Source organism: uncultured Megasphaera sp., assembly GCF_900539295.1.
Lineage (GTDB): Bacteria > Bacillota > Negativicutes > Veillonellales > Megasphaeraceae > Megasphaera.
This window is the reverse complement of the sequence record NZ_UQBH01000004.1, coordinates 55,180-112,850: the sequence shown is the minus strand read 5'-3', so window position 1 is coordinate 112,850 and position 57,671 is coordinate 55,180. Positions and strand designations below refer to the sequence as shown.

The window sequence follows — 57,671 nt, the reverse complement described above, 5'->3', positions numbered from 1 at the left end:
TTAGGGCAGCTTACCAGCGTCGATACGACCCTTATGCCTGATGTAAACGCCGTTTACGATGGACGAGGCTTTTTGGTTGCTCCGCCGGCAGAAGGCTGTGATGGCCGCTGCCTCCGCTGCGACAGCATCTGTGAAGTCTGTGCTGAAGTCTGTCCCAACCGGGCCAACGTCGCCATTGAAGTTCCGGGGCATATGCAGCGGCAGATCCTCCACGTCGACGCCATGTGCAACGAATGTGGAAACTGCCGGACCTTCTGTCCCTGGGGCGGGGCGCCGTACATGGATAAATTCACCCTGTTTGCCAATGAAGACGATTTCATGAACAGTGAAAACCAAGGCTTTGCCGTCATCGATAAACAAAGCGGATTCTGTAAGGTCCGGCTCGATGGGCGGGTTTTGACGACGACGCTCGGTACGGATGAAGACACTATCCCCGAAGAACTTCGCGGGTTCATGAAGGCTGTCGTTAAAGATTACGATTATCTGTTACTGAAGTAAGGAAGAAGGAAACATCATGGATTATGTCATCAAAGGTGGAACGGTTTGCCTTGGCGAAGAACATTTTCAATCGGATATCACCCTTCGGGATGGAAAAATCTGGTCTATCGGGGGAGGCATTCATCGCGGCAGTGAAGAAGTCATCAATGCTGATGGAATGTATGTCTGCCCCGGCGGCATCGATCCCCATACCCACATGGATTTGCAGCAGTCGCCTCAGTATCGAGCTTGTGACGACTTTTACAGCGGTGGTGTGGCTGCAGCCTGCGGCGGGACGACGACCATCATCGACCATATGGCCTTTGGCCCAGACGGTGGTTCTTTGCGCTATCCTTTTGAGCAGTATAAAAAGCTCGCCGAAGATTGTCCCGTCGACTACAGCTTCCATGGTGTATTTCAGCACGTCGACGAGACGATCTTACATGATTTAGCGCAGCTCATTGAGGACGGTTTTCCGAGTTTTAAGGCTTATACGACGTACGGCTATCCCATGGGAGACGCGGATTTAATGAGAATTTTGCCGGTGATGAAAGCCCATGGCGGACTGCTTACGGTACATGCCGAAAGCGACGGTATTACCAACAGTCTGCGTCGATCTCTGACAAAGGCTGAATTGGAACCTATCGGGCAAGCCAGAACTCGCCCCAACGCGGCTGAGGCATCGGCTGTCAGTCAGGTCTTAGCGGCGGCCCGCGCCTGTGGGGATGCTCCCGTTTACATCGTTCACACGTCGGCCCATGAAAGTGTGGACTGCATTCGCCTGGCCCGACAAGAGGGACAGCGGAATCTATACGCTGAAACGTGTCCGCAGTACTTGATGCTTACAGAAGATAAGTTTATCAATGGCGGACCGATGGAAGGTATTAAATACATGATGGCTCCGCCGCTGCGGCAAAAAGCAGATAATGACGCTTTATGGCAGGCTCTGCGGGATGGGACGATTCAAGTCGTTGCGACGGACCACTGCCCTTTTACGATAGAAGAAAAACAGGCCCATGCAGCTGATTTTCGCGGTTGTCCCGGCGGCGTATCCGGCGTAGAAGAACGGATGCCGCTGTTATTTAGTGAAGGCGTCGTAAAGGGACGTTTGTCGCTGAGCCAGTTCGTGCGCGTGACCAGTACCAACGCGGCTAAGATATTCGGCCTCTATCCGCAAAAGGGCAGCCTCCTGCCGGGAAGTGACGCCGACATCGTCATCATCGATCCGTCCCGGAAGCGGACGATTCATAAAGAGAACTTGCATACGACCTGCGGCTACTCGCCTTATGAAGGGATGACGACGGACTGCACGATTGCGGCCGTTATGCTGAGAGGTCAGATAATTGCTAAAGACAACGTCTTTTTAGGACAGAAAGACTATGGCCGACTGCTGCGCCGGAAGCGGACCGCTTCTTATGAGGACATTGTCAGTGGATAAATTCATATCCCTTGAATGTTCATGAGTATCATTTCCTGTCTGGTATTTTCCCTCGTCTGAGGCCTCACTCAGGTGAAATGGCAGCCATGACAGACAGACAGCCCGAAACGGGCGGAAAGAGGAACTGTTATGGATAGGACATGCAGCTTATGGATCAATGGCCGGGAAGTGGCCGTCGATCCGGAACGTAAATTAATCGATATTCTACGGCGCGACCTGCGGCTGAAATCCGTCAAGAACGGCTGCAGTGAAGGCGCCTGCGGAACTTGTACGGTCGTCATTGACGGTAAGGCGACCAAGGCTTGTGTGCAGAAAGCCGGCCGCTTCGAAGGAAAGAAAATTTTGACGGTGGAAGGCTTGTCACAGCGGGAAAAGGACGTCTTCGTCTATGCTTTTGGTGAAGCCGGTGCCGTCCAGTGCGGCTTCTGTATTCCCGGCATGGTCATGTGCGGCAAGGCCCTCATCGATGCCAATCCGGCACCGACGAGACTGGAGATCACGGCGGCTATCCGCAACAATATTTGCCGCTGCACGGGCTATAAAAAAATCATCGATGCCATTGCCTTAGCGGCAGAACTCCTGCGGGACGATAAGCCGATTCCCGTCGTCGGGGGCTATCGCGGCGTCGGCGAGCACTGTCAAAGAGTCAATGTTAAAACGAAGGTCTTGGGGACTGGTAAGTATACCGACGATTTAGATGACGTCGATTTACCGGGCATGTGCTATGGCAGCGCTATTCGCAGTACCTATCCCCGGGCCGTTGTAAAGGCCGTTCACACCGAAAAGGCCAAGGCCCTGCCCGGCGTCGTCTGTGTGCTGACAGCCGACGATATTCCCGGGTCGGTCAAGGTCGGTCATTTGAAGGTCGACTGGGATACGCTGATTCCCGTCGGCACGGTTACTCATTATTTAGGCGATGCCATCGCCATGGTAGCCGCCGAAACGCCGGAGATACTGGAACAGGCCAAGAAGCTGGTTGAAATTGAGTATGAAGAGCTGCCGCCCCTGACCTGTGCTGACGAAGCCCTGGCCGAAGGTGCTCCGCTGGTCCATCCGTCGGCTGGGACCAATGTCTTAGCTCACGAACACCTGGTTCGCGGCGACGCCGATGCCGTCATTGCCGCGTCGAAATATAAGGTAACCCATCATTTCGAAACGCCGTGGACGGAGCATGCCTTCTTGGAACCGGAATGTGCCGTCGCCATGCCCTTTGATGACGGCGTATTCATCTATTCGTCCGACCAGGGTATTTATGATACGCGTCGCGAAACGGCCCTCATGTTGGGCCTGCCGGAAGAAAAGGTCGTCGTTGAAAACTGCTTCGTCGGCGGCGGCTTCGGCGGCAAAGAAGACGTGACGGTCCAGCATTTGGCAGCCCTCGTGGCCTACGTCTGTAAACGCATCTGTAAAGTGAAGCTGACGCGGCAAGAAAGCATTCTCATTCATCCGAAACGCCATCAGTTCAGCATGGATTTAACGACGGCCTGTGATGAAACTGGGAAACTGACGGCTATGAAACTCGTTGCTGTCACCGACAACGGTGCCTATGCCTCCCTCGGAGGACCTGTTCTGCAAAGGGCCTGTACGCATGCTGCCGGTCCTTATAATTACCAGACCATCGACATCGAAGGAACAGCCGTTTACACTAATAATCCGCCGGCCGGCGCTTTTCGCGGGTTCGGCGTAACCCAAACTATTTTTGCAACGGAATTAAACTTAAATAAACTGGCTGAAATGGCCGGTATCGACCCCTGGGAAATCCGATATCGCAATGCCATCCGCCCGGGTGACGTCCTGCCTAACGGTCAGATTGCCGACCCGTCGACGGGGCTGGTAGAGACGCTGGAAGCCGTCAAAGATGCGTACTATCACAGCGGCCCCTATGTGGGCATCGGCTGTGCGCTGAAGAACTCCGGCGTCGGCGTCGGTCTGCCTGACTATGGCCGCTGCCGTTTAGCTGTCAGCGACGGACGGGTTCACGTTTACTCGTCGGCATCCTGTATCGGCCAGGGCGTCGGAACGGTCTTGGTGCAGATTGTTTCCCAAGCTGCCGGCCTTCCTATTGAGGCCATTAAGTGGCATATGCCCAATACGGCGACGTCTCCCGATGCCGGTACGACGTCCGGGTCCCGGCAGACGACACTGACCGGGGAAGCGGCGCGGCGGGCTGCTAAGCAGCTGCGGCAGGATTTATTCCGTGCCAACGGATTGGTTTATGAAGAAACGAGTCGCCCCAGTGATTATCTGGAAGGCGTCACCGTTGAGCAGGAATCGCCGGCGACGGCAGCCGTTCGCTTTACCGGCAGTGATTTGGATAGTCTGAGCGGTCGGGAATACATCGGGGAATATCTCGGCAAGACCGATAAGATGGGCGCCGACGTGGCCAATCCCGTATCGCACGTCGCCTATGGCTATGCGACTCATGTCTGCATCCTGAACGAAGACGGGACGATTCGGAAGATGGTCTCCGCCCACGACGTCGGCCGCGTCGTCAACCGCAAGAGCTTAGAAGGACAGATCGAAGGCGGGACGATCATGGGCTGCGGCTATGCCTTAAGCGAGCAGTACCCCCTCGATAACTGCAAACCGACAGCCAAATACGGGACCTTAGGCCTGATGCGGGCCGATAAGGCTCCTGACGTCGAAGCCATTGCCATTGAAAAAGAAGGCGTCGATGTCGCTTACGGTGCCATCGGTGTCGGTGAAATCACGTCGATTCCGACGGCACCGGCTGTTGCCGGTGCATACTACAAGTGGAACGGCGAGTTCCAAACGGAAATTCCCTTGAAAGGGACACCGTACAGCCGAAAAAAATAAGGCCTTTAAAAGGCCCTGACGATAGGCTTAAAATGCAGTATAATACAATAAGAAGACATCATAAAACCCCTCACCTGCCCGGCAGGCTGAGGGGGATTTTATAGGAAGGATTATTATGAAGGATAGATTGATTATTGTTCGCGGCGGCGGTGATCTTGCGACCGGCGTCGTCCAATCTTTATACCAGGCAGGGTTTCAGGTTCTTATCTTGGAAACGGCCCGTCCGTCTGCCATTCGCCGCCAGGTTTCGCTTTGTGAAGCCGTCTATGACGGAAAGGCTGTCGTAGAGCACCTGACTTGCCGGCGGTGTGACTCCATTGATGACCTGCCCGATGTTTGGGCTTGTCAGGAGATTCCCCTCCTCGTCGATCCCGGGGGACAGGCGATTCAGGTTCTCCGCCCGTGGGCCGTCGTCGACGCCATCCTGGCCAAGAAGAACTTGGGGACGAACCGCGCTATGGCCGGCCACACCGTGGCCTTAGGGCCGGGATTTACGGCAGGCCGCGACGTAGACGCCGTCATTGAAACGCAGCGGGGCCATCAATTGGGACGCATCATCCGCGAGGGGGCGGCTATGCCCAATACGGGCATACCGGGAATCATTGCCGGCTATGGCAAGGAACGGGTCATCCACAGTGAATCGTCAGGCTATGTCTACGGCTTGGTCGGCATTGGCGACAGCGTAAAAAAAGGACAGCCTATGGCTGTCCTGACGAAGAATCTCCTGCCTGCTGATACGAAGGCAAGGGCAGAGATGGGGCTGCCGGTTTTGGCATCCCTGACGGGTATCGTCCGCGGGCTCATTCGCGACGGCTATTATGCGCCTAAGGGGTTTAAGATTGCCGATATCGATCCGCGGGAGAGTGAGTACAGCAACTGCTTTACCATTTCGGACAAGGCACGCAGCCTTGGCGGCGCTGTGCTGACGGCCCTCCTTTGGCTGGGCCGGGATGATTTATTTTAACTAAGAATCGAGGGGCTTTATATGGAAACAGAGAAAGACGCACTGCATTTTGCTTCGTGCCGAGAATTATCTTATGTCGATTATCATCAAGGGGCCGTTCAGAAACAACAGTCCATCGCCGTCGAGGTCATGACTCCGCTTTATCTTGATGGAGAGCGTATCAGTACGCTCATATCATCGCCGGAAGACGTCGATATTTTAGCAGCAGGCTACTGTCTGGCTGAAGGGAAGGTGGCCGACGGCCGGGTTCTGTCCGATATTCACCTGCAAGACGGCTCGGCCTTTGTTACGACCCAAGAGGGAAGTCGGCCGTCTCTTAAAGAGGAGCCCTTTGAACCGATATCGGCTGAGAAGCTCTGTTCCTATGGCGGCCTTTTGGACAGTTTGTCGACGGCCCATCACGCCTCTCACGGTGTCCATGAAGGGGCTCTGGTAGTCGGCGATAAAGTCCTCGTTTACACCGAAGATATCGGCCGCCACAACGTCCTCGACAGACTGCGCGGTTTTGTAGAACTGGGGCATATCGATGTCAGTCAGGCCGTCCTGGTTTTCAGCGGCCGCGTGCCGCAATCGGTCATTGAAAAGGTCCACGGTCTGGGCGTGCGCTTTTTGGCATCGCGTGCCTTGCCGACTAGCCTGGGCATTGCCTTGGCAGAGAAATACGGCATCACCGTCGTCTGTGGCCTGAGACCCGATTCTTTTAAGGTCTTTGCCCATGGCGAACGGCTTTCGTGGTAATCGTCACGGCAGCAATATAGCTTCGATAGGAGCGCCTTCTGATAAGGGAGGCGTTCCTTTTTTGATGCAGCCCAGGGCATTGACCTGAGAAAGACCCAAGAGGGCACTCGACGTGAGGGTTGTGTTCGGCGTAAAGAACGGCTGACCGCCTTCAAAGGAGATGCGGCCCTGGACGAAGCGGTCGACGGGATTTTCTTTATGAATAGCATGGCTCAGCCGACAGGTGACGATGGAAAAAGACCAGTCTTCTTCCCCGTTTAATTGACGCAGGATAGGGACGGTCAACAGCTGAAAGGCATTGAAGGCTGCTGACGGATTGCCGGACAGGCCGAGAACTATCGTTGCCTTTCCCGACGCCCCCTTGATGACGCCGCCGTAAGAGGCAGAGCCGGGGCGCATGGTGATGCGGTTGTAGAGTTGGACGGCACCGAGACTGCCGTAGATTTGGGGCATCGTGTCGTAGAGGCCGACGGATACGCCTCCGGTGCTGACGATGAGATCGGCGTTACGGCTCAAGGTTCGAATTTTTTCCGTTTCGGCGTCGAGTCGTTCCGGTCCGTCGGAAACGTGATAAAAGGTGACCTCAGCCTGATGTTGCTCCAAGATGGGACGGAACAGGAAGGCGTTGGAATTATAGATTTGGCCCTTGTGCCGTGCCTCTCCGGGTAAAACCAGCTCCCGGCCGGACGTCAGGAATAAAACCTTTGTCTTGGTGAAGACTGAAAATACCGTGTTGCCCATGCCGACGGCTGCTGAAACGGCACCGGCCGTGAGCTTCGTTCCCTTGGGGATGATGACGGCGCCCTTTTGGCACTCTTCACCGATGGGAATGATATTGCTTCCGCGGTCGATGTTTTCTGTCAGCTCAATCCGGTCATCCTTTTTGACGGTGTACTCTTGGGGAATGACGGTGTCGCAGTCGTCAGGGACGGCGCAGCCCGTCATCAGTCGGACAGCCTGACCCGGCCTGACTGGGCCGTCATAGACGATGCCGGCACCGATGGTGGCGACGACGTCATAGGTCTTTTGATTATGGCTGCAGATGGCATAACCGTCGAAAGGCGATTTGCGGTAGGGCGGATAGGGATGGGCCGCCGTAATGTCTTTGGCCGTAATGCGGCCGACGGCATCTTCCGGTGAAATCTGTTCTGTTTCAGGCTGATAGGAAGACAAGGCGCCGCGGAGACGGCGCCTTGCTTCGGTAATCGTTACGATTTCCATATGTATTGATATCCTTTTTAATGATGGCTGGCGATGGTGTCTACTGAAGGCATGGCGTCAGCTTTTTTTGCTTGTCGGGACGGATTTGCTTTAGGCTTGAAGAGGCTTAAGGCTTCTGTCGGACAGGCGGGAATGCAGGCCGGCGCCCCCGTTTCGGTATGGCAGCAGAGGTCGCATTTATAGGCGATGATACGGAAAGGGCGGCCCTTTGTATTGCCGTGGTAAATGCGGGTCATAGTGATGGCGTCAAAGGGGCAGGCCTTGGAACACTTGCCGCAGCCCCGGCAGGCGTCTTCATCGATGACGACGGAATCTTCCCCGAGAGAGATGCAGTGGAAGGGGCAGGCGTCAAGACAGCGCGGTTTCGGACACTGCTGGCACTGGACAGCCTTGGTGATTTTTGACGTATAAACGACGTGAACACGAGGTGTAAAGTCAAAGCTGTTCGGCTTCAGGGCGAACAAGGCCTTGCCCGTATGGCTGGCGACGCAGGCTGCCATGCAGGTCTTACAGCCGATGCAGAGTTCCGGATCGGTCTTAATGTGATTAAACATGGCTGAAGCCCCCTTCATTTCCAATTCCCATGCGGCTGCGAATCGCAGCGTACTGGGTTTTTACATCCATTTCGGCCTGCTTTTGGTCATCGATTTTTTCGACGCGGCAGGCACAGTATTTATATTCCGGCGTGCTGCTCTTGGGGTCTAAGGCCGAGATGGTCAATTCATTGCAGGCACCGATCCACCACTGGTAGGTCATGTATGTAGCACCTTGGGAGACCCGGTCAGAAACCTGGCAGCGAGTAATGGTCTGGCCCCGTTTAGAGATGACGCGGACTAAGTCGCCGTCGGCAATATCGAGGCTCTTGCAGTCGTCGGGATTCATTTGGATGAAGCCCGGTTCGTCGGCCAAGTCGACGAGGAGGCGGCAGTTGCCGGTCATGGTGCGGACAGAATAGTGGCCGACTTCTCGTACTGTCGACAGGGACAGGGGATAATCGGGGCTTTCCAGCTCTTTGACGGGCATCCACGGGAAGTAGTAAAAACGGCCCTTGCCGTCATCGGTGGCAAATTTGGCACCCTTATGGAGAAACTGCGTACCCTTATCGGCGGGATCTTCGTCGGTGCAGGGCCATTGAATACCGTGATTGGCATCCAGTTTTTCGTAGGTTGCGCCGGCAAATTTGGGACAGAGGGAGCGCATTTCATCCCAAATTTCTTCGGTGTTGTCGTAGTGCATGGGATAGCCCATAGCCGAGGCCAAGAGGCAGAGGATTTCCCAGTCGGGTTTGCAGTCCGGGGTCGGTTCAATCAGTTTGCGGACGCGCTGGAAGCGGCGGTCGCATGAAGAGTAGACGGCATCGTGTTCGCCCCAGGCCGTAGCCGGGAAGACGACGTCAGCGTGTTCACAGGTCTTGTTAAAGAAGATGTCTTGAACGGCGACGAAGTCGATGGCATTTAAGGTCCGTCTGATTTCCGGCAGGTCCGGATCGGACTGGGCTGGGTCTTCGCCGATGATGTAGTAGGCGTGAATCTGCTTCTTCGGATCTTTTTCGCGGAGGACTCTGGCCGGGACCCGTGTAAGGGGCAGGCCGACCTTGTCCGGCAGTAAACAGCCCCAGGCTTTTTCGAATTTGCGGCGGACTGCTTCGTCGGTTACGGGCTGATAGCCCGGATACTGATTGGGCAGGAGACCCATGTCACAGGTCCCTTGGACGTTGTTCTGGCCGCGGACCGGACCGACGCCGGTGGCATAATGGCCGTAGTTGCCGGTCATGAGGCTGAGGTTGGAGCAGGCGATGACGCATTCGACGCCTTGTGAAAACTGGGTGATGCCCATGCCCCACAGGGTTACGGTATGTTTCGATGAAGCAAAGAGACGGGCTGCTTCCCGAATGGTGTCGGGATCCAAACGGGTCGCAGCGGCGACGGCTTTCGGGGCATACTTGTCTTGGGCAATTTCTTCGGCATAGGCTTCAAATCCCGTTGTATGCTTATCGATGAATTCGTGGTCGACCAAATCTTCCGTTACCATGACGTGGGCCATGGCGTTGAGCAGCAGCATGTTGGTACCGCCCTTTAAGGGCAGGTAGATGTCTGCCAGCCGCCCCATTTCAGTCAGGCGGGGGTCGACGCAGATGATTTTACAGCCCTTCTTTTTGGCCTTGACGATGCGGCGGGCTACGAGGGGATGAGAGACAGGTGCGTTATAGCCGATGTTGAAAATGACTTCAGCATCTTCGATTTCAGGAATGCTGACCGACATGGCGCCTTCGCCGACAGACTGGCTCAGGCCGGCCACGGAGGCACCGTGGCAGATGCGGGCGCAGTGGTCAACGTTGTTGGTGCCGATGACGGCACGCATGAATTTCTGGGTAATATAAGCGGCTTCATTGCCGGGGCCGCGGGCCGAGCCGGCACCCATGACGGCGTCGGGACCGTATTCTTTGATAATGGCCTTGAGGCGGGACGCCGTGTATTCGATGGCTTCCTGCCAAGAGACTTCGACCAAGGAACTCCCCTTGCCGCCCTTGCGGATCATGGGGTGGCGGATGCGCTTGGTAAGGATTTGGGGATCGTTCAGATAATCCCAGCCGTAAAGGCCTTTTAAGCAAAGACGGCCTTCATTATTGACTCCACGGGGAGAACCTTTTGCTTCGATGACGCGGTTCTTTTCCGAATCTACGGTACAAGTAATGACACAGCCTGTTCCGCAGTAAGGACAGACTGTGTCGATGTGTTTATAGGAGTTCATAGTAACACCTCGCTTTTGAGCTCGACTGATTTTTTGTACATCACGGGCAGGATATACGGCTATGGTCTCATAGTAGAACTTCTGTCTGCGAGATGCAATTAAATAATCACTAAGGGCTTATATTTCCGACGAACGGTATCCCGTCAGGAATAAGATATGATTGACGATATTCGCGGAATCGGTCTGCAGGATATCGATTTGTGGAAATGGTCCGTGATTGTGACTTTCGACGAGAACTAAATCGGCGAGCTGCTGCTGTGCCAAATCAAGGATAACATCTTCTTTTTGCGTTTCCGGTCCGATCATATCAGGACTGCAGAGACAGGCGGCTACGGCGCCGGCGCTTCTGGCCCGGTCCGTATCGGAGCCGGCCTTGGGTTTACAGTCCGTGTGGTGCGTGCTTTTAATGTAGGCGACGTGGTAGCCGCGGCGCGTCAGTTCGGCAATGGCCGTTTCGGCGGCAGTCGTCTTGCCGTCTCCTGACTCCGGTGCCGTCAAGGTTACGACCGGAACTTGGCGTCGGCTGTTGGCGGCCCGTCCTTTGGCTGCTTCGTAGTCGGCAAAGGTATTGAGGTTGAGGTACAGGGCCGGGCGACAGGATTTCAGGACTGCCGTCGGGACCCTCTGAAGAAATTCTTTCAGACAGTAGTTGCCGGTCTGGAGCTGCTTAGTAATTTCCGGAACCAGTTCTTTGCTGTAGAGGGCAGCTAATGGCTGGTCGCGGCCGTCTTTCGTCTGAGGAATGACGGCCATGAGGTCCGGGTTGCGGCGAACGGGTCTGAGGATGTCTGAAATCGGCGAAAAATCATAGAACGGAAGATCGACAGACAGCACCAGGTAGTAGTCGCATTGGCCGTCTTTCATAGCAGCTTCCAATCCGCCAAGGGGGCCGCAGTGCTGGACGTTGTCGGCAACGGTGCGGACCGTACGGGCGAGTTTGGCCGGCAGGTTCTTGGGGGTATAATCCCGGTTGATGGAAACGACTCGTTCTGCAAACGGAGCTCGCTGACTGCGCAGCAGTAAATCGGTCAAGCGGTCCGTACCGTTCCAAGGAAGGGTTGCCTTATCGTGGCCCATGCGAGAACTTTCGCCTCCGGCCAGGATAATCAGGCCCAAGGAGAATCGATGCGAGTGTTTTATCATTCTCTATCACGTCCTTTATTATAATATAATTATATTATACCATGATTTTATGTGATAAGGTTAGGAAGTTAACAATAAGTTTCCACAAAAAAAGTATGGCAAGCTAACAGATTTTAATGTATAATGAGCTTAGTCGAAACTGGCAGCCCATAAGCTGCGGAATTTATTTTTTCTGTCCGTTATTTGCGTCTGCGAATAACGGTGTGAGGGGGCGCTCATGGAAGGGCAAAAACTTCACTATAAAGTCATGATGTGTCTGTTGGGCGACAAGCGGGCCTTTGGCCCCGGCGTGGCCGAGCTCTTGGACGGCGTCCGCCGCCATGGCTCGCTGCAGGGGGCTGCCCGGGATATGAACATGTCCTACTCGAAGGCCTGGACCATCATGCGCGACGCCGAGGCCATCTGGGGCTTTCCGCTCATCCGCCGCTATGTTGGCGGCAGGGACGGCGGCCGATCGGTCCTGACCTGTCAGGCCGAAGAAATCCTGATCCGCTATGAGCAGATGGACCGGGCTGTCCGCGCTGCAGCGGCAGAGCAGTTCGAAGTGCTGTTCAATGAACAAGAGCTGCAAAAATTAAAAGAGATGAGAGGCTAGATCGTTATGAAAATGATGAAAACAGAAGACGCTGTCGGTCATATTCTCTGTCACGATATTACGCAGATTATCCGCGGCGTTACCAAGGCGCCGGTGTTTCGCAAGGGCCATATCATTAAGGAAGAAGATATTCCCGTCTTGCTGTCAGTCGGCAAAGACCACGTCTATATCTGGGAAAACGACGATACCGTTTATCATGAAAATGAAGGTGCCGCCATTCTACGGGATATTTGCATGGGGGCCAACATGCACGGCAGCGAGCCTAAGGAAGGGAAAATCGAGCTCATCGCCGACTGTGACGGTATGATGACCGTTCGCCGTAAGGAGCTGCAGGCCGTCAATTCCCTGGGTGAAATGATGATTGCCACCCGTCATGGCGGGTTTGCCGTTCGCAAAGGTGACAAACTGGCCGGAACCCGTGTCATTCCCTTGGTCATAAAAAAAGAAAAGATGGAACAAGCCAAGGCGGCTGCCGGTACGGAACCGCTGCTCGATGTCCATCCTTTTCAGAAGAAGCGGGCCGGCGTTGTCACGACGGGAAATGAAGTCTTTCACGGCCGCATTGAGGACACCTTTACGCCGGTCATTGAAAGTAAACTGGCTGAATTTGATGCGGAAATGGCCATGCACAAGGTCTTGGCTGATGATCCGGCGGCCATTACGGCAGCGATTCAGGAGATGCTCGACGCCGGCATGGATATGGTTTTCTGTACGGGCGGCATGAGTGTCGACCCTGACGACCAGACGCCGCTGGCTATCAAAAATACCGATGCCCGCATCGTGTCCTACGGGGCTCCGGTACTGCCGGGAGCTATGTTTTTATTGGCCTATACGGCCGATAACCGTCCCATCGTCGGCCTTCCGGGCTGCGTCATGTATGCTAAGCGGACGATCTTTGACCTGGTCCTGCCGTCACTCATGGCCGATGTTCCCGTAACGGCTGCCGATTTATCCCGTCTCGGTGAAGGCGGACTGTGTCTCAACTGTCCGGTCTGTACCTTCCCGAACTGTGGTTTTGGAAAGTAGGTGTTCTTGTGAACCCGTTTACACATATTGACAGCAACGGCAATGCCGTCATGGTCGACGTCAGCGGCAAGGCCGTAACGGCACGGATGGCCGTTGCCTGCGGGCGCATTGCCATGAGTCGTGAATGTTACGATGCTGTGAAACAAGGGGCCGTGAAAAAGGGCGACGTCCTCGGCGTTGCCCGAGTCGCCGGCATCATGGGTGCCAAAAGGACCAGTGATCTCATCCCCTTATGTCATATTTTAAACCTTACCAAATGCGGTATTGAATTTATCTTTCACGACGATGTCTGTGAAATCGAAGGGCGCTGCACCGTCAAGTGCGACGGCAAGACCGGCGTCGAAATGGAGGCGCTGACCGGCGTATCGACAGCCCTGCTCACAGTTTACGACATGTGCAAGGCCATTGATAAAAGAATGTGCCTCAAAGACATTCACGTCGTCGAAAAAATCGGCGGGAAAAGCGGCCATTTCCAATATGACGGAGGCCTTGACCATGAGGGATAGATGGGGGCGGACCATTGACTATCTCCGCCTGTCTTTGACCGACCGCTGCAACCTTCGCTGCCGCTACTGCATGCCCGACGACGTCGCAAGCGTCGGCCATGATGCAGTTCTTCGCTATGAAGAAATGATGGCTGTTTGCCGGGCGGCCGTCGCCCTCGGAATCAATCGATTTAAGATTACCGGCGGTGAACCCCTGGTCCGCAAGGGGGCCGTCGATTTTATGAAAGCCTTGAAATCTCTTTCCGGCGTCCGCTCGGTGACGATGACGACCAACGGCCTGCTGCTGAAAGAGGCTTTGCCGGCCTTAACCGCTCTTGGAATTGACGGTATCAACATTAGTGTAGATACTCTCGATGGCGACCAGTATGCCCGGCTGACCGGCGGAGGAGACCTGTCGGTCGTCCTTTCGGCCCTGGATGCTGCTGCCGACTTCGGGGTAAACGTTAAAGTAAACGCCGTCTTATTGGCGGAAACGAAGAATCAGATCGTAAAATTGGCGGGCTTGGCACGGCGCCGGCCCATTGACGTCCGCTTCATCGAGTTGATGCCCATCGGCTTTGGAACGACTCTTTCCGGCCTTACTCGGGAAGACTGCCTGAAAATCTTGGGCGGTGTATATCCAGATCTGACGCCGACCGATGAAGTGCATGGCAACGGACCGGCCGACTATTATAAGAGTCGGGAGCTCTGCGGGCGAATTGGCTTTATTGCCGCCAACACCCACGCTTTTTGTGCTTCCTGTAATCGCCTGCGCCTGACCAGTACGGGCTTTTTGAAACCCTGCCTCTGTTACGATGAAGGCGTCGACTTGAGGAGAATCATTCGCAGCGGTCAATCGAAGGCTGAGACGGAGTCGTCTTTGGTCGAAGCCCTGGCGCAGGCCGTTTACGAGAAGCCGGCCAAGCATTGTTTCGGCGAGCAGACCGAAATCAGCGAGCATAAGACGATGAATCAGATCGGAGGATAAAAAATGGGAAAAATAGAAGCCGTTTGTATCAGTGACGTCCGAGGCATTGCCAAAAGAGTCGTGCCCGAAGGGCTGTTTAAGGTCGATTGGGGCATCGAAGGCGATGCCCATGCCGGTCACTGGCATCGCCAAGTCAGTCTGTTAGGACTTGAAAGCATAGAAGATTTTCGCCGCCGCGGCGGCAATGTAGAATTCGGGGCCTTTGGAGAAAACCTCGTCGTCGACGGCTTTATCTTTTCGGCCATGCCCGTAGGCACCTTGCTGCGCTGCGGCGATGTCCTGTTGGAAATCACGCAGATCGGCAAGGCCTGTCACAGCCACTGTGCGGTATACGAAGCCGTCGGCGACTGCATCATGCCTCGAGAAGGCGTCTTTGCCAAGGTCCTTGAAGGCGGCGTCATCCGCATTGGTGACGAGATGACAGAAGTTCCGCGAGACGGAAAACGGCCGTATCAGGCAGCCGTCATTACCCTGTCGGACAAGGGCTCTCAAGGCCTTCGTCAGGACGAAAGCGGCCCGGTCATCGTCAAGCGCCTGAAGCAGGAAGGCTATGAAGTAGTCGAAGAGATTCTCTTGCCGGACGGACGGGAAGCCTTGGAACAAAACCTGCGCCGCCTGGCTGACCAGCGCCAAGTCGATCTCATTTTGACGACTGGCGGTACCGGTTTCGGCCAGCGGGATGTGACGCCGGAAGCGACGCTTGCCGTTGCGGACCGTCAGGCGCCGGGAATTGCCGAAGCGATTCGGGCGGCGTCGATGGCAATCACGCCGCGGGCCATGCTGTCCCGAGCAGTCAGCGTCATCCGTAAAAAGACATTGATCATCAATCTGCCGGGCAGTCCCAAGGCCTGTCAGGAATGTATGGACGTCTTTTTGGAAACGGTTCCTCATGGTTTCGATTTACTTCGCGGCGGTGTTTATGACTGTGCCCGCAAGTAAACCTAAATAAATTGAAGTTTAATGAAGGAGATGCATGCGCATGACGTGGAAAAAAGCAGCAGCAGCGATTCTGGCGGGAATCATGGCCTTTGCCTTGGCCGGCTGCGGTTCGGACAAACAAGACGATCAGGCTGCCGGAAATGGTGAAAAAGTCCACTTGACGGTATTTGCTGCGGCCAGCATGACCGAAACGATGACCAAGATCGCCGAACAGTATCAGAAAGAACATCCGAATGTCGAAATTTCTTTCAACTTTGATTCATCGGGAACGTTGAAGAAGCAGATTCAAAACGGCGCGGACTGCGACTTGTTCATTTCAGCGGCGCAGAAGCAGATGAACCAGCTCGATGCCGCCAAAGACGGCAAGGATAATCCCGATAAACTGGATTTCGTCAAAAGCGACAGCCGCGTCGACCTCTTGGAAAATAAGGTCGTCTTAGTGACGCCGGAGGGAAATCCTAAGGGCATAAAGAACTTCAACGACATGGCTGAAAAATTGAGAGACGGCTCCATCCGTCTGGTCATGGGCAACAGCGACGTGCCCGTCGGTCAGTACACGCAGAAGATCTTGAAGTTCTATAACCTCGATGAACAGGCCATTGCCGAGGCCGGTCACATCACTTACGGTTCCAACGTAAAAGAAGTCACGACCCAGGTCAGTGAAGGCAGCGCCGACGCCGGTGTCATCTATGCAACGGATGCCTTTAGTGCTAAGTTGAAACCCCTTGACGAAGCGACGAAGGACATGTGCGGCCAGGTCATTTATCCGGCAGCGGTCATGAAGAACAGCAAGCATCAGCAGGAAGCTCAGGACTTCTTGAACTACCTCAAAGGCGACGCAGCCATGAAGATTTTCCGGAGCGTCGGATTCAGTCCTGTCGGCTAAGGGCGGCCCGGTATGGATTGGTATCCCCTTTGGAACAGTCTGCGCATTGCGGCCATTGCCTGCGTCATCGTCTTTTTCAGCGGCATCGCCCTGGCGTATTACGTGGCACGGCTGCCGCGGGTCTTAAAAGGGATTCTCGACGTCGTCCTGACCCTGCCCCTGGTACTGCCGCCGACGGTCTGCGGCTGGCTGCTGCTCCTGCTCTTCGGGCTGCAGCACCCCGTCGGCATCTTCCTCAATGATGCCGGCATCCACTTCGTCATGACCTGGTACGGCGGTGTCCTGGCATCGGCCGTCGTCGCCTTTCCTCTCATGTACCGTACGGCCCGGGGGGCATTTGAAGGCTTTGATGAAACCTTGGCCTGGAGCGGGAAGACTTTAGGCCTGTCGGATACGTTCATCTTCTGGCACATCCGCATGCCTTACTGCAAGCAGGGCATCATAGCCGGCACGGTCTTGGCCTTTGCCCGGGCCCTCGGCGAATACGGGGCGACGAGCATGCTCATCGGCTACATTCCTAAGCATACGGCGACCATTTCGACGACGGTGTATCAATTATGGCGGACCAATGACGAGTACAGTGCCTTCATTTGGGTCTTGGTCAACATCGCCATTAGTGCCGTCGTCTTGATGACGGTCAACCTCTTTGAAAAGCGGAGCCGTGAAAGGAGGCGCCCGGCATGATTGACATTTCTGTCTATAAAGACTGGGGCTCCTTTACTCTCGACGTGGAGCTTCATCATACAGGCGGCGTCTTGGGCATCCTCGGCGCTTCGGGCTGCGGGAAGAGCAAGACCCTGCAGTGTGTAGCCGGGATTGAACGGCCCGATGACGGGCGCATCGTCGTCGGTGAACGAACCTTGTTTGACCGCAAACAGGGCATCGACGTCCCCGTAGCCCGCCGGCGGGTAGGCTATCTTTTTCAGCACTACGCCTTGTTCCCCAATATGACCGTCGAAGAGAATATTCGCTGCGGCGTTCGTGCTGCCGGGAAAGAAGCGGCCAAAGAACAGGTCCGGGCCATGATGGAGCGCATGCGCCTTACAGGCCTTGAAGGGCAGAAGCCGGCAGAACTGTCCGGCGGTCAGCAGCAGCGCGTGGCCTTGGCACGAATTCTGGTAAACGAACCGGATATTCTCCTATTGGACGAACCCTTCAGTGCCTTGGACAGCTATTTGAAGGAAAAGGTCATTACGGAACTGAAGTCTCTCTTGGAAGAATTTCCTAAGGATGTCATCTTAGTGACTCACAGCCGTGATGAAGCCTACCAGCTCTGTCAGTCCATTGCCGTCCTCGACGGCGGACGGGTTTCGGCTGTCGGGCCGACAAAGAAACTCTTCGCCGATCCTCAGTCCAAGGCGGCAGCTGTTTTGACGGGCTGCAAGAATATCGTTTCCGCTCGAAAAGCCGGGTCGGAATCGGTTTTCGTCCCTGACTGGCAAGTTACCCTTCATACGGGAGGACGGCCTGTCGGTGACGACCTCTGCGCCATCGGCATCCGAGCCCACGCTTTTCATGGCCGTGAGCCCATGAATTCTCTGCCCGTCGTCATTACGGAAGAGATTGAACAACCTTTTGAATGGATCGTTAAATTCCGTTACCGCAGCCAGAATCAGGCGGCATCCGACATTTGGTGGCGCTTTGCCAAAACAGATCGGCCCGATACCCTGCCGGACTGCCTCGGCCTTGGCGGTGACGATATTTTACTGCTATACAGGTGATTACTATGGAACGGTTATATACAGCATTATATGAACGGCTGAAGGCCGGACGGGCGGCGGTCCTCTTGACCGTTGTCGACCGAAAAGGCTCGACGCCGCGCGGCATCGGCAGTCATCAGGTCGTCTTTGACGACGGGACGACGGTCGGCACTGTCGGCGGCGGCTATCCGGAATACTTGGCTGTCGAATGCGGCAAACAGCGTCTGACTGACGGTCGGTCCGATTTTCGCCGCTTGATTCTCCACCCTAACGACGTCGAAGATATCGATGCAGCCTGCGGCGGCGAGCTGACGGTTTTCTGCCAGTACCTCAACCCTGATATGCCTGATTTGTTGGCTGTGGTGAAGGAAATCATAGCGGCCTTTCAAAATAAGCAGGCCTCGTGGCTGGCCTTCGATATCGGCCGTGGAAATGACTGGGGCATGGCCTTGGTGTCAGAAACAGGGGTCATCAGCTGCGGCAATCTGACGTCTTTACAGGATGTCGATGCCGGTTGGTGCCGCCGTCAGTCCGCCGGGATGACGAAAGTCGAAGACGGCACTCTTTTGTATCATGAGGTCTTGACCTCGCCGGGACGGGTCTTCATTTTTGGCGGCGGCCACGTCGCTCAGGCCTTGGTGCCGGTCCTTTCCCTTATCGATTTTTCCTGCATCGTTGCCGACGACCGGCCGGAATTTGCGAGTTCCGATTTATTTCCCGATGCCGTTGCCGTCCATCAGGTGGATTATCAGCGTTTGCCGAAAGAAATTGGGATAACCGCTGACGATTACGTCTGCGTCATGACCCGAGGCCACCACGGGGACTACGACGTCCAGAGGCAGATGCTGGCCGTCAAACCCTATTATCTCGGTGTCATCGGAAGCCGCCGAAAAATAGCCTTCGTCAAAAGTAAGCTGTTGGCCGACGGCTTTTCGGAAGCTGATATCGACGCCTGCTACAGCCCTATCGGGTTAGCTATTTCCGCTGAGACTCCGGCTGAGATTGCCGTCAGTATCGCAGCCGAACTGATTGCCGTCCGGGCCCGGCGCGAAGGACGGGAAAAACACCGTCCCAAGTCGTTATGACGGCCCGTGTAGAAACCTATGTCGGAGCCGGCGGTAAGACGACGACGATTTTTGCCCGGGCTCGGAAAGAACGGGACCGGGGGAAAAAGGTAGCTGTCGTCACGACGACGCATATGATGCGGCCCGATCAGGGCTTTGTCCCCGGTGACCTGACGCCGGACTGGCAGGCGCAGTGGCGGCAGGACGGCATCATCGTCGTCGGCACGCTGGTGGAGAACGGGAAAATTTCTTATCCCGGCGACGAGGTTTACGGGTCTCTGTGTGAATTAGCGGATCTTGTGTTGGTAGAAGGCGACGGATCGCGGCGGATGCCCTTAAAGGTCATGGGGAATCACGAGCCGGTGATTCCAAGAAATACGGATGCCGTCTATTGCCTGGCCGGATTGTCGGCCTTGGGAAAGCCTGCCGGTGAGGTCTGTTTTCGTCATGAATTATTGAATCTTGCCGCCGATACGGTCATTACTGAAGCTCTCATGGCTGACATCATTGAGAAGGGCTGCCTGGCCCGCATCGGGGCTTTTCAGGCTCAGACGACGGTCATTCTCAACCAAGCCGATGATGCCGCCCTTTGTCAGTGCGGCGAGCGAATCAGGCAGCGTCTGTCGAGGCCGGTAATCATTACGGCCTATGACAGGGAAGAGAGGAACCTGCAGTGAAGATACAGTTAATCCTTATGGCGTCAGGCTTTGGCCGACGCTTCGGCAGTAATAAATTAACGGCTCCGGTCTTCGGCCGTCCTTTATATTCCTACGGACTTACCAGCCTGTGTCAGGGGGCACAGGCTTTTTTTCCGTTGTCGGGGATTTCCTGCGCGGTCACCGTCGTCACGGGTCATGCCGCCATTGCTGAGGCCTGTAGAGGTGCTCATATCGAGGTCCTTTGGAACGATCAGGCGAAAGAAGGCATGGCCGCTTCTATTCGGGTCGGCGTGGGAGCCTATTCCGATTGTGATGTGTGGGGCTTCTTTCCGGCTGATCAGCCACTCTTGACGAGTCAGACCGTTTCTCTGTTTTTGCGTCAGTTTATCGCCGAAGGTGCACCTGTCGGCTGCATGTATAATGGTCGGAAGCGGTGTAGTCCGGCTTTGTTCCGCTCGTCCTGCCGTGATGATCTTCTGGCCCTTTCCGGTGATGTGGGCGGCCGCCGGCTCATACAGTCAAGTCGGGCCTGGGTCTATTATCCGACAGATACGACCGAGATTTTTGATATCGACAGCCGGGACGATATGACGGCGCTCGCGACGTTAATGCCCATATAATGATTTAAATTTATTTATATAGAGATCTTTTTGGCGGAGCCATTCCTCTTTCGGCCGCGACAAATCCGGTGCGAACCGTTATAATGGAGATATACTTGTCATGGGAGGGAGTGCGGTGATTAAGCTGTTAGCTGCCATTTACTTAGTTTGGGGCTTCAACTGGGTCGTCATGAAAGAAGCCAATCTCTTTTTTCCGCCGGTTACCTTTTCCTGCTACCGATTCATTATCGGGGCCTTGGTCCTGCTGGCGGTCTGTTTTTGGTTGAAACTGCCGATACCGCCGCGTCGCTATTGGCCGTGGATTGCCATTACGGGCTTTTTGCAGATCGCCGTCAATACGGCGGCTATCCAAATCGGCATGGTCACCCTCGGGGCCGGTCTGGTAGCGGTCCTCAATTACAGTATGCCCGTATGGATGGCTCTGATGGCTCATTTCTTCTTGGGCGAACACTTGACGCGGCGCAAGGTGATCGGCATCATCGTCAGTATGGCCGGTATGTGCCTTCTCATGAATGTCGACAGCGGCGGCGATTTATCGCTCGTTGTCCTGACTTTAGTCGGTGCAGCTGCCTGGGCGGCAGCGGGAATCATCGTCAAGATTCAAGATCGGCGCATGAAGGCCAATGACTGTAATCTCATTCAATACACGACGTGGCAGATGCTCGTCGGCGCCTTGGCTTTGGGGATTCAGGCAGCCGTCATGGAGAGCGGAACCATTCAATGGACGCCACTGGCCGTGGGCTGTCTGCTCTATAACGGCGTCATGGCTTCGGCCCTGGCCTTTTTCATGTGGAATTATCTGCTGACCCAAATAGAAGCGGCCAAGGCGGCAATCGCCATCCTAGGCGTGCCCGTCGTCGGCGTCATCAGCGGTGTCTTGGTCCTGGATGAACCGCTGACGATTATGACCCTCATCGGCATGGTCATGATTTTGGCAGGCATCGTCTGCATCGTCCGTCAGGGACGGCCGTCTCGGGCGGCGGTTGAAAGAGATTGATAAATATGGTTATCGATTAGGAGGCATTTTATGAAATGTGTAGTACTGCTCAGCGGCGGCGTCGATTCTACGACGTGTCTGGCCATGGCATTGGAAAAATATAAGAAGGAAGATGTCTTGGCCCTGACGTCCTATTATGGACAGAAGCACGCCAAAGAATTGGAATCGGCCCGTAAGGTTGCGGCTCATTACGGTGTCGCTCATCGGGAAGTCGATTTATCCCAGGCCTTTTCTTTAAGTGACAGCTCGCTCTTACAGGGCAGCCATAAAGAAATCGCTGCTGAATCCTACGCCAATCAACTGGCAGAAAAAGGAGGAGAAGGGACGGTTGATACGTATGTCCCGTTTAGAAACGGATTGTTCTTGTCTTTTGCCGCGGCCATTGCCGTCAGTGTCGGCGCCGAAGTGATCTATTACGGAGCCCATGCCGACGATGCTGCCGGACGGGCCTATCCTGACTGCACGCCGGAATTTGAAACGGCTATGAACACGGCCATTTACGAAGGATCGGGAAGGACCTGCCATTTAGAAGCGCCCCTCCTGTCCTTGAATAAGGCCGGCGTCGTGAAAGAAGGGCTGCGTCTGGGGGCGCCCTACGAACTGACCTGGAGCTGCTATGAAGGCGGCGATAAACCGTGCGGTGTCTGCGGAACCTGCCGCGACCGGGCGGCTGCCTTTGCGGCGAACGGCGTTGCCGATCCGGCACTGAAATAAGGGCAAATATATACCAAGCATCAGCCCGATGAAGGGTAATATTTTGGGAGAGGATGGAGAGTTATGAAAGGCAGTATAAAGAGACAGCTGGCAGCCGTCATATTGATGAGCCTCATGGGCTTCGGGGCAGTTTATGCCAGTGAAGCCCCGGCAGAGAAGGATAATTTTTATCAGGCTGTCAACCACGGGGTCTTGCAGGAAAAGAAAATAGAACCGACGGAGGCCTCATGGTCGTGGTTTTCGGAACGCTCCTTAGAAAATAAAAAGGCCTTAAGGAAAGAGTTGGAAGCCATAGCAGAAAAACAGGGAACCTATCCGAAAGGATCTCCGGAACAGAAAATCGCCGACCTCTATGTCAGTGCCCTCGATAATGAAAAACGCAATGAAACGGCTCCGGGGAAGCTGAAGGCCTTGACGGCACCGATTGAACAGGCATCGAACTTGACGGAGCTTACCAAGGCTCTTCAGAATGTCAGTGAAAAGACAGGTACCGATGTCTTCGTCGGCTATACGGTGGACCGCCTGCCGACGGGCCTTCGCTATATCCCGCGTATTCTCGTGAGCGAGCCGTCTTTTACTCGGGATGAATTAGAGAAAGAACCTCATCCCGGCGCCTGGAAGGCTTATCGGGAGTACGTCGCCCATGTTTTGGAAGAAGCAGGGGAAACACCGGATAAGGCTGCGGCACACAGCGAGGCTATCTTTGCCATGGAACAAAAACTGGGGCCCCATCTCTTGACCAGCGAAGAGCGCAATGATGTGACCGTTCAGAATCGGGTGGTATCGCAGGGCGAGCTGAAAAAGCTCATGCCTCATATGGGCGGCCAAGTGATTTTAAACGGCCTTGCCCTTGATAAGGAAACACAGTTTTTCTTGGCTGATCCCGATTATCTGCAGCAGTTTGATGCCCTTTATACAGACGATAATTTAGAACTCTTAAAGAGTTATGCCGTCTATCAGGTGTATAACGGTTTTGCCCCCAGTTCCTATATCAAACTGCGCGACCTCCAGCGAAACTATATGCTCCAGCGCTTCGGCATCGCTAAAGCCAGGGACGATAAGGAAACGGCCAGCCGTATGGTCCAGTCCATGCTGTCGTATGAAGTCGGCCAGATTTACATGAAGAATCATGCCTCGGCGGCTGTCGTCGACGATGTAAAGTCCATGGTTCGGGAAATTCGGGATATCTATAAACTACGGCTGGAAGCCAACGACTGGCTTAGTCCCAAGACGAGAGCCAAGGCCATTGAAAAACTAAGCAGCCTGCGCGTCTTCGTCGGCGGTCCGGCAGCGGACGATAAACCGATTATCGAAAGCATGCCCGACGTCATTGCCCCTCAGGACGGCGGTGATTTATTGACCAATATCATGCATAACGGCGTCTTGGAACGGCAGCAGGTTCACGCCCTGTTGGGGACCAATTTCAATCCAGACAAGTGGTATGCTTTTGATCCGCAGGACGTCAATGCGGCCTACATACCGGAAAACAACAGCATTACTATTCCGGCCGGTATCCTCCAGCCTCCCTTCTATGATGCTAAGGCGTCGCGCGGGTCTAACCTCGGCGGCATCGGCGTCGTCATCGGCCATGAAATCTCTCATGCCTTTGATCCCAATGGCAGTAAATACGACAGTGAAGGGCGATTGAAGAATTGGTGGACGAAAAAGGATGCCGAAGCATTCCGGAAGCTGGCCGCCGCCTTTGGCCCTTACTATGACGGTTATACCGTTGCCAAGGGCATCCATGAAAACGGGAAGCTGGTCAGTAATGAAGCCATCGCCGACTGCGGCGGATTGTCGGTCGTAACTGAATTGGCGAAGGGCGATGACGCTGCCATGCGCGATATCTATCATTCCTTTGCAGCGATTTTTGCCAATAAGCTGACCGACCAGATGCTGTTATACTTGATTCAAAACGATCCCCATCCTTTGGGTGAAGCTCGTGTCAACGGAGCCTTGGCGGCGACCGACGGCTTTTATAAGGCCTATGATGTCCAACCGGGCGACGGGATGTACGTGGCGCCGCAGCAACGGGTTCATTTGTGGTGATTCTAACAAAAAGATAACAAAAAGAGGGGGAATTTATAAAGTCTCCCCTCTTTTTATCTTGCAATATTTGGGGGAATACGGTACAATCGCAAGTGAGCAATAGCCGTATATTGCACTGGTGGGACAAAAATCGTACCACTGGGAACAAAAACGTAAATCAATACGTCTATGTGAGTAGAAAAGGAGAAATCTGTATGCTAAAAAAAACCAAGATCGTCTGCACTTTAGGCCCCAGTTCTAATACTCCGGAAATTATTGAAAAGATGATTAAAGCCGGCATGAACGTTGCCCGTTTTAATTTCTCCCATGGGTCTCATGAAGAACATAAACAGCGCATCGACATGGTTCGAGCTGCTTCCGAAAAATTGGGCATCCCCGTAGCTCTGCTCCTCGACACAAAAGGCCCGGAAATCCGTTTGGGCAAATTTAAAAATGGCTCCATCATGATGGAAGCCGGCAATGATTTTACGTTGACCGCTCGTGACGTAGTAGGCGATGAAACCATCGCTTCTATGAACTATAAACAGTTGCCGCAGGACGTTAAGCCCGGCGACCACATTCTCTTGTCCGACGGCTTGGTAAACCTCGAAGTCGTCAACGTCGAAGGCGAAGATATTCATACTAAAATCATCAACAGCGGCAAGATGAGCGACCGCAAGCGCGTTGCCGTACCGGGTATCGCTATCAACCTTCCGGCCGTTTCTGAAACGGACGCTGCCGATATCGAATTTGGCTGCCGCATGAACATGGACCTCATCGCTGCTTCTTTCATTCAGCGCGGCAAAGACGTCCTCACTATTCGCAAGCTCCTTGAAAAGCACAACAGCGAAATGAAAATCATCTCTAAGATTGAATGTCAGGCCGCTGTTAACAATATCGATGAAATCATCAAGATGAGCGACGGCATCATGGTAGCCCGCGGTGACCTCGGCGTCGAAGTTCCGGCTGAAGAAGTTCCGATGCTCCAGAAAGTCCTCATCCGCAAATGCCACGAAGCCGGCGAACCGGTCATCACGGCCACACAGATGCTGGAATCGATGTGCAACAACCCTCGCCCGACCCGTGCTGAAACGAGTGACGTTGCCAATGCTATCATCGACGGCACCGATGCTATCATGCTCAGTGGTGAAACGGCCGGCGGTCTCTATCCGGTAGAAGCTGTTGAAACCATGGCACGCGTTGCTACCTTCACGGAAAGCAACTTCACGTCGAGACCTTTTGAAGATGACGATTCTGAATCGGCAACGACGACGGAATCCATCGGTAAAGCTGTCGTTAAGATTGCAAAAGACCTTCACGCTTCGGCTATCATCGCTTCGACCGAACGCGGCGGCACAGCCCAGATGATTTCTAAATTCCGTCCGGACTGCCCGATTGTCGCTGTATCTCCGCACGAAGCTATCGTCCGCCGCTTACAGCTCAACTGGGGTGTTCAGGCCATTAACGGCAAAGAAGCCGTTGATTCCGATGCTGTTGTCGACAATGCTATCTTTGCAGCCCTCGACAATGACCTCATTAAAGCCGGTGACCTCGTCGTCCTGACGGCAGGCGTTCCCGTTGCAAAAGCAGGTTCTACCAATATGATCCGCGTTCAGGTCGTCGGTGACGTCCTCCTCCGCGGTACCGGTATCGGCCGTAAATCGGCTGTCGGCAAAGTCTGCGTTGCCGAATCCCTGGAAGACTTGAAGAAGAACTTCACCGATGGCTGCATCCTGGTTCTCCGCGCAGCTCGTGCTGACTTTGTAGAATACATGAAACGCGCCAGCGCCATCGTATCTGAAGAAGCCGGCCTCACGAGTGAATCGGCCATCGTTGCCATCACCCTCGGCATTCCGACCGTCGTCGGTGCAGAACACGCTGCTGATACCTTGAATAATGGCGAAGTCGTCACGGTTGATGCCAGCCGCGGCACGATTTTCCGAGGCGCAGCTAACGCTCGATAGATCATAAAAAATATTGCATAATTAAGTACTCCCCCATGAGTCAGACTGTTACAGCTCTGCTCATGGGGGAGTTTTGCATTAGGGACAATTCTTTTTGTTTAATTTATGACCGTCATGTCACTACTAGGATGGATAGAGACCTGAAATACTCCTTTGGGAGTGAAAAAAATTGCCATATCTTCGGCTCGGATGATGCGAGATTGTGACCGTATCGTGCAGTGGTCATTACGTCGGTGTCATAGGGGAGGTATATAATCGGATAAAACAAGAAAGGATGATGGGTATGAAAATGACGAAGAATATGGCTAAACTGGCAGCCGCTGTCTGCATTTCTATGTCTGCAGGATTGGGTGTCGTATCGGCCTTGGAGGTACAGTTTTCGGACGGGGCGATGCCGCAGGGCATGCCTCCGCAGGGGATGCCGCCACAGGGAATGCCGCCTCAAGGGATGCCGCCTCAGGGACAGCAGGGAAAATCCTTGTCGGAATTTACCGCTGCGCAGCGGATTACGGGCAAAGAGGCACTTCTTGTCAATCAGGATATCACGGCTGATGAGGCCGATGAAAATGCCGTCCTGGCAGAACAAGGAGCTGACGTGACCCTGAAGCAGGTTCGTCTTTCCAAGACGGGAAATACGACCAGTGAAGACGGCAGTAATTTCAACGGTCAGAATGCCGTCCTCCTCGTTTCCAACAGCACGGCGTCCCTTACCGACGCTGCTGTTACTTCTGATGCCGAAGGGGCCAATGCTGTCTTTGCGACGGGAAAAAATGCAGTCGTCACCGTCAAAGACATCAAGATTAACACCAAAGGCAATTCGTCCCGCGGCTTCGACGCGACGTACGGCGGTACGATTCACGGTGAAAACGCGGATATTACGACGGCAGGGGCTCACTGCGCGGCCTTGGCGACCGACCGGGGGGAAGGCAATGTCTACGCCACGGGCAGTACTCTTTCGACGAGCGGTGAAGGCAGTCCGGTCATCTATTCGACGGGCAATATCGTCCTCACGAAGAGCAATGGCGTCGCCAAAGGCAGCGAAATCGCCTGCGTCGAAGGAAAGAATTCCATCTTTATAGAAGATTCTACCCTCACCGGTTATAAGAACCATGGCGTCATGCTTTATCAGAGCTTTTCCGGCGATGCCGGGACGGGGACAGCTTCCTTTACGGCTAAAAATTCGACGCTTCGCAACTATTCTGACGGAGCTATGTTCTACATCACGAATACGAAGGCCGTTGCCAGCCTGACCAATACGATTATTGAATCGCCGAAGAACCAGAACCTCATCGAAGTCTCCAGCGACCGCTGGGGGACGGAAGGGGAAAACGGTGGTGACTTTGAATTTACGGTAGCCAAACAGACTCTCAGCGGCGACATCGTCGCCAATAAGATCAGTACCGTTTCCGTCAGCCTGACAGACGGCTCGAATTGGAGCGGTGCCATGAATCCTAAGCATACGGCTAAAAGTGCCGGCCTTTCCCTGGATTCCTCGTCAGTTTGGACTGTGACCGGCGACTCCTACGTTTCGGCTTTGACGGACAGTGATACGACGCTGAGCAATATCCGCAGCAACGGCCACACGATTTACTACGATAAGGGCAATAAGGCCAATGGCTGGCTCAAGGGCAAGACCGTAAAACTAGCTGACGGCGGCAAAGTAATGCCCTTATAGGCCCATGAAGGCCAGCATCTGCATCATCCCCGGGATAAAGGTGTCGATGTCGAGGGATTCCTCTAAGGTGTGCTCGCGGCGGCTGCGGCAGAAGCCGAAGGAAATGGCCGGGATTCCCAAACTCAGGGGAATGTTGGCATCGGTGCTGCCGGCAATGCACTGCGTAGTAAGGCCCTGTTTCCGGCGGATGGCAGTAATTCTCTGTACCAGCGGATTTTGGTCGGCCTTGCTGCAGGGCCGCTGGCCGAGGCTTTTTACGGAGATGTGGACATCATCGGACCGCTGCTTTTCTAAGAGGGCTTGGAATGTCCCGTCGAGGGATTCTAAGGACGGCCCGTCTTCGGATCGGAGATCGACAGTGAATTCTGCTTTGGCGGCAATGGAATTGACCGTCGTGCCGCCGCTGATGGTGCCGACATTATAGGTCGTCTTGGGCTCGGCCTGAAGAGTGAAGCTGTAAAGGGCATCGATGATGGATGCGGACGCGGCGATGGCATTGGCGTTTCCAAAGCCCATCCAGCTGTGGCCGCCCGGCGTTTCCACCGTAACTTTATAGCGCCGAGAACCGACGGCCGTGGCGACAAAGGTGTCGAAGGTGCAGTCGACGGCGACGACTTCTGAAATGCGGCCGGCCCAGTCAGCCATGATCTGGCGGATGCCCTTGAGATTGCCCAGGCCTTCTTCGCCGACGTCGAAGGCAAAGAGCAGGCCCTGGGGAGGTGTGAGCTGCAGGTCGAGGATCATCTTGATGATGAATAAAAGGCCGGCAATACTGGCGCTGTTGTCACTGCACGACGGGGCCGACAAGGTGTTGTCTGATTGATGAATCGGTATCTTGGAAAGATTTTCGAAGACCGTATCCATGTGGGCCGTGTACAAGGCTGCTTTTTGGCCTTTTTTCAGCCGGCAGGGATAGAGGATGTTCCCGCTGTCATCGTAGTAGGCCCCGTCAGCGCCGATGCTGTGGAGGTAGTGGAGAATCCACTTGCCCTTTACCTGTTCACGGCCCGTTGGCGAAGGGATGGAAATAATGGTTTTGAGGAGGTCCAGCCACTGCTGCTGGTGTTGGCGTACATAGGTTTCAAGGATGTCGTTCATAGACTCATCTCCTGTAAAGATTTTCCTTATTATATCATAATTTTTAGGAATTCGAGGCTTTTCCTGTCTCAAACAGGCGTCTACAAGAGCGCTTGTTTCTGGCAGCAAGGCAGCAAAAAAGGCCCCGTCCATTTGGACGGGGCCTTAGTGTATCTTAGCCTAAGATTTTTTTCAAATCGGCTTCCGGCGTTGTCGTCGGGGAGATGTTGAAGTTTTCAACTAAGTAGTTGAGGACGTTCGGCGAGAGGAAGGCCGGCAGTGTCGGTCCGAGGTAGATGTTTTTCAGGCCTAAGTAGAGGAGGGTCAAGAGGATGCAGACGGCCTTCTGTTCGTACCACGAGAGGACTAAGGTCAAAGGCAGGTCGTTGACGCCGCAGTCAAAGGCTTTAGCCAAGGCGACGGCTACCTGGATAGCGCTGTATGCGTCGTTGCACTGGCCCATATCCATGATGCGCGGCAAGCCGCCGATGGTGCCGAGATCGAGGTCGTTGAAGCGATATTTGCCGCAGGCCAGGGTCAGGATGACCGTATCGGCCGGGGTCTGCTGAACGAAGTCGGTGTAGTAGTTGCGGCCCGGGCGAGCGCCATCGCAGCCGCCGACGAGGAAGAAGTGCTTAATGGCACCGGCTTTGACTGCGTCGATGACTTTGTCTGCAACGGAGAGAACCGTACCGTGGCCGAAGCCCGTCGTAACCGTCGTACCGCCGTTGATGCCGGTGAAGTGCTGTTCTTCTTTATAGCCGCCGAGTTCCAGGGCTTTTTCGATGACCGGTGTGAAGTCTTTGTCTTCGCCGATATGGGTTACGCCGTCAAAGGAAACGACTTCTGTCGTGAAGACGCGGTCGATGTAGGATTTCTTGGGGGGCATGAGGCAGTTTGTCGTGAACAGGAAGGCACCGGGGACGCCGTCGAATTCTTTCTGCTGGTTCTGCCAAGCCGTGCCGAAGTTGCCTTTGAGGTGTTTATATTTTTTCAGTTCGGGATATGCATGGGACGGGAGCATTTCGCCGTGGGTGTAGACGTTGACGCCCTTGCCTTCGGTCTGCTGGAGGAGGGTTTCCATATCCTTCAGGTCATGGCCGGTGACGACGATGAACGGGCCTTTTTCGATGGTAAGGGGAACCGTCGTCGGAACGGGAGTACCGTAAGTCGACGTGTTGGCTTCGTCGAGGAGGGCCATGCAGGTCAAATTGACTTTACCTGTTTCCATGACGATGGGGAGAAGTTCGTCCATGCCCCAGTCTTCGCTCAGAGCCGAAAGGCCTTTGATGAAGAAGGCACCCAGTTCGTCGCTGGTCTTGCCGAGCATCAGGGCATGATAGGCATAGGCTGCCATGCCGCGCATGCCGAAAAGGATGAGCGATTTCAGGGAACGGATGTCTTCGTTGGCATTCCACAGGCCGCTCATATCGTAGTCGGCAGCCGGGGAAGACGAAAGCGATGCCGATTCAGCATGAACCTTGTCGATCATGACCTGGGTCGTTTCGGTGTTGAAGTTGACGTTGGTAACGGTCGTGAACAGGCCTTCGAGGATGACCCGGTAGGTCTGTGCTGTCGGGACGGCAGTCTGACAGGTACGGGCCAGGCCGATGAGGGCACCGGTCAATTTGTCCTGGAGACCGGCTTCAGCCGACGATTTACCACAGACACCGGCACCGCCCGTACAGCCTGTACCGAATGCCGTCTGTTCACACTGAAAGCAAAACATCTGTTGTTCTTTTGTCATTGAAAAAACCTCCTCTATTTCTATAACAATAAAAATGAATAAATACCTGAGTAATCTGTATCTTCAGCTCTTATCGAGTATGCATAGAGTATAGCAGGTGCGGCATTTCATTTCCGTTGCATTTACAACAAAATGAAAATTATCTTTCTTGGGGAAACGAAAACGGTGCTTGCAGAATGAGGTTTTCTACGGTAATATAGATGTATCTAATCTATATTATAATATATCCGAAAGATATGTAAATAGGAGGAAATTACAATGGCAGATAATAAAACCTATGCTGTGTTCAAAACGAATAACGGCGATTTTACCGTAGAACTCTTTGCAGAAGAAGCGCCGATTACGGTTGAAAATTTTGTGACCTTAGCTAAAAAAGGTTTTTATGACGGCACGATTTTCCACCGCATCATCGCCGATTTCATGATTCAGGGTGGTGACCCGACCGGTACCGGCCGCGGCGGTTCGGAACAGACTATTCCCGATGAATTCGGTAAAGGCCTTGATTTCAGCCAGCCCGGCATCTTGGCCATGGCCAATGCCGGCCCCAATACGGGCAGCTCCCAGTTCTTCGTTACGGTCGTACCGACGCCGTGGCTTCAGAATCATCACTCCATTTTCGGCAAAGTCGTCAAAGACTACGACGTCGTCGAAAAAATCAGCCGTGTCCAAACGGATTTCGCCGACAAACCCCTCGAGGATGTCGTCTTGAATACCGTTGAAATCACGACCGAAGCGTAAGGCTTCATGATATATTATACTTATATGGTTCGCTGTGCCGACCGGTCTTTATACACCGGATGGACGATGGATGTGTCCAAACGGGTGGCAGCGCACAATGATGGCAGAGGGGCTAAGTATACCCGTTCCCGTCGACCTGTGACCCTGGCCTGGTGCCAGGGTTTTCCTACAAAACACGAGGCCATGCACTGGGAATGGGAAATCAAGCAGTGGACGAGAGAAAAGAAAGAGCAGCTCTGCCGGAATGAGTTTTCGGTTTGTCCTAAGGGAGATGACTTACTGTGAATCGATGGAAAAAATGGCTGACAACGGCCTTTGCCGGCCTGACCCTCTGTGTGGCTCCGGTAGCCGCTGTTTCTGCTGCTTCGGCAACTCAAATCCTGCTCTACGGAGCGGCGTCGATGGCAATGGCCCGTCATCAGCTGATGCAAATGGATGATAATAATCAAAAACAGATGCTGGCCAGCACTCAGGCGAAAACCGGTGTTGTTGATAATGAAGCCTATAACCGGCGGGTAGAAACGATTCAGCGCAACCTCGTGGCAACGGGTCTGGTTAAACGCAATTACGACGTATACGTCAATCCGTCGCAGGATCTCAATGCCTTTGAAACGGTAGGCGGTGTCATTTCTATCAACCGCGGTATGATGGATGCCTTAAATGACGATGAACTGGCCTTTACCCTAAGCCATGAAATGCAGCACGGTGAAAAGCGCCATGCCGTCAACGGCGTCTTGAAGAGTATCGGTATTGCAACCTTGGTCGACGTAGCCCTCGGCGGCAACGCCAATGTCCTCGATATCCTGTTGGGCAGCGTCGCTGTCAATTATATCGACAATGAAGTCGTTACCATGGATCAGGAAAAACAGGCCGATGAAACGGGTTTCAACATCATCAAGAACACGGCTTATAACGTCGGCGGTGCCGCCTCGTCCATGCAGTATGTCTACGAACAGTACGGCGATTTATGGCAGGAAGGGTTTAAACGGGTCATCAGTCCCAATAACCATCCGCAGATGTCGAGCCGTATCCAGAAATTGGCCGGCCGCATGAGCCAGTGGTCGGGGAATCACGTTCAAGTCGGCGGCAATACGGTTTATGTCAATGCAAAACCGGTCGTAACGCCGGCTGCTATGGGTGACTATTCGTCACGGCGCCGGGCCTTCCTCGTCGCCGGCAACCTGGCGCGGTCCTTCCACGATGTCTATGGAGAAGCGCTGAAGGACAACAAAGTCGTGACTGAAACGATCAATAAGAAAGACCCGTCCTGGACGGTCAATGCCCAAGGGGATGAACTCTATCTGAACGGGCAGTATATTATGACCGGCGCTGCTGGAGACAACGTTTCGAGCATTGCCGGTGACCTCCAAAAAGCTCTGGACAGCAAGGATGCCATGCTGAGCAAAGGTGATATTCAGAAGAAAGACAAGGAATGGACACAGAAGTACGGGTATAAGGCAACGAAAGAAAATCAGGTAAAGAAGGATAAAGATGCCTAGGCAGATCGTCTGTGTCGTGGCCCTCATGGCCTTGACCCTGGGCGTCGGCATCTTCGCCGGTGCCCGTCAATCGACGCACTCCCGCGGCGTAGATATGATTTTGGAACAGGCCCGGCAGCATGCCATGGCAGATAATGAAGAAATGCCTGTGCTTCAAGGAAAGCCGCAGGTTACCCTTCATTATCCCGAATCGAATCCGGCAGCCGGTCATCCGATCCTGCGCTGGAGCCGCGTCGACGGTGCCGTCATGTATGACGTACAGATCTTGAAAAAAGACGGCGATGACAGTCAGGGAACGACGGTCTATGAGCCGTTCATGGAAGATCAGCGGGCTTACACGACGGGATTGGAATTGAAACTGCCCGATACTTTTTTTGGTCCGTCCTTTTACTGGCGCGTTCGCGGTCTGGATCTGAAAGGCCGGCCGGTCAGCGAGTTTTCTGATGTTGAAGAAGTATATGTCGATATTTTTAAATCGGTGATGGAAAAGCCGACGCCCCTGTCCTTTTTCAATGGAGGACCGGGTCAATGGCTGCTCTATCCCGTCTACGATTGGATTTCCGTTCCCGGTGCCAAGTCTTATGAAGTAGAAGTCCTCGACGGGCTTCCGGAAAATCCCAATGGGACGAGGCCGTCCATTCACCGCATCGATGTCTATCATCCGGAATATTCCCAGCAGTACGACCAAAAGGCACGCTGGGGCGATAAGCCTTTTTATTGGCGCGTTCGCGCTTTGGATGAAGACGGGCATGCCATCGGCGGCTATTCTGATGCCGTGCCCTTTGAAATGAGTCCGGCAGCGGAAGCGGGCGAGGTCGCTATTTTTGGCGACAGCATCAGTCACGGCGGCGGCAGCATTTCCTATTCGCCGACGGATTGGGAATTCAGCTATGCTTCATATCTTCGCTTTCCGACGATTAATTTGTCCCAGAGCGGCGATACGAGTGTCATGGCTGTCGAGCGTTTTGACCGCGACGTCCTGCCCTTCAAACCGTCGTACGTCCTAGTTCTCGTCGGTTCGAACAGCCTCCGGGCCGGTGTTCCTTCCTGGGAAGTCATCGGCGACCTTCAGGCCATCAAAGAAAAGGCCTTGAGGAATGGCATTAAGCCGGTGTTCCTGACGATTCCGCCTTTCAATCCGCGGAATATCAAGGCTGCCTTTGACCAGGATACGGTGGATGATTGGCAGCAGTCCGTTGCTGAGGTCAACGATTATATCGATACCCAGGTTCACATCGACATCGTGCCGGGCATGGCCGATGACGACGGTGAATTAAAGACCGAGTTGGCCCTTGACGGACTCCATCTGGATCCGCCGGGGAAAGAACTCATGGCCCGGGCCATCAATAATGCCTGGGATGACCTTACGGCCCTTCCTGACAGTGCTTGGGAATAGGTTGATGAGCTCTTACGTATGACAGAACGCCCTGCCGTAGTACGGCAGGGCGTTCTTTTATTCTGCTAATAATTTTTTTGCGGTGAACTGGTCCGTAATGAGGACATTTGCATAGCCGCCTTTTAAGGCAGCTCGGATGCTGGCGACTTTTCCTTCTCCTCCGGAAAGGAGGATGCTGTATTCTTTGTTCCGCAGGTCATCCAAATCGATGCCGACCGTTCGGTCATTCAGTTCCTGACTGGAAATGTTCCCGTCTTTATCGAAGAAGCGGGAGCAGATATCTCCGACGGCGTGGGTCTTTAGATAGTTCTTTTCCTGTGAATCGGCATAGCCTAAGCGGAAGAACAGGGCATTGTCGCGGACCGTGCCGACGCTGAAAATGGCGATGTTGGCATTGCGCCCGAGTTCTAGGACACGCTTGATATGGCGGTCGCGGTAGACCATCTGCTTGACTTCCTTGGAGTCGAATAAGACCGGAAGGGGCAGGTACTGGGCGATGGTTCCGTAATTGCTGGCGAACTTTTCCAAGATTTCATTGGCATAGGTTTCGCTCGTCGATAAGGTGATGCCCCCTTCGAGCTGGACGATTTGGGCGCCTTTTAAGGGATGGGGGATGAGCTGATGGGATAAGTTGTTCAGCGTCGTTCCCCAGCCGACGCCGATGATGTCGCCGTCTTGGATGATGTCGTTGACGTAGGCGGCGCCTCGTTGGCCGATATATTTCTTTATTTCTTCTTCATCTTCAATGGGCGCATTGGCGATGCAGACGTCGCGCAGGCCGTAGGCGGCGGCTACTTTTTGGGCCAGTTGGCTCTGGTCTTCGATGGGGTCGAAGATTTCGATGCGGACAAAGCCTTTGTCCTTGGCATACTGCAAGAGTCGTGAGACAGAAGGACGAGAGAGCTTCATTTCCTTGGCAATCTCGGCTTGGCTGAAATTGGACTGGTAGTATAATTTTGCGGCACTGATGGCCAGTTTATTCTTATCGTGTTGCATAGGCATTCATCCTCGATGTGGTGCTTCTAAAAACACGGATTGGTGAAATATATTTCGAACAATAAGGTCCTCTTTATTATCGCATTTTTAACCGTACTTTTGCAAGGTAAAATGTAATATTAGAAAAAATGCCATCGTTTTTTCATAATGTTTAATGCATAAAAAATATGAATCGTTAAAAGCTATACAATAATTGGAAATATGTAAAAATATATTTGGAAAAGTTACAAGAGACATATAATGAGTACATGTAAAAAATATGCGGAAATCGAAAGGATAAACCGATGTATTTTCTGGAAGGAGCAATGTTATTATGCAAAACAAGCAGTATATAATGGCCCTCGATGCCGGTACGACGAGCAATCGCGCTATTATCTTTGACAATGAATCTCGTATCGTCAGCGTCAGCCAAAAAGAGTTTACCCACTATTTCCCGAAACCGGGCTGGGTCGAACACGACGCCAATGAAATTTACCATACCATGCTTGAAGTCATGCGGGAAGCCCTGAATCAGTCCAATCTGACGGCTAACGAAATTTCTGCCATAGGCATTACTAACCAGCGTGAAACGACTGTCGTCTGGGATAAGAACACGGGCAATCCGGTGTACAATGCCATCGTTTGGCAGTCCCGTCAGACGGCCGATATTTGTGAAGATTTGAAGGCCCGCGGCCTGGTAGATGAATTCCGTGACAAAACGGGCCTGGTCATCGACGCCTATTTTTCCGGTACTAAGGTAAAGTGGATCCTCGACAACGTAGAAGGGGCCAGAGAAAAAGCCGAAAAAGGGGATCTCCTCTTCGGCACTATCGACTGCTGGCTCGTTTGGAAACTGACGGGCGGACAGGTTTTCATTACGGACTATTCCAACGCGTCGCGTACACTTATGTTCAACATCAAAGAACTAAAGTGGGACGACCAACTCCTTGAATATTTAACCGTTCCCAAGTCGATGCTGCCGGAAGTTCGTCCGTCGAGCGATATCTATGGCTGGACGGAACCGTCGATTCTCGGCGGCATGGTCAACATCGCCGGTATCGCCGGTGACCAGCAGGCTGCTCTTTTCGGTCAAACTTGCTTTGAACCGGGCATGGCTAAGAATACCTACGGGACGGGCTGCTTCATGCTGATGAATACGGGGACGACGCCTATTCCGTCTAAAAACGGTTTGGTCACGACCATTGCCTGGGGCCTTGACGGTAAGGTCGAATATGCCCTCGAAGGCTCGATCTTCGTTGCCGGTTCGGCGATTCAGTGGCTCCGCGACGGCCTGCGCCTCATCGATACGGCTCCTGATTCGGAATGGGTAGCAAAACGCGTTCCCGATTCGGACGGCGTCTATGTCGTACCGGCCTTCGTCGGCCTGGGAGCTCCTTATTGGGATATGGATGCCCGCGGCCTCATCATCGGCATTACCCGGGGCACGAAAAAAGCTCATATCGTCCGGGCAACTCTGGACTCTATGGCGTATCAGACGAAAGACGTTCTCGGTGCCATGGAAGCCGACTCGGGCATCAAACTGGCCGCTTTGAAGGTTGACGGCGGTGCCGTTGCCAACAATATGCTCATGCAGTTCCAGGCCGATATCCTCGGTGTTCCCGTCGACAGACCGCAGGTCATTGAAACGACGGCTCTCGGCGCGGCCTACTTGGCAGGCCTTGCTGTCGGCGTCTGGGATTCCAAAGAAGAGTTAGTGTCGAGCTGGAAACTTCAAAACCGGTTTGAACCGACGATGAATCCGGAAAAATCGAATGCCTATTATAAAGGCTGGCGCAAGGCTGTCAAACATGCCATGCATTGGCTGAGTGATGAAGACTGACAGCGAGTGCATAGTTATGATATACGATAACTTACTTGGTGAATTTATCGGAACGATGGTCCTCATCGTCTTCGGGGGCGGCGTCTGCGCCTGCAACACAATGGCTAACTCAAAGGGCTAAGGCGGCTGGATTTGTATTACGACGGCATGGGGGTTGCCGTAACCGCCGTAACCCTCGGTGTCTTTCCGGCAACGCCCCTGGGCGCTCCTCAGGGCGATTTGAATCCGGCCGTTACCTTGGTCGAGACCCTCATCGGCATCTACACGGTTCCGCAGTTTATCGTAACGTCCATAGTTCAAATTTGGGCGGCAGCCTGGGTGCCCGTCATCGCTCCTATGGCCGGTACCCTTGCTGCCTATGTCATCGCGACGGCACTGCACGTATTTTAATTTCATGTGAAGTTTATTGTGGTTATAGGGACTCGATTCGGGTCCCTATAATTTTATATATTTACAAAGTTTCTTCATATATTGAATTTAATTTCATAAAGCATTAAGCGTGAAGTGTAGCTTGTTTTATGGACATGATAAATTTTCATTACCCTGAAATGAAAATATGTAAAAATAAGCTTGCAATTATTTTCACAAACTTATATAATAAGGGCATCAAAGATAGTAATCCATAGGCATTTACAGAGAAAGAGGTTGTGAATATGACAAAACAAGCAGATGTCGTCGTAATTGGCGGCGGTATTACCGGCACAGCCATTTTGCACGAATTATCAAAGTATAAGCTTCGTGCCGTTCTGGTTGAACAGGAACCGGAATTGGCAGCCGGTACAACAAAAGGCAATAGTGCCATTCTTCACGCAGGTTTCGATGCTCCGACGGGCAGCATGAAGGCGCTCATGAATGTAGAAGGCAATGCCATGTACCATGAATTGAAAGATGAATTAGATTTGGAAATTCGTTGGTCCGGGTCATATGTAGCAGCTCTCGACGACGAACAGATAGAAGTTCTTAAAGAACTCCTCGCCCGGGGGCAGGCTAACGGCGTTCCCGGCTTGAAAATCATCAGCGGTGATGAAATGCGCAAAGAAGAACCGAATGTCAGCAAAGACATCAAAGGCGCTCTCTTTGCACCGACGGCAGGCATCTGCTGGCCTTTCGGATTGGCTCTGGCCTTTGCCGAAAATGCCGTCATCAACGGGGCGGAAGTCATCCGCGACTGCAAGGTTACGGACATCGTCGTAGAAGGCGGTGCCGTTAAGGCCGTTGAAACGGATAAGGGAACGATCGAAACGAAATACGTCATCAATGCAGCCGGCATTCATGCCGACGACATCAGCCGCCTGGCCGGCGACGACAGCTTTACGATTAAACCGCGCCGCGGCGAATACATCCTCTTCGATAAGACGGCTCAGAAGGATTTGGTTTACTCGCCGATCTTCCCGACGCCGACTAAGATGGGCAAGGGCATCCTCGTCTGTGCGACGACGCACGGCAACGTCTTCGTCGGTCCGAATGCACAGGACCTGCCGGAAGACGACAAGGATGATACGGCCGTTACCATCCCCGGTATGGATGAAATTCTGGACAAAGCACGCCGCTTAGTTCCGAATATCCCTGTAGGTGCTACGATTACTGAATTCTCCGGTGTCCGCGCCGTTTCCAATACGGGCGACTTTATCGTCGGTCCGTCGGAAAAGACGACGGGACTGCTCCATGCTGCCGGCATCCAGTCGCCGGGCCTTACATCGGCGCCGGCCATTGCCAAGAAATTGGTAAACCTCATCGTGTCTGAAACGGGCGCTTCAGCTAAGACCGACTATAAAAAAGGCCGTCCGGCTCAGCCTTACTTCCGCATGATGCTCGATGCTGATCAAAAAGCTCTCATCGCTAAAGATCCCCGTTACGGCCGCGTCATCTGCCGCTGTGAAACGATTACGGAAGGCGAAATCATCGATGCCATCCATCGCCCCGTCGGTGCCCGTACTGTCGACGGCGTCAAGCGCCGTACCCGTGCCGGCATGGGCCGCTGTCAAGGCGGTTTCTGCGGACCTCGCGTTACACAGATTTTGGCTCGTGAATTGAACATCCCGGTTACGGAAGTCCGGAAAGAAATGCGTAATTCCTATATGTTCTATAATAAAGAAAGCGGAGGTAAGGCATAATGGGTGAACAACTTTATGATATTATCATCGTTGGCGGCGGCCCGGCAGGCCTGTCTGCTGCATACAGCGCCTGGCAGAATGGTGCTAAACAAGTCCTCGTCTTGGAACGTGACCGTGAAGCCGGCGGCATCCTTCAGCAGTGCATCCACAACGGCTTCGGTCTCCATCACTTCAAAGAAGAACTGACCGGCCCCGGCTATGCACAGCGGTGCTATGATTTGGTCAAAAATAAACCGGAAATCAAGATCCTCGTCGACACGATGGTCCTCAATATCAATCAGGATAAGACCGTTACGGCTGTCAGTCCGGAACATGGTCTGATGAAAGTAAAGGGCAAGACGATCATCCTCACCATGGGCTGTCGTGAACGGACCCGCGGTGCCATCCGCATTCCCGGCTATCGTCCGGCCGGCGTCTTTACGGCAGGGGCCGCTCAGCGCATGGTCAATATGGAAGGCTACCTGCCGGGCAAGAAAATCGTCATCCTCGGCAGCGGCGATATCGGCTTGATCATGGCCCGCCGCATGACTCTTGAAGGCTGTAAAGTACAGGCAGTCCTGGAAATCTGCCCCTTCTCCAACGGTCTTACTCGAAACATGGTGCAGTGCCTCTATGACTACGACATTCCCCTGTATTTGTCCCATACGATCACGGCTATCCACGGGAAAGACCGAGTCAACGGCATTACGGCCGCCAAGGTCGACGACCATATGAAACCGATTCCGGGCACGGAATTCGATATCGACTGCGATACCCTGCTCCTGTCGGTCGGCCTCATTCCGGAAAATGAATTGTCCCGCGGCCTGGGCATGGCCATGCATCCCTTGACTAACGGCCCAATCGTCGACCAGCATCGTGAAACGAGCATCCCCGGCATCTTTGCTGCCGGCAACGTCGTCCATGTCCACGACTTAGTCGACTTCGTATCGGAAGAAGCGGAAATCGCCGGCAAGTATGCGGCTCTTAAAGCACAGGAACAGCTGCCGGAAGACGTAGCGGATATCGCCGTTGAAGCTGTTGATGAAGTCAGAACCTGCGTCCCTCAGCACGTCCGGGCTACGGCAGAAGGCGAAACGATTCGCCTCTTCATGCGGGTTCGCAAGCCGATGAAAAAAGTTCGCCTTACCGTAAAGAGCGGTGACGATACGCTATTGACGAAAGTCCTCCCCGTCGCCAAACCGAGTGAAATGATTGCCGTCAACGTACCGGCTGCTAAAGCTAAAGGTCATCATGCGGATTGGACTGTTTCCGTAAAGGAGGAAGCATAATATGAGCGTAGAAACGAAACAATTAAACTGCATTAACTGCCCCATGGGCTGCTTGCTTACGGTTACGCTGGAAGACGGTAAAGTGACGAACGTCACCGGCAATACCTGCCCGCGCGGCGAAACATATGCCCATCAGGAATTGACCGATCCCCAGCGGATGCTGACGTCGACGGTCGCCATTGAAGGCGGCGAACTGCCGCTCTTGCCGGTCGTATCCAAGACGACGCTTCCGAAAGGAAAGATCCTCGACTGTGCTCTGGCACTGCGCAGCGTCCATGTCAAAGCTCCCGTAAAGACAGGTGACGTCATCGTCAAAGATATCTTGGGACTCGGTGTCGATATCGTAGCCAGCCGGGATATGTAATCGATGCAGTCGTATTGAAATATCCTCTTCTCTGTATATACGTGAAAACTCCCGCCAAGAAATCCTTGGCGGGAGTTTTTGTATGATACGAGATCGTCACTGTATAGACGGGTAACTTAGTCCCAGCCCAATTTGCGGCGTTTTTCTTCGATGTCGGCGACAATCTGTTTAGCCAATGCTTTGGGATCGACGTTGACTGTCATGACCGAACCGAGGGTATCCTTGGTATCGTGTTTTAAGAAGTTTTCGACATTCGTCGAGCCCTGTACCGGCGGTTCGACGCAGTGATAAGAATTGATGCCGAAGAGGCGGAAGGCGAGAGAGGCGTCGAGGCCTTTTTCGTTGGACCATTCCGGGCTGGTAAAGGCATAAGGCATATCCTTGATGTCGTGGCCGGCAGCCTGGGCGATACCGCCTAAGACGACGGATGCCCGGGTGTTGTCGACGCATTCACCCATGTGCCATACGGGAGGCAGCTTGCCGCCGAGGAATTTCTGCAGGGAGTCACCGGCTTTGGCGGCGCCGTCCTTGCTGCAGAATCCGAGTTTTAAGAGCGGGAAGGAAGCACAGCCGTTGGTGAACAGGAGAATGTCGTTCTTTAACAACTCTTCGGCGACGTCGACGACGGCCCGTTCGTAAACGACACGGGGGTTATTGCAGCCGACGATGTTGACGATCCCCTTGAGCTGACCGCTCTTAAGGGCGTCGGCCAAGGGACCGAAGCCGTTGAATTCTTCGGCAATGTTTTCAGCATTGAAGCCGACGTCAGCCGTGACTTCGTAGGACGGAATGAAGACCGGTACGTCGCGGCGGGCTTCAAAGCTTTCGATGGCCCGGGTAACGATTTTTCGGGCCAATTTTTCTGTGTCTTCGATGTTGGAATGGTGATGGTCATAGGCGTAGTGTTCGGCACCGGGCAGGCGGGCGGAATCACTGGTGGTGACGACGGTCGTCTTGAAGCAGCGGGCGACGTCCATGATGGACGGGAAGACGTCCTGTACGTCGGCAACCCACAAGTCGAGGGCACCCGTGCCGAGGACGAGTTCGGCGCCGACGGCGTTCGACAAGGGGATGACCCCTTCGTAGCGGTACATGGCAGCCAGGCAGGAACAGCAGACGCCGTAGAACTGGATGCCCTTAGCACCATGGGCCTTGGCCAGGTCGATGAATTCCTGACTGCGGCCGATGCGGACGATTTCACTGACCAAGGTCGGAAGATGGCCGTGGACGGCGATGTTGACGTAGCCCTTTTTCAAGGCACCGATATTTACTTTAGACGTAGCTCGATGGCCGATGCCGAAGACGACGTCCGTTGCGATGTTGGCAGCGACGACGCCGGTAAAGCAGAAGGCCAGACCGCAGCGCAGGAACTGTTTCATGATGCTCTGCCAGTCGCCGTCGGTGCCGACGCCGGTGCGGTGATAGGCGTCGAAGACTTCATTGTAGGCGCTGATAGGGATGATGTCGAGGTCGTTCCAAACCTTTTGCCGTTCGGCCGGGGCCATGGCTTTGATGGTTTCGTAATCGTCCGGAGTCGGGCGAGAGAGGTCGGCTAAGAGGACGTCGGCCAATTTACCGGCCAGGGCTTTGACGTCGTCCGTGTCGTCGGGAATGCCGAAGGCTTTGCAGACCTGGTGCAGTTTTTCAACGCCGAGAATGGGGAGGTTCAGTCGACCTTCGGAGATGAATTTTAAGGTCAGCAAGACTTCACGGGCATGGGCACCGTGCTGGGCGACGCCGGCAGCAGCACTGCGCAGGATGTTGCGCGATACGATGAGGTCGGCATCGGCACCGCAGACGCCGCGGGGCGTCTTAGGCGTAATCTTACAGGGGCCCATGTTGCAGTTTTTACAGCAGACGCCGGCCAGACCAAAGGTACACTGGGGCTTTTGCTGATCGAAGCGGTCGAAGGTCGTGTCACAGCCAATCTGTTCCATGCGCAGCAGCATTTCTCGGACGGCCGGATCCGGCGTATGGTCCAGGACATCCTGCTTCGAGGCGAAGGTTTTGCGGTATTCGGCGACGGCCTTCATGTAGTCATTGACGCCGCCGTGGACGTGGGGATGATTGTGATCGTGGGGATGGACGTGGTCGGCCAGACAGTCATGACCATGGTCATGATGATGGTCATGGTCGTGATGGTGCTCATGGTCATGATGATGGTCATGGTCGTGATGGTGCTCATGGTCGTGATGATGGTCATGGTCGTGATGGTGGTCATGGTCATGATGGTGGTCATGATCATGATGTTTGTGATCATGGTCGTGATGGTGCTTGTGATCGTGGTCATGATGATGGTCATGATCGTGATGATGTTTCTGTTTCGTTTCCAATTCTTCTTCAGACATAAACTTACTTCCCCTCTAAAAAATAAAAAACCATGTTCCAAGTCTTTTATTTTTATTAATTTTATAAGATTTTACTTAATGAAAAAATGAACTGCCCTTATTATAAAAGCAGTTCATTTTTTTGGCAAGGTATGTGTCGGTTAGTTTTTTTATAAGAATTATTTTACCTTCTGCTGGATGAAGCCCGGCGTCGTGAGGTAACGGTCGCCGTTATCCGGCAGGAAGGCTACGATGGTTTTACCAGCATTTTCCGGACGTTTGGCAACTTCGGAAGCTGCATAGAGAGCAGCGCCGCCGGAGATACCGATGAGGAGGCCTTCAGCTTCCGTGAATTTCTGAGCCGTTTCAAAAGCCTGTTCGTTGCTGACCGTGAAGACTTCGTCGTAAACCTTGGTATCGAGGGTTTCAGGAACGAAGTTGGCACCGATGCCCTGGATTTTATGCGGGCCGGCATGGCCTTCCGAAAGGAGCGGAGAATCTTTCGGTTCGATAGCGATAATCTTGACGGACGGTTTCTTTTCTTTGAGGTACTGGCCGACACCGGAAATCGTGCCGCCCGTGCCGATACCGGCTAAGAAGATGTCGACGGCACCGTCGGTGTCTTCAAAGATTTCCGGACCCGTCGTCAGGCGATGGACTTCCGGGTTGACCGGGTTGGTGAACTGGCCGGGAATGAAGGAGTCAGGGATTTCTTTAGCCAATTCGTTGGCTTTGTCGACGGCACCCTGCATGCCTGTTTTCCCCGGAGTCAAGACGATTTCAGCACCATAAGCGGAGATGAGGTTGCGGCGTTCGACGGACATCGTTTCCGGCATGGTGAAGATGGCGCGGTAGCCTTTGGCAGCTGCAACGGCAGCCAGGCCGATACCGGTGTTGCCGCTCGTCGGTTCAATGATGACCGAACCCTTCTTCAAGATCCCCTTCTTTTCAGCGTCTTCGATCATGGCTTTGGCAATGCGGTCTTTGGCGGAACCGGCCGGATTGAAGGCGTCGAGTTTTACGAGCAGGTTGGCGGAAATACCGGCGGCGCTGTTATAGCGTTCCGGTTTCAATAACGGTGTGTTGCCGACTAACTGTAACATAGAAGTGTAAATTTTACTCATGATACATCTCTCCTTTTCGTATGGATTCATCCCCCGATGAATGCAAGTGTATAAACAGTAAATGATAAGCTATACCGAATGGGTATATATTATATGTAGACCTGTGCCGGAAAATTCTTTTCCTGTACAGGGGAACAACAAAGGCAGAGGACTATTTGAGAGGCCTCATTTGGTTGGGACATCGCTCATCCTGCCGCTGATCGATCATTTCGAGGCGGTGCTCTAAGAGCATGACCTGACGCTTGAGGGCGATGATCTGATCTTCAATGGGGTCAGGCAGGCGATTGTGATTGAGGTCGACGTCGCGTTCGCTGTGGCTGGCTTTAAGGTGCTTGCCCTTTTGAACGACGACCCGTCCAGGAATCCCGACGACGGTCGAGTGCGGTGGAACCGCTTTGAGAACGACGGAACCGGCACCGATTTTAGCGCCTTCACCGACGGTAAAAGAACCGAGGACTTTGGCCCCGCAGGCGACGACGACGTAGTCGCCGATGGTCGGATGGCGTTTCCCTTTTTCTTTACCGGTACCGCCGAGGGTTACGCCCTGGTAGAGGGATACGTTGTTGCCGATAATCGTCGTCTCGCCGATGACGATTCCCATACCATGGTCGATAAAAAGTCCTTCACCGATTTGAGCACCGGGATGAATTTCGATTCCCGTAAAGAAGCGGGAGATGGTGGAAATAATCCGAGCCGTGACGAACCATTGGCGGCGGTAAAAGAAGTGAGCCAGGCGGTAAGCCCAAATGGCATGAAGGCCGGAGTAACAGAGCAAGACTTCGAGCGTATTTTTGGCCGCCGGGTCGCGGTCCTTGATGACGCGAATGTCGTTGCGAAGTGATTTGAACATGGCTGGGCGCCCTCCTGTAGTCTGAAAAATGAATAAAAAAAAGACCTCGTCATACAGAGACGATGGTCCGTGGTTCCACTCTGATTGCAGTACGAAGACTGCCACTCAATACCCGTAACGGCGGCAACCGGGATGACCTACTTCTGGTTCAATCATCCTGCTCTTGAAGGCATTCCATCACATTCGACTTTGATAAGGGCTTTCAGCCAATGACCCCTACTCTCTGTACCGTTTCCTGTGTGTACTTGTTTCAATCATTGCATTTCTGTCTTTGGTTTGAGAACATAATACGCCTTAGCTCTCCGTTTGTCAATAGAAAATCTGTAAAAAGATGACAAATTTGGTGATTTATTAAAAACGGCCGAGCAGAACCGGTTTTTGTCGCTTCGCGAAGGCGAAAAAATCGCTGTGTCTTGGCGAAGGAAGGCCTGTACGATGTACATCGGGAGCGCATATATGATATAATAAAGACTATGCATAATGATTTATCAACCGATAAGGGGGTTATTATATGAGCACACAGATTACCTTTTTGAATCACAGTGGTTTTTCTGTTGAGACCGATTCCAAGGTCCTGGTCTTTGACTACTATAAAGATCCGTCGGGAACGGTCAAAGCTTACAGCCAGATACGGCGCAAACCAGTATGGTTTTTTGTCACTCACTGGCACGACGACCATTTCAACGGCCGCATTGCCGACTTCGACGGCGATCAGTACATCATCAATGCCGACGTTCCCTTGAAGCGGGACGGACTCAAAGCTGTCCATGCCATGAAGCTTTACGATACGCTGAACGTCGGTGATGCGAAGATCACCCAGTACGGCTCTACAGATGAAGGCGGGTCCTTCTTAGTTGAAACGGACGGCTTGAAGATTTTCCATGCCGGCGATTTGAACTGGTGGCACTGGCTCGGTGATACCGATGAAAACAATGCCGAAGCCAAGGCTAATTTTGAACGGGAAATGAAGCATGTGGCCGGACAGACCTTTGACATTGTCTTTTTCCCCGTCGATGCCCGTCTGGAAGGGGCTCGTGAATGGGGCGTCAAGGGCTTTTTGAAGGACGTTTCCGTAACCAAGTGTCTTATTCCCATGCACTATTTCGGGACGCCGTGGACGCCGTCGGCTGACTTTAAAGCGGCCTATCCGGACGTACCCTTATGGATTCCGAAACACGATGGTGATGACCTTATCATCCCTGAAAAATAGGAGGTATTATGGCGAGTAATACAAATGGCGGAAGACGGAGCCAGATTGCCAACTATATCCTGATCATAGCTGCTGTCATCCTGCTGCTGGCCTATCCGTTCCAGGACTTCTTTGCCGGCGGCTTGTTGACGCACTTGGCAGGGGCAGCCCTCATCGGGGGCTTGGCAGATTGGTATGCCGTTACGGCACTGTTTCGGCGCCCGCTGGGCATTTCCTTTAAGACCGCCTTGATTCCCAACAGTAAAGAACGCATCGCCGAAATGGCGCGGCACATGATCGAATCGGAAATTTTGACCGTTTCCAATATGTACAACGTCCTTAAGCAGCACCCTATTTTAGGGGCGACGCTGGATTATCTTCATACGGCAAAAGGCTTCCAATCGGCAGAGCGCATCTTTGGCCAGATTTTAAATACTTTTTTGTACACTGTCGATATGAAGACCGTCGTCAAGGCCTTTGCCGGCATCGGCGGGTCGGCCGTTGAAAAAATCGACTTGGCACCGGTCATGAGCCGGGCCATTAAGACCGGCCTTCGCGGCGAATCGGGCAAGGATTTTCTCGATTTCATGATCTTTGCCTTGGAACAGCTCGTAAAGAGCGACACCATGAAAGGCTATATCGGCGAAATCTATGAAGAGTCGCTGCGGCAGTATGCAAAACACAACATCATCTTAGGCTGGGCCATTAAGGCGGCTATCAAGATGGAAGTCTTCCAGCCGAACCACGTGGCCGGTTTGCTCCAGGAACGGTGCCTGGCCTTACTGAACGAAGCCAAGGAAGAAAATTCCCTCCAGCGTCAGCAGGCCCTTCATTACCTGTGGAAACAGGCGGAACGCATCGAATTCAATGAAGATTGGAGCCAGCGCATCGACGCCTACAAGGATAAGATGTACAACCATTTGATCCTGCGCCCCGATACGCAGGAAGCTTGGCAGCGCTACGTTCAGGATCCGGACAACCAGAAACGGTTCTGTACGGCAGCTGCGGAGTTTGTCGTCCAAAAACTGGAATCGTGGCACGAAAATCCGGAACAGGTCGAACAGATCAACCGCCAGGCCCTGGCCTTTGCCGCCCGTGAACTGAAACGACTCCAGGTCTGGTTCGGCAAGACGGCAGAAGCCGAAATCCTTAAATACGACGGGAAATATTTGGCAGAACAACTGGAAAACAGTGTCTGGTATGACCTGCAGATGATTCGCGTCAACGGCTCTCTCGTCGGCGCCGTCTTAGGGGCGGTCATTTACCTTGCCATGTACGCCATGAAAGGAGGGGCTATCTTATGACTTATCGACAGCGTGCCAATCTTATCTTAGGCTTGTCGTTCGTCTGCTTCATCGCCATCTTCTTCTGGTGGTACACCCACGACGTATCGGTTTGGGAAGAGCTCTTGTTCTTCGTCATCCAATCGGCTCTTATCGGCAGCATTGCCGACTGGTTTGCCGTTACGGCTCTCTTTGAAAAGCCCTTGGGCTTTCCGTACCATACGGAACTTTTATATCGCCACCGCGACCGCATCATCGACGGCATCGCCCGACTGATTTCGGAAAAGCTGCTCCAGCCCGATATGTGGAAGGATAAACTCTATCAGATTTCCTTCATCGATAAGGTCGTTGACTGGCTGCGCGGCGATCAGGGACGGGAAAAACTCCGGACCGGCCTTTATGAAGTGGCCCTGCGTGCTCACCAGCACATCCAGCGCGGAGAAACCCAGTCGGCCATGGCCTATCATCTGCGGATGTATTTAAAGCGCCAGCCCTTGGTCAGCTTCTTTGAAGACCGTATCATTTCACTTCTGGAAGACCCGAAGAACCCCATGTTCCATGACCTGATCGGCCTCGTTCGCGAAGTCGTCAACAGTGAAGATTTCGACGCCTTTTTGGAACGGCTCATCGTCCAGTGGTGTGAAGAATCGCAGCATTCGTCCATGTCCAGCATTACCTTGACCAAAGTCCTTAGCATTGTCGATACCAAGCGGATTGCCAAGGATATAAAACTGGGAATCGTCAACTGGCTGGACCAGTGGGAACACGCTGAAGGGGAACAGCGGGAATGGCTGTGCCGAAAATTAGAAATTCTCCTCTATTCGATGAATGGTCAGTTATCCTTTGCCGTGCAGAACTGGCAGAATGAATTCGTCGACGCCCTGCCTATTGAACAATGGCTGGCTGATCTGGAAAATTCGACGAAAGATTATTTCATGACCGGTGAAAAAGGCCGGGAAGAACTGAAGGATTTGCTGGAAGAACAGTTCATCCACTACCTCGAATACTGCCGGTCCTATCCGGAAATCAAGGACTGGCTTGACGAACAGATTCGCCGGGCTTTCAACGTCATCTTGGAACATGAACACGCCCTCATTGCCGTCGCCGTTCGCGACGTCTTGTCCGGCTTCGATAAAAAGCGGTTCAACCAGTTCCTGGAAAGCAAGGTCGGTGAAGACCTTGCCTGGATCCGCATTAACGGCGCCATCGTCGGGGCCTCTATCGGTCTTTGCGTCTTCGGCGTCTTGAAAATCTATCAATTTACGCTCGTACCGTTTTTGCGGGGCCTCTTCCTGTAAGCATCAAGACCCTGCAAACACGCGCGTTTTACTGTGTGCCCGCCCTGGTAACAGGACGGGCTCTCTTATGAGGAAAAAGACATGGAATATAATCGGATTACACCTGCTGTCATAGCGGCCTTAAAGGCCATTGTAGGCGAAAAATATGTATGGACCGATGAGGATAAACGAATTCCTTACGGCCGCGATGAAGGCACCGCAGCGGTGCCTTTTCTGCCCGATGCCGTCGTCCTGCCGGCGTCAGCCGAGGAATTGGCTGCCGTCGTGACCTTAGCCAATGAGGCCGTCATCCCCGTCATTCCCCGGGGAACCGGGACGGGTCTTGAAGGCGGGGCCGTTGCCGACAATCGGGGCGGCATCATGGTCAGTACGGAGCGGATGAACCGCATTTTGGAAGTCAATGAAGAGGCCATGTATATGGTCGTAGAAGCCGGTGTCATTACCGAGACGATCCAAAGGGAGGCCGGGAAGCGAGGCCTGCTCTATGCCGGCGATCCCTGCAGCGGCGACAGCTGCTGTATCGGCGGCAACGGGGCGACCAATGCCGGCGGCAACCGGGCTGTAAAGTACGGGACGACGCGGGATCAGATCTATGCCCTGGAAGTCGTCACGCCGACCGGGAAAATTACCAACCTCGGCAAACGCCTCCGCAAGATGACGGCCGGTTACCCCTTGGAAAAAATCGTCGTCGGCTCAGAAGGGACGCTGGGCATCATTACCAAACTGACCTTAAAGCTCGTGCCACTGCCCAAGGCGACGGCTCACGTCCTGGCCGTCTTTCCGTCAGCGGAACAGGCCTTGTCGCTGGTGACGGCTCTGCCAAAGGCCGGCATTACGCCGACTTGCTTGGAATTTATGGATTACGACGTCATCGAAGTGGTCGGAGCCTGGCTCGACGAAAAGCAGAACTGCCCCGAAGGCGGTGCCTATATGATCATTCAGCTCGACAGCCAGAGTGAAGACAGCCTTGACGACGACTGCGTGAATCTCGATGAAGTCTGTCGGTCTCTCGGCGCCGTCGAAGTGTTCATGGCCGATGCCGATAAGGTTTGGAAGGCCCGCAAGGCCTTTACCGAAGCGTCGGCTGCCGACTGCCCGGTAGCGGCCATGGAAGATTTCGTCGTGCCGCCCGATCAGCTGCTGCCCTTTATGGCGGAGCTAAAGACAATCGGTCAGGCGACGGGCGTCTTATTCCGCGGCGTCAGCCATGCCGGTGACGGAAATATTCACTTGGACCTTCTTCGCCGGGGCTTTGTCGATGGGGATGATGAACACAGCCGCATCGAGGCCTTTGAAGATAAGGCCTGTGCAGCTGCTTATCGTCTGGGCGGCGCCATTTCCGGAGAACACGGTATCGGCCAGGCCCGCAAGGCCTTGTTTGCAAAATACACCGATCCGGTGGAGATGGAACTGATGAAGGCTTTGAAACGGGCTTGGGACCCGAAGGGGATTTTAAATCCCGGAAAGATTTTTGATTGAGGTGCGTGACTATGGAATCGATATGTAATGACTGTCCCCGCCGCTGCGGCGTCGTCCGCAAGGCTCTTTGGGAGGAACATCTTCCCGGCTTTTGCCATTCGCCCCTTCAGCCCGTTGTGGCCAGAGCCGCGCTGCATCAATGGGAGGAACCGTGCATCAGCGGGACACGCGGGTCGGGAACGGTCTTTTTTACGAGCTGCAATCTGCGCTGCTGCTTCTGCCAAAATTCGATCATCTCTATGGGGCGCAAAGGCTTTCCGATTACGCCCGCCAGGCTTCGAGAAATCTATGGTGAGCTCATCTCTAAGGGGGCTCACAACATCAATCTGGTGACGCCGACGCCTTATACGCAGGCTATTTTAGAAAGCTTGGCCGATCCCTTGCCGGTGCCCGTCGTCTATAACTGCGGCGGCTATGAGTCCATCGAGACCATCGACCGCTTTAAGGGCAAGGTGCAGATTTACTTGCCCGACTTCAAGTACCTCGACTCAGCCCTGGCCAAACGGTATAGTGCTGCCGCGGACTATCCGGAAATTGCGGCAAAGGCCATCCTTCGCATGTATGACCAAGTCGGTCCTTATGAGCTTGACGATGACGGTATCCTGCGAAAAGGGGTCATCATCCGCCACCTCATCCTGCCCGGCTGTGTCGAAAATACGAAGGCCGTCATCGATTGGGTGCGGAACCACTTTGATGACGGTCAGGTCCTGTTCAGTTTGATGCGCCAATACGTGCCCTGCGGACGGGCGGAAGCGTACCCGGAAATCAACCGGCCCTTATTGGATGAAGAATACGAAGAAGCCGAACAGTACCTCTTTGACAGCGGTATCGAAGACGGCTTCGTACAGGAAAAAGAAAGTGCCAGCGACGACTTCATTCCCGCCTTTGACGGGACCGGCGTCATCCGGCCTTTATAATAACGCAAAAAAAAGACTGGCCCGACAGCTTCTTGAGAAGAGCAAATCTTCTCAAGGGCTGTCGCGGAGCCAGTCTTTTTAATTTGTCTTAGTGCTGATCGACGGTCAATTCTTTAAAGCGTTTGGCAATCGGATCCGTTTTGATTAATTCTTGGAGATGTTTCAATTCTTCTGCTTCTACGGATTCAGACGTATCGTAGCTCGGAGGTACGGTTTTTGCCAGTTCCAGGCATTTCCGTGCAGAGGCGACGCTGACGATGATGACCAAGATGGCCATGATTGCCGATACACCGAAGAGGAGCCATTCCTGCTTGGGCAGGTAAATGTTGAACATGTTGAGGTAATCAGCCCAGAAGATAACGACGGTCAGGAAAATCCAGGGAATGACCGTGACCCAGGCGAAGCGGGCTTTACCCATAGCACAGATGACAACTGTCGAGATGGCCAGGGTGATGATGGCCAAGAGCTGGTTCGATACACCGAAAATCGGCCAAATCGTGGACAGGTTGCCTTGGAGTACGATGTAACCCCATGCGCCGGAGATGAGAGCCGATGCGACGATGCCGCCGGGGAGCCAATGGGGATCGCCGAACTTCGGCCATACGCGGCCGATGAGTTCCTGGAGCATGTAACGGCCGACACGAGTACCGGCATCGATGATGGTCATGATGAACAAAGCTTCAAACATGATGCAGAAGTGATACCAGTAGTTCATGAGGTGGTCAAGGCCGGGGATGTTGGAGAAGATGAAGGCCATGCCGACAGCCAAGGAAACGGCGCCGCCGGGACGATGAGCTACGTCTTCACCGACCATGGCATTCAACTGAGGCAGGTCGACGACCTGGATGCCGAGGGCCTGGAAGTGTGCTGCCGTGGAGTTGATGGCGAAGTAGTCGTTCGGGATGAGGGAGCAGGCTGCGATAAGAGCCATCATGCCGACGAAGGATTCAGTCAGCATAGCGCCGTAGCCTACAGGGAGAATGGAGCGTTCGTTCATCAGCATCTTCGGCGTCGTACCGGTCGAAATCATGCAGTGGAAGCCGGAGATAGCGCCGCAGGCGATGGTGATGAAGATGTACGGAAGAACCGGACCGGTGATGACCGGGCCGCCGCCGGCGACGAACTGGGTCATAGCCGGCATCTGGATCGTAGGTCCGACGATGATGATACCGAGGGCCAGCGCGCCGATGGTACCGATTTTCATGTACGTCGAGAGGTAGTCACGCGGAGCCAGGAGCAGCCATACAGGAAGAGCGGCAGCTACGAAGCCGTAGATGATGAGGGCGATGGAAATGCCCTGAGCGTTAATGGTGAACAAGGGAGCCAGTGTCGGCGAAGCCGATACGGACGGCCCGAGGATGACGGCGAGGAGCGTCAGTGCTACGCCGATGACCGTACCTTCTTTGATGTGGCCCGGGCGCAGGAACTGCATGTAAACGCCGACGAAAATAGCGATAGGAATGGTCATGCCAATCGTGAAAGTACCCCAGGGGCTGTCATGAAGAGCATTGACGATGACGACGGCCATGCCGGCCATAGCCAGGATGTTGAGGAACAAGACGGCGAAGGATGTAGCCAGGCCGACTTTGTCACCAATCTGAGCTTTTGCGATTTCGGCGATGGATTTGCCGTCATAGCGCATGGAAGCAAAGAGGATGACCATGTCATGGACGGCACCGGCGAGGACACCGCCGATGAGGATCCACAAGGCGCCCGGCAAGTAACCGAACTGAGCTGCAATGACCGGGCCTACGAGCGGGCCGGCGCCGGCGATGGCTGCGAAGTGATGGCCGAAGACGACGTATTTGTTGGTCGGAACGTAGTCGTGACCGTCTTCGAAACGGAAAGCCGGTGTAACCTTATACTGGTTAACGGTCAGTACTTTTGCGGCAATAAAAGCACCATAGAAACGGTAAGCCAGCACAAATATTAATGCAGAAATGATAACTAAAAACAAACCATTCATAAAAAATTCCCTCCTTATCATATTTATTTCGTGAAGCGCAGGGCGCTTACAAAACAGGCGTTGGATGGGTTCGAAATATAAAGCTGATGCAATGCTTTTGATGGGAGCATGAATCTCATCGTCTTTGCCGCAGGTGCTGTGATGAGGAATATTGTAATCGGATGCAACGCCACATCCTCAGTCCATCCAAGTAAAACGTTTTTGTTACAGTTCTATTGACTTTTTGTCGTTTATAAATATCTTATAACGATTTTACTATACACCTACTATAGTTTAAAGAAGTAAAAATAGCAAGTTACTTCTGGTAAAGTTTACGATATATATATGAAAAAAACTCATGATGTACTGAATAAAATAACTTATTCATAGCTGTATCCTTAATATATAACGGGAATTGTTAAATAAAAAAGGCACTATCTATAAAGATAGTGCCTTTGATGCAGTTGATTAATGATGAGCGACAGACATTTCTTGGAAACGCTGAGCTGCTTTATCTGTTTTTACCAGTTCCTGGAGGTGTTTCAGTTCTTCGGCTTCAACGATATCCGACGTGTCATAGTTGGCAGGTACGGTTTTTGCCAAGTAGATGCACTTGCGGACAGCGCCGACGGCGACGATGATAACCAACAGAGCCATGATAATGGAGACCGTGAACATCGTCCATTCACCCTTTGGCAGGTAAATTTCGAAGATGTTGAGGTAGTCGGCCCAGAAAATCATGACCATCAGGAAGGCCCAGGGAATGGCCGTAACCCAAAGGTAACGAGCCTTGCCCATGGAGCAGAGGACGACCGACGAAATCGAAAGGGCGATGATAGCAAGGAGCTGGTTCGATACGCCGAAGATAGGCCAGATGGTGGACAAATTGCCGTTGAGGACTAAGTAGCCCCATGCAGCGCAGATCAAAGCCGATGCGATGATAGCGCCGGGCTTCCAGTTCGGATCGCCGAACTTAGGCCATACGCGCCCGACGAGTTCCTGAAGCATGTAACGGCCGACACGGGTACCGGCATCGATGATGGTCATGATGAATAAAGCTTCAAACATGATGCAGAAGTGATACCAGTAGTTCATGAGGTGGTCGAGGCCAGGCAGGTTCGAGAAGATATAAGCCATGCCGACAGCCAGGGAAACGGCACCGCCCGGACGATGGGCGACATCTTCACCGACCATGTTGCTCAGGTGCGGCAGGTCGACGACCTGGATGCCGAGAGCCTGGAAATGAGCGGCAGAAGAGTTAATGGCGAAGTAATCGTTCGGAACGAGGGAGCAGGCTGCGATCAAAGCCATCATGGCGACGAAGGATTCCGTAACCATGGCGCCGTAACCGACCGGCAGAATCGAGCGTTCGTTCATCAGCATTTTCGGCGTCGTGCCCGTTGCAATCATGCAGTGGAACCCGGAGATAGCGCCGCAGGCGATGGTAACGAAGATGTACGGAAGGACAGCACCGGTGATAACCGGGCCGCCGCCGGCAGTGAACTGGGTCATAGCCGGCATCTGAATGTTAGGTCCGACGATGATGATGCCCAGGGCCAAAGCGCCGATGGTACCAATCTTCATATATGTCGAGAGGTAGTCACGCGGTGCCAGGAGCAGCCAAACCGGAAGGGCAGCTGCGATGAAGCCGTAGATGATGAGGGCGACGGAGATGCCCGTAGCATTGATGGTAAAGAGGGGAGCCAAAGTCGGCGAAGCCTGGACGGCAGGGCCGGCGACGACGGCGAGCAAGGTCAAGACGACGCCGATGATGGTGCCTTCCTTGATTTTACCGGGGCGCAGGAACTGCATGTAGATGCCGACGAAGATGGCGATAGGAATGGTCATGCCGATGGTGAATGTACCCCAAGGGCTGTCGTGCAGGGCGTTGGCGATGACGACGGCCATGCCGGCCATACAGAGGATGTTGAGGAACAAGACGGCAAAGGATGTTGCCAAACCTGTTTTGTCACCGATCTGTGCTTTGGCGATTTCGGCAATGGACTTGCCGTCGTAACGCATGGAACAGAAGAGGATGACCATATCGTGGACGGCACCGGCGAGAACACCGCCGATGAGAATCCACAAGGCACCGGGCAGGTAACCGAACTGGGCGGCAATGACAGGACCGACCAGCGGGCCGGCACCGGCGATGGCTGCGAAATGATGACCAAAGACGACGTACTTATTGGTCGGGACGTAGTCGTGACCGTCTTCAAAGCGGAAGGCCGGCGTAACTTTGTACTGGTTCAGGGTCAATACCTTGGCGGCAATGAAAGCGCCGTAAAAACGGTAAGCCAGTACGAACACTAAGGCAGAAATAATGACGAGATATAAACCGTTCATACAAAAAGAACCTCCTTTGAAATTTTTGTGCCTATATCTTTATCCTTAAATAAAAGCAATATAATGCCAAATCAGATGAATTCGGAAAAAAGGTAAATGGCACAATGAAATTTTTTGCTACTTCATTAGCTATCTCATTATATATCCTTTTCGCTTAAAAACAAGATTCTCTTCGGGAATGAGCAGCTATAATTTATGACCTAAAACGCATTATGAAATTACGTTTTAGTATACTTTGTTTTTGAATACTATATATTGAATTTAAAATTATTGATAATACCATATATTGAATTCGATTACTAAAAGTGATTTGTAACGAAAAGTACATATATATTTTTCATATGTATTGCGAAGGAAAACGGGCCGTGAGAACGACCTTTTCATAAACAAAGGACAATGCTATAATAACCATAGTTTTTGAACTTATTATCATATAATATAGGGGGTTTTTGTATGTCTAAATCTGAATACACCTTGGTTCTGCCGGCCTTTACGATCGGAGTTCATGCCTATGATGCCATCGGTACGGTTACGAAACACTTTGGCAAGAAAGTTGTCATCATCGGCGGCAAGACGGCACTTTCCAAGGCAAAACAGCCGCTCCTCGATGCCATTTCTAAGACGGATCTTGAAGTACTCGACGTCCTTTGGTATGGCGATGATGCCACGTTTGAACACGTCGACCGCCTGCTGAACGAAAAAGCCGTTCAAGATGCAGATCTCATTTTTGGCGTCGGCGGCGGCCGAGCTATCGATACGGGGAAAGTCGTTGCCGATAAGGCTGACAAGGCATTCTTTGCCTTCCCGACCTTGGCATCTAACTGCGCTCCGTCGACGGCTATTTCGGTCATGTACAAAGAAGACAAGTCTTTTGCCGGCTACTATTACCTCGATCAGCCGCCGGTCCACACCTTCATCAACATGGCGGTCATTGCCGACTCGCCCTTTAAATTCTTCTGGGCCGGTATTGGCGATGCCATGAGTAAAGAATGTGAATCGGAACTGGCCAGCCGGGCTGCAGAACACTTCCACACCGTCCTCTTGGGCCGGGCTATCGGCAAAACCTGTACGGAACCGCTCCTTCAGTACGGTGAAAAAGCTTTGGCAGACTTCAAAGCCAATCAGATTACCTATGAACTGCAGCAGGTCGTTTTGGACATCATCATCAGCACGGGCCTTGTTTCCAACTGCACGACCGGCGGCGAAGAATACTATTACAACTCGTCCTTGGCCCACATGTTCTATAACGCCTCGACGGTCCTTCCTCAGGTTGTCGAAGGTCATCTTCACGGCGAAACGGTTTCCTTCGGCGTCTTAGTTCTCTTGACTTACGATAAGCAGTTCGAACTGCGCGATAAGGTCGCTGCTTTCTATAAAAAGTGCAATTACCCGACGACCCTGGCTGCCTTAGATATCAAGGCCGATGAAATCGACGCCGTCGTAGACGCCGCTCCGGCCCTGCGCGAATGGACCTGCGTTCCGACACCGATGACCAAGGACGCTTTCAAAAAAGCCATCCTCGATACGGATGAATTCGGAAAATCGTTATAAATAAAATTTTGTGTATGTATACATCGTTTATCATAAGATCGATTCTGGCATGGTGAGACGATGACTGGCTTTTATGGAGGAATTATGGATCCTGTATTAGAACAAATTATCAAGGCCATTGAACCGATGGATTTGGCCAAAGCTGCAGAATGCTACCAACGGTTGGCCAGCCTGACAATCCGCCAGGACAGTAAGTTGTCGTACCTGGCGGGACGCATTGCCGGTGTGCAAAAGACCCTCCACCCGGAACCGCTGCAGAAGGCCGTCGCCATCTTTGCCGCCGATCATGCTGTCGACGGCGGGGAAAATAAGACCAAAGGCAAGACCAGTAAGGCCGATGCCTTGGAAATCGCCGCCGGTAAGGGCGCTATCAATAAGGTGGCCCACCGCATCGGAGCCGGCGTCATGCTCCTCGATATGGGCCTTGAAGAAGACATCGCTGAATCGCAGGGCGT

At 53.4% G+C, this 57,671-nt stretch carries 49 protein-coding genes and 1 other annotated feature (2 of these 50 only partly in view); of the genes, 37 read left to right on the top strand and 12 right to left on the bottom strand.

The window, feature by feature from the left end; translation table 11 throughout:
- From QZQ46_RS02460 to QZQ46_RS02440, 5 genes are all read left to right on the top strand, one after another.
- Positions 1-498, top strand: partial view of an FAD-dependent oxidoreductase gene (locus QZQ46_RS02460; RefSeq protein WP_296826480.1) — the 3' portion only. Its footprint begins 2,013 nt before the window's first position; only the last 498 of its 2,511 coding nucleotides appear in the window; its start codon lies beyond the left edge, outside the window; the stop codon is at positions 496-498.
- A 16-nt stretch (positions 499-514) separates the two neighbouring features.
- Positions 515-1,915: a dihydropyrimidinase gene (gene hydA / locus QZQ46_RS02455; RefSeq protein ID WP_296826478.1), complete on the top strand. Its 1,401-nt coding sequence runs from the start codon at positions 515-517 to the stop codon at positions 1,913-1,915.
- A 129-nt stretch (positions 1,916-2,044) separates the two neighbouring features.
- The gene (gene xdh, locus QZQ46_RS02450; RefSeq protein WP_296826476.1) at positions 2,045-4,732 is read left to right on the top strand and encodes a selenium-dependent xanthine dehydrogenase; all 2,688 of its coding nucleotides are present in this window, start codon (positions 2,045-2,047) and stop codon (positions 4,730-4,732) included.
- Between the two features lie 115 nt (positions 4,733-4,847).
- Entirely contained in the window at positions 4,848-5,696 is an 849-nt protein-coding gene (gene yqeB / locus QZQ46_RS02445; protein ID WP_296826474.1) for a selenium-dependent molybdenum cofactor biosynthesis protein YqeB, read from the top strand.
- A 21-nt stretch (positions 5,697-5,717) separates the two neighbouring features.
- On the top strand, positions 5,718-6,434 hold the full coding sequence (locus tag QZQ46_RS02440; RefSeq protein ID WP_296826472.1) for a formate dehydrogenase accessory sulfurtransferase FdhD: 717 nt from the start codon (positions 5,718-5,720) through the stop codon (positions 6,432-6,434).
- A gap of 3 nt (positions 6,435-6,437) precedes the next feature.
- Here QZQ46_RS02440 and QZQ46_RS02435 read toward each other — a convergent pair whose 3' ends face one another.
- From QZQ46_RS02435 to QZQ46_RS02420, 4 genes are all read right to left on the bottom strand, one after another.
- On the bottom strand, positions 6,438-7,655 hold the full coding sequence (locus QZQ46_RS02435) for a molybdopterin molybdotransferase MoeA (protein ID WP_296826470.1): 1,218 nt from the start codon (positions 7,653-7,655) through the stop codon (positions 6,438-6,440).
- A gap of 17 nt (positions 7,656-7,672) precedes the next feature.
- The gene (locus QZQ46_RS02430; RefSeq protein ID WP_296826468.1) at positions 7,673-8,209 is read right to left on the bottom strand and encodes a 4Fe-4S dicluster domain-containing protein; all 537 of its coding nucleotides are present in this window, start codon (positions 8,207-8,209) and stop codon (positions 7,673-7,675) included.
- Entirely contained in the window at positions 8,202-10,406 is a 2,205-nt protein-coding gene (gene fdhF, locus QZQ46_RS02425; RefSeq protein ID WP_296826466.1) for a formate dehydrogenase subunit alpha, read from the bottom strand. Before fdhF ends, QZQ46_RS02430 begins: the two co-directional genes overlap by 8 nt.
- A gap of 117 nt (positions 10,407-10,523) precedes the next feature.
- A complete protein-coding gene (locus QZQ46_RS02420; RefSeq protein ID WP_296826464.1) occupies positions 10,524-11,549 on the bottom strand; it encodes a molybdopterin-guanine dinucleotide biosynthesis protein MobB in 1,026 nt (341 codons plus the stop codon).
- 217 nt (positions 11,550-11,766) lie between these two features.
- Here QZQ46_RS02420 and QZQ46_RS02415 point away from each other — a divergent pair, with 217 nt between their 5' ends.
- From QZQ46_RS02415 to QZQ46_RS02340, 16 genes are all read left to right on the top strand, one after another.
- A complete protein-coding gene (locus tag QZQ46_RS02415; RefSeq protein ID WP_296826462.1) occupies positions 11,767-12,144 on the top strand; it encodes a winged helix-turn-helix domain-containing protein in 378 nt (125 codons plus the stop codon).
- Positions 12,145-12,150: 6 nt separating this feature from the next.
- A complete protein-coding gene (locus tag QZQ46_RS02410) occupies positions 12,151-13,170 on the top strand; it encodes a molybdopterin-binding protein (protein ID WP_296826460.1) in 1,020 nt (339 codons plus the stop codon).
- A gap of 8 nt (positions 13,171-13,178) precedes the next feature.
- Positions 13,179-13,676 (top strand): cyclic pyranopterin monophosphate synthase MoaC, encoded by a 498-nt coding sequence (moaC, locus tag QZQ46_RS02405; protein WP_296826458.1) that lies wholly within the window; start codon positions 13,179-13,181, stop codon positions 13,674-13,676.
- The gene (gene moaA, locus QZQ46_RS02400; RefSeq protein WP_296826456.1) at positions 13,666-14,643 is read left to right on the top strand and encodes a GTP 3',8-cyclase MoaA; all 978 of its coding nucleotides are present in this window, start codon (positions 13,666-13,668) and stop codon (positions 14,641-14,643) included. Before moaC ends, moaA begins: the two co-directional genes overlap by 11 nt.
- A 3-nt stretch (positions 14,644-14,646) precedes the next feature.
- On the top strand, positions 14,647-15,582 hold the full coding sequence (locus tag QZQ46_RS02395) for an MOSC domain-containing protein (protein ID WP_296826454.1): 936 nt from the start codon (positions 14,647-14,649) through the stop codon (positions 15,580-15,582).
- A gap of 40 nt (positions 15,583-15,622) precedes the next feature.
- Positions 15,623-16,468, top strand: a complete 846-nt coding sequence (modA, locus tag QZQ46_RS02390) for a molybdate ABC transporter substrate-binding protein (protein WP_296826452.1) — start codon at positions 15,623-15,625, stop codon at positions 16,466-16,468.
- Between the two features lie 12 nt (positions 16,469-16,480).
- Positions 16,481-17,152, top strand: coding sequence for a molybdate ABC transporter permease subunit (gene modB, locus QZQ46_RS02385; protein WP_296826450.1), 672 nt, complete (start codon positions 16,481-16,483; stop codon positions 17,150-17,152).
- Complete coding sequence (locus QZQ46_RS02380; RefSeq protein WP_296826448.1) at positions 17,149-18,189, top strand: sulfate/molybdate ABC transporter ATP-binding protein; 1,041 nt, start codon at positions 17,149-17,151, stop codon at positions 18,187-18,189. The genes modB and QZQ46_RS02380 overlap by 4 nt, the downstream gene beginning before the upstream one ends.
- A gap of 5 nt (positions 18,190-18,194) precedes the next feature.
- Positions 18,195-19,253: an XdhC family protein gene (locus tag QZQ46_RS02375; protein ID WP_296826446.1), complete on the top strand. Its 1,059-nt coding sequence runs from the start codon at positions 18,195-18,197 to the stop codon at positions 19,251-19,253.
- Entirely contained in the window at positions 19,250-19,909 is a 660-nt protein-coding gene (yqeC, locus tag QZQ46_RS02370) for a selenium cofactor biosynthesis protein YqeC (RefSeq protein ID WP_296826444.1), read from the top strand. Before QZQ46_RS02375 ends, yqeC begins: the two co-directional genes overlap by 4 nt.
- On the top strand, positions 19,906-20,511 hold the full coding sequence (locus QZQ46_RS02365; protein WP_296826442.1) for a nucleotidyltransferase family protein: 606 nt from the start codon (positions 19,906-19,908) through the stop codon (positions 20,509-20,511). The genes yqeC and QZQ46_RS02365 overlap by 4 nt, the downstream gene beginning before the upstream one ends.
- A 115-nt stretch (positions 20,512-20,626) precedes the next feature.
- The gene (locus tag QZQ46_RS02360) at positions 20,627-21,508 is read left to right on the top strand and encodes a DMT family transporter (RefSeq protein ID WP_296826440.1); all 882 of its coding nucleotides are present in this window, start codon (positions 20,627-20,629) and stop codon (positions 21,506-21,508) included.
- Positions 21,509-21,538: 30 nt separating this feature from the next.
- Positions 21,539-22,222: a 7-cyano-7-deazaguanine synthase QueC gene (queC, locus tag QZQ46_RS02355; RefSeq protein ID WP_296826438.1), complete on the top strand. Its 684-nt coding sequence runs from the start codon at positions 21,539-21,541 to the stop codon at positions 22,220-22,222.
- Positions 22,223-22,285: 63 nt separating this feature from the next.
- Entirely contained in the window at positions 22,286-24,271 is a 1,986-nt protein-coding gene (locus QZQ46_RS02350) for a M13 family metallopeptidase (protein ID WP_296826436.1), read from the top strand.
- Positions 24,272-24,465: 194 nt separating this feature from the next.
- The gene (gene pyk / locus QZQ46_RS02345) at positions 24,466-26,214 is read left to right on the top strand and encodes a pyruvate kinase (RefSeq protein ID WP_296826434.1); all 1,749 of its coding nucleotides are present in this window, start codon (positions 24,466-24,468) and stop codon (positions 26,212-26,214) included.
- Between the two features lie 283 nt (positions 26,215-26,497).
- The gene (locus QZQ46_RS02340) at positions 26,498-27,889 is read left to right on the top strand and encodes a hypothetical protein (protein ID WP_296826432.1); all 1,392 of its coding nucleotides are present in this window, start codon (positions 26,498-26,500) and stop codon (positions 27,887-27,889) included.
- Here QZQ46_RS02340 and QZQ46_RS02335 read toward each other — a convergent pair.
- Together QZQ46_RS02335 and hcp are read right to left on the bottom strand one after the other, a co-directional pair.
- A complete protein-coding gene (locus QZQ46_RS02335) occupies positions 27,884-28,987 on the bottom strand; it encodes a M20/M25/M40 family metallo-hydrolase (protein WP_296826430.1) in 1,104 nt (367 codons plus the stop codon). The genes QZQ46_RS02340 and QZQ46_RS02335 overlap by 6 nt on opposite strands.
- A 154-nt stretch (positions 28,988-29,141) precedes the next feature.
- Positions 29,142-30,713, bottom strand: a complete 1,572-nt coding sequence (gene hcp / locus QZQ46_RS02330) for a hydroxylamine reductase (RefSeq protein WP_296826428.1) — start codon at positions 30,711-30,713, stop codon at positions 29,142-29,144.
- Positions 30,714-30,971: 258 nt separating this feature from the next.
- Between hcp and QZQ46_RS02325 the strand changes: the two genes are divergently transcribed.
- From QZQ46_RS02325 to QZQ46_RS02310, 4 genes are read left to right on the top strand one after another with little or no spacing between them, the layout of a single operon-like run.
- On the top strand, positions 30,972-31,451 hold the full coding sequence (locus tag QZQ46_RS02325) for a peptidylprolyl isomerase (protein WP_296826426.1): 480 nt from the start codon (positions 30,972-30,974) through the stop codon (positions 31,449-31,451).
- 6 nt (positions 31,452-31,457) lie between these two features.
- Positions 31,458-31,736, top strand: a complete 279-nt coding sequence (locus QZQ46_RS02320; protein WP_296826424.1) for a GIY-YIG nuclease family protein — start codon at positions 31,458-31,460, stop codon at positions 31,734-31,736.
- Positions 31,733-32,950 (top strand): M48 family metallopeptidase, encoded by a 1,218-nt coding sequence (locus QZQ46_RS02315; protein WP_296826422.1) that lies wholly within the window; start codon positions 31,733-31,735, stop codon positions 32,948-32,950. Before QZQ46_RS02320 ends, QZQ46_RS02315 begins: the two co-directional genes overlap by 4 nt.
- Entirely contained in the window at positions 32,943-34,346 is a 1,404-nt protein-coding gene (locus QZQ46_RS02310) for a GDSL-type esterase/lipase family protein (RefSeq protein ID WP_296826420.1), read from the top strand. The genes QZQ46_RS02315 and QZQ46_RS02310 overlap by 8 nt, the downstream gene beginning before the upstream one ends.
- Positions 34,347-34,403: 57 nt before the next feature.
- On the opposite strand, the gene QZQ46_RS02305 is transcribed toward QZQ46_RS02310, so the two are convergent.
- The gene (locus QZQ46_RS02305; protein ID WP_296826418.1) at positions 34,404-35,342 is read right to left on the bottom strand and encodes a sugar-binding transcriptional regulator; all 939 of its coding nucleotides are present in this window, start codon (positions 35,340-35,342) and stop codon (positions 34,404-34,406) included.
- Between the two features lie 313 nt (positions 35,343-35,655).
- Between QZQ46_RS02305 and glpK the strand changes: the two genes are divergently transcribed.
- From glpK to QZQ46_RS02280, 5 genes are all read left to right on the top strand, one after another.
- Positions 35,656-37,161: a glycerol kinase GlpK gene (gene glpK / locus QZQ46_RS02300; RefSeq protein WP_296826416.1), complete on the top strand. Its 1,506-nt coding sequence runs from the start codon at positions 35,656-35,658 to the stop codon at positions 37,159-37,161.
- Positions 37,162-37,293: 132 nt separating this feature from the next.
- A complete protein-coding gene (locus tag QZQ46_RS02295) occupies positions 37,294-37,551 on the top strand; it encodes a hypothetical protein (RefSeq protein WP_296826414.1) in 258 nt (85 codons plus the stop codon).
- Positions 37,552-37,814: 263 nt separating this feature from the next.
- A complete protein-coding gene (locus QZQ46_RS02290; protein ID WP_296826412.1) occupies positions 37,815-39,275 on the top strand; it encodes an NAD(P)/FAD-dependent oxidoreductase in 1,461 nt (486 codons plus the stop codon).
- Positions 39,275-40,543: an NAD(P)/FAD-dependent oxidoreductase gene (locus QZQ46_RS02285; RefSeq protein WP_296826410.1), complete on the top strand. Its 1,269-nt coding sequence runs from the start codon at positions 39,275-39,277 to the stop codon at positions 40,541-40,543. The genes QZQ46_RS02290 and QZQ46_RS02285 overlap by 1 nt, the downstream gene beginning before the upstream one ends.
- 1 nt (position 40,544) lies before the next feature.
- On the top strand, positions 40,545-40,907 hold the full coding sequence (locus tag QZQ46_RS02280) for a DUF1667 domain-containing protein (RefSeq protein WP_296826408.1): 363 nt from the start codon (positions 40,545-40,547) through the stop codon (positions 40,905-40,907).
- A 116-nt stretch (positions 40,908-41,023) separates the two neighbouring features.
- On the opposite strand, the gene cooS is transcribed toward QZQ46_RS02280, so the two are convergent.
- From cooS to cysE, 3 genes are all read right to left on the bottom strand, one after another.
- Positions 41,024-43,255, bottom strand: a complete 2,232-nt coding sequence (gene cooS, locus QZQ46_RS02275; protein ID WP_296826406.1) for an anaerobic carbon-monoxide dehydrogenase catalytic subunit — start codon at positions 43,253-43,255, stop codon at positions 41,024-41,026.
- 158 nt (positions 43,256-43,413) lie between these two features.
- Complete coding sequence (cysK, locus tag QZQ46_RS02270) at positions 43,414-44,358, bottom strand: cysteine synthase A (RefSeq protein ID WP_296826404.1); 945 nt, start codon at positions 44,356-44,358, stop codon at positions 43,414-43,416.
- A 151-nt stretch (positions 44,359-44,509) separates the two neighbouring features.
- Positions 44,510-45,238: a serine O-acetyltransferase gene (cysE, locus tag QZQ46_RS02265; protein WP_296826503.1), complete on the bottom strand. Its 729-nt coding sequence runs from the start codon at positions 45,236-45,238 to the stop codon at positions 44,510-44,512.
- 22 nt (positions 45,239-45,260) lie between these two features.
- Positions 45,261-45,475 (bottom strand) — a binding site (T-box leader).
- A gap of 244 nt (positions 45,476-45,719) precedes the next feature.
- Here cysE and QZQ46_RS02260 point away from each other — a divergent pair.
- The 5 genes from QZQ46_RS02260 (at position 45,720) to QZQ46_RS02240 (ending at position 51,374) form a co-directional block, all read left to right on the top strand.
- The gene (locus QZQ46_RS02260) at positions 45,720-46,418 is read left to right on the top strand and encodes an MBL fold metallo-hydrolase (protein ID WP_296826402.1); all 699 of its coding nucleotides are present in this window, start codon (positions 45,720-45,722) and stop codon (positions 46,416-46,418) included.
- Positions 46,419-46,426: 8 nt separating this feature from the next.
- Positions 46,427-47,701: a DUF445 domain-containing protein gene (locus tag QZQ46_RS02255; protein ID WP_296826400.1), complete on the top strand. Its 1,275-nt coding sequence runs from the start codon at positions 46,427-46,429 to the stop codon at positions 47,699-47,701.
- Entirely contained in the window at positions 47,698-48,978 is a 1,281-nt protein-coding gene (locus QZQ46_RS02250) for a DUF445 domain-containing protein (RefSeq protein ID WP_296826398.1), read from the top strand. The genes QZQ46_RS02255 and QZQ46_RS02250 overlap by 4 nt, the downstream gene beginning before the upstream one ends.
- A gap of 81 nt (positions 48,979-49,059) precedes the next feature.
- On the top strand, positions 49,060-50,457 hold the full coding sequence (locus tag QZQ46_RS02245) for an FAD-binding oxidoreductase (RefSeq protein WP_296826396.1): 1,398 nt from the start codon (positions 49,060-49,062) through the stop codon (positions 50,455-50,457).
- Between the two features lie 11 nt (positions 50,458-50,468).
- Entirely contained in the window at positions 50,469-51,374 is a 906-nt protein-coding gene (locus QZQ46_RS02240; RefSeq protein ID WP_296826394.1) for a radical SAM protein, read from the top strand.
- 88 nt (positions 51,375-51,462) lie between these two features.
- Here QZQ46_RS02240 and QZQ46_RS02235 read toward each other — a convergent pair whose 3' ends face one another.
- Positions 51,463-53,340, bottom strand: a complete 1,878-nt coding sequence (locus tag QZQ46_RS02235) for a carbon starvation protein A (protein ID WP_296826392.1) — start codon at positions 53,338-53,340, stop codon at positions 51,463-51,465.
- A gap of 447 nt (positions 53,341-53,787) precedes the next feature.
- Positions 53,788-55,665 carry a carbon starvation protein A gene (locus QZQ46_RS02230; RefSeq protein ID WP_296826390.1) on the bottom strand — a complete coding sequence of 626 codons (1,878 nt, stop codon included), beginning with the start codon at positions 55,663-55,665 and terminating at the stop codon, positions 53,788-53,790.
- A 453-nt stretch (positions 55,666-56,118) separates the two neighbouring features.
- On the opposite strand from QZQ46_RS02230, the gene QZQ46_RS02225 reads away from it, so the two are divergent.
- Positions 56,119-57,216 (top strand): iron-containing alcohol dehydrogenase family protein, encoded by a 1,098-nt coding sequence (locus tag QZQ46_RS02225; protein WP_296826388.1) that lies wholly within the window; start codon positions 56,119-56,121, stop codon positions 57,214-57,216.
- Between the two features lie 84 nt (positions 57,217-57,300).
- On the top strand, positions 57,301-57,671 hold the 5' portion of the coding sequence (locus QZQ46_RS02220; protein WP_296826386.1) for a nicotinate-nucleotide--dimethylbenzimidazole phosphoribosyltransferase. The gene runs 631 nt beyond the window's last position; 371 of the gene's 1,002 nt are visible here — the first part of the coding sequence; its start codon is at positions 57,301-57,303; its stop codon lies off the right edge, out of view.

Excerpts from the sequence above, each read along its gene's own strand:
- QZQ46_RS02375 (WP_296826446.1), top strand. The coding sequence starts at position 18,195 with ATGGAACGGTTATATACAGCATTATATGAACGGCTGAAGGCCGGACGG.
- modB (WP_296826450.1), top strand. The coding sequence starts at position 16,481 with ATGGATTGGTATCCCCTTTGGAACAGTCTGCGCATTGCGGCCATTGCC.
- QZQ46_RS02240 (WP_296826394.1), top strand. The coding sequence starts at position 50,469 with ATGGAATCGATATGTAATGACTGTCCCCGCCGCTGCGGCGTCGTCCGC.
- QZQ46_RS02230 (WP_296826390.1), bottom strand. The coding sequence starts at position 55,665 with ATGAACGGTTTATATCTCGTCATTATTTCTGCCTTAGTGTTCGTACTG.
- QZQ46_RS02245 (WP_296826396.1), top strand. The coding sequence starts at position 49,060 with ATGGAATATAATCGGATTACACCTGCTGTCATAGCGGCCTTAAAGGCC.
- modA (WP_296826452.1), top strand. The coding sequence starts at position 15,623 with ATGACGTGGAAAAAAGCAGCAGCAGCGATTCTGGCGGGAATCATGGCC.
- QZQ46_RS02340 (WP_296826432.1), top strand. The coding sequence starts at position 26,498 with ATGAAAATGACGAAGAATATGGCTAAACTGGCAGCCGCTGTCTGCATT.
- QZQ46_RS02395 (WP_296826454.1), top strand. The coding sequence starts at position 14,647 with ATGGGAAAAATAGAAGCCGTTTGTATCAGTGACGTCCGAGGCATTGCC.
- queC (WP_296826438.1), top strand. The coding sequence starts at position 21,539 with ATGAAATGTGTAGTACTGCTCAGCGGCGGCGTCGATTCTACGACGTGT.
- hcp (WP_296826428.1), bottom strand. The coding sequence starts at position 30,713 with ATGACAAAAGAACAACAGATGTTTTGCTTTCAGTGTGAACAGACGGCA.
- QZQ46_RS02350 (WP_296826436.1), top strand. The coding sequence starts at position 22,286 with ATGAAAGGCAGTATAAAGAGACAGCTGGCAGCCGTCATATTGATGAGC.
- QZQ46_RS02415 (WP_296826462.1), top strand. The coding sequence starts at position 11,767 with ATGGAAGGGCAAAAACTTCACTATAAAGTCATGATGTGTCTGTTGGGC.
- QZQ46_RS02235 (WP_296826392.1), bottom strand. The coding sequence starts at position 53,340 with ATGAATGGTTTGTTTTTAGTTATCATTTCTGCATTAATATTTGTGCTG.
- cooS (WP_296826406.1), bottom strand. The coding sequence starts at position 43,255 with ATGTCTGAAGAAGAATTGGAAACGAAACAGAAACATCATCACGATCAT.
- QZQ46_RS02260 (WP_296826402.1), top strand. The coding sequence starts at position 45,720 with ATGAGCACACAGATTACCTTTTTGAATCACAGTGGTTTTTCTGTTGAG.
- fdhF (WP_296826466.1), bottom strand. The coding sequence starts at position 10,406 with ATGAACTCCTATAAACACATCGACACAGTCTGTCCTTACTGCGGAACA.
- QZQ46_RS02250 (WP_296826398.1), top strand. The coding sequence starts at position 47,698 with ATGACTTATCGACAGCGTGCCAATCTTATCTTAGGCTTGTCGTTCGTC.
- QZQ46_RS02430 (WP_296826468.1), bottom strand. The coding sequence starts at position 8,209 with ATGTTTAATCACATTAAGACCGATCCGGAACTCTGCATCGGCTGTAAG.
- QZQ46_RS02290 (WP_296826412.1), top strand. The coding sequence starts at position 37,815 with ATGACAAAACAAGCAGATGTCGTCGTAATTGGCGGCGGTATTACCGGC.
- QZQ46_RS02335 (WP_296826430.1), bottom strand. The coding sequence starts at position 28,987 with ATGAACGACATCCTTGAAACCTATGTACGCCAACACCAGCAGCAGTGG.
- glpK (WP_296826416.1), top strand. The coding sequence starts at position 35,656 with ATGCAAAACAAGCAGTATATAATGGCCCTCGATGCCGGTACGACGAGC.
- QZQ46_RS02380 (WP_296826448.1), top strand. The coding sequence starts at position 17,149 with ATGATTGACATTTCTGTCTATAAAGACTGGGGCTCCTTTACTCTCGAC.
- hydA (WP_296826478.1), top strand. The coding sequence starts at position 515 with ATGGATTATGTCATCAAAGGTGGAACGGTTTGCCTTGGCGAAGAACAT.
- yqeC (WP_296826444.1), top strand. The coding sequence starts at position 19,250 with ATGACGGCCCGTGTAGAAACCTATGTCGGAGCCGGCGGTAAGACGACG.
- pyk (WP_296826434.1), top strand. The coding sequence starts at position 24,466 with ATGCTAAAAAAAACCAAGATCGTCTGCACTTTAGGCCCCAGTTCTAAT.
- cysK (WP_296826404.1), bottom strand. The coding sequence starts at position 44,358 with ATGAGTAAAATTTACACTTCTATGTTACAGTTAGTCGGCAACACACCG.
- QZQ46_RS02320 (WP_296826424.1), top strand. The coding sequence starts at position 31,458 with ATGATATATTATACTTATATGGTTCGCTGTGCCGACCGGTCTTTATAC.
- QZQ46_RS02440 (WP_296826472.1), top strand. The coding sequence starts at position 5,718 with ATGGAAACAGAGAAAGACGCACTGCATTTTGCTTCGTGCCGAGAATTA.
- QZQ46_RS02305 (WP_296826418.1), bottom strand. The coding sequence starts at position 35,342 with ATGCAACACGATAAGAATAAACTGGCCATCAGTGCCGCAAAATTATAC.
- moaA (WP_296826456.1), top strand. The coding sequence starts at position 13,666 with ATGAGGGATAGATGGGGGCGGACCATTGACTATCTCCGCCTGTCTTTG.
- QZQ46_RS02310 (WP_296826420.1), top strand. The coding sequence starts at position 32,943 with ATGCCTAGGCAGATCGTCTGTGTCGTGGCCCTCATGGCCTTGACCCTG.
- QZQ46_RS02280 (WP_296826408.1), top strand. The coding sequence starts at position 40,545 with ATGAGCGTAGAAACGAAACAATTAAACTGCATTAACTGCCCCATGGGC.
- QZQ46_RS02285 (WP_296826410.1), top strand. The coding sequence starts at position 39,275 with ATGGGTGAACAACTTTATGATATTATCATCGTTGGCGGCGGCCCGGCA.
- QZQ46_RS02410 (WP_296826460.1), top strand. The coding sequence starts at position 12,151 with ATGAAAATGATGAAAACAGAAGACGCTGTCGGTCATATTCTCTGTCAC.
- QZQ46_RS02420 (WP_296826464.1), bottom strand. The coding sequence starts at position 11,549 with ATGATAAAACACTCGCATCGATTCTCCTTGGGCCTGATTATCCTGGCC.
- QZQ46_RS02255 (WP_296826400.1), top strand. The coding sequence starts at position 46,427 with ATGGCGAGTAATACAAATGGCGGAAGACGGAGCCAGATTGCCAACTAT.
- xdh (WP_296826476.1), top strand. The coding sequence starts at position 2,045 with ATGGATAGGACATGCAGCTTATGGATCAATGGCCGGGAAGTGGCCGTC.
- QZQ46_RS02325 (WP_296826426.1), top strand. The coding sequence starts at position 30,972 with ATGGCAGATAATAAAACCTATGCTGTGTTCAAAACGAATAACGGCGAT.
- yqeB (WP_296826474.1), top strand. The coding sequence starts at position 4,848 with ATGAAGGATAGATTGATTATTGTTCGCGGCGGCGGTGATCTTGCGACC.
- QZQ46_RS02225 (WP_296826388.1), top strand. The coding sequence starts at position 56,119 with ATGTCTAAATCTGAATACACCTTGGTTCTGCCGGCCTTTACGATCGGA.
- QZQ46_RS02435 (WP_296826470.1), bottom strand. The coding sequence starts at position 7,655 with ATGGAAATCGTAACGATTACCGAAGCAAGGCGCCGTCTCCGCGGCGCC.